Source organism: Nocardia nova NBRC 15556, from assembly GCF_001613005.1.
In the GTDB taxonomy this organism is placed as follows: domain Bacteria; phylum Actinomycetota; class Actinomycetes; order Mycobacteriales; family Mycobacteriaceae; genus Nocardia; species Nocardia nova.
The window spans coordinates 1-57,671 of the sequence record NZ_BDBN01000054.1 but is presented as its reverse complement, the minus strand read 5'-3'; the positions used below and the strand labels follow the sequence as shown (position 1 = coordinate 57,671).

Sequence of the window (57,671 nt, the reverse complement as noted above, 5' to 3'; positions counted from 1 at the left end):
GTCGCCAGTTCGGCGAGGATTTCGTCCACCGGATCCAATGGGGTGAAACCGGTTTCGAGGCCGGCGACGGTCCCGGCGGCGGGCAGGAGCCGGCGATAGAGTTCGGCGCAGTCGGCGGTGGAACCGAGGGCGATCGCCGCGCGGGCCCGGTGGGCCCGCATCATGACCGGATAGAAGTGCTCGTCGACCTCGGGGCCGTGGTGGAAGAGCGCGGCGGCTTCGGCGCGCTCGCCGGCGTCGAGGAGCGCGACGATGTAGATCTGGGTGAGCATCCCGGGGAGGGCGGCCTCGATTTCGGCGAGGCAGTCCACTGCGGGCGACAGATCGCGGCGCGCCCAGCCGAGGGGCAGCAGCGCGATCAGGGCTGCCTCGTCGCCCTCGGGGAAGCCGGAATCCTTTCCCGCCGAGCTGCATTCGTCGAAATAGTGCGCCGCCCGGCCGATATCGCCGCGCAGGATCTCGGTGGCCGCGCGGAAGTATCCGAGGATGGTCGCCAACGGCCGCACCTGTGCCGTGCCCGCGAAGTCCAGGGCGAGGGCCGCTTGGCGTCCCGCCTCGGCCAGGTCGACGTTCTGGCAAGCGGTGCGGAAGCGCAGATAGTGTGCGAGAGCGCGGTATTGGGGCAGATCGGCCGACGTGGCGAGACGCTCCAGCTCGGCGGCCCGGTGTCCCAGGTCGTCGCCCGAATGGCCGTCGAGCACCAGATGAGTCAGCGCGTTCAGTGCCAGGCACTGCAATTCGGCGTCGCCGGTACTGCGGGCCAGTTTGAGCGCCGCGTGGGCACGGGTGTGGGCGAGCCGGTGCGCGGCCGGGCTCGATTCGAAGACGGCGGTGGTGAGCAGACGAACCTGGGTGGCCACCGGCTGGTCGCGGGCGGAGGCGACGGCGAGTGCCCGCCGTAGCCGCGGATTCGACCATCTCCAGTCCCGCATCGCCCACACCACCGGGGCGCGCCAACTGGTCAGCGCGCGCACCACCAACTCCCCGTCGCCCAATTCGGTGGCCAGCCGCAGCGCCTGCTCCCGGGCGTCGCGGGCCGCGGCGATGCGCCCCGCGTACGCGGAGGCGGTGACCAGTTCGCAGTAGGCGTCCACGCAGGCGACCCGATCCGCAGGCGAGGCGTCGGGATCCTCGTGCCCGGCCAGCCGCCGCAATTCGATCACCGTGCGCCACAGCGGTGCCGCGTCCGCGCGCATACCGCGCTCGACACAGTGTCGTGCCGCCGTCGTGATGTAGTCGACCGCCGAATCGGCGGTACTCGCGGTGGCCGCCCGCACCGCGTGATGGGCCAGCACCTCGACCGCACGGACGTCGTCGGGCCGGCAGCCGCCCAGCAGGGTGAGCACCCCCTGATGCATCCGCGTCCGTCGCAGCTGCGGAATCCCGGCGTAGACCGTGTCGCGGATCAGCGCGTGCGCGAACATGATTCGCCCCGCGGGATCGATGATCACCAGCCGCGCCAGTTCGGCGGTGCCGACGAGTCCGATGATCTCGTCCTCGGTCCGTTCGGTCAGCGCCACCAGCGTCGCCGGTTCCACCCGCTCCCCGCAGACGGCGGCGTACTCGAGCACCTCGCGGACCGCATCCGGCATCCGCGCCAGTTGCAGTTCGATCACCCCTCGCACACTCGGCGGCAGATCGTGGACATCGCCACCGACGGCCATCGCGGCGGTGAGCTCACGCAGGAACAGCGGGTTACCGCCGGTGCGTTCGTGCAACAGCGCGAGCAGATCGGTATCCAGACCGGAGAGTCCGGCGGCCCGTGCGATGGCACACGTCCCGTCCAGATCGACACCGGTGAGCTCGATATGCGCGGCGGTCGGATCGGCGAGAGCGGCCACGGCGGCCCGCACCGCCGGCGGCGCCTCCACCTCGCGCAGTGTGGCGATGATCAGCAGCGGCTGGTCGTGCAGCCAGGCCACGGCCTGGCGCAGGATCTGCAGGGTGGCCTCGTCGGCGCGGTGCAGATCCTCGAGCACCAGGGCGACCGGGCCGTCGGCGACGGCCTTGCGGCAGCGGTCGGCGATCACCCGGGAGATCTCGAACGCCCCACCGAGAACCGGCCGCGAGGTCAGATCGGCGCCGAACCTCGCGGCGACCTCGGCCCAGACCCACGCTTGCGGCGCCCCGTCCACTTCCGGGCAGCGTCCGGGCGCGACCACCCAGTCGCGGCGGCGCAGTTCGGTGGCGACCGCCTCGGCCAGCGCCGATTTGCCGAATCCCGCGCCGCCGCAGATCCACACCACCCGGGCGCCGTGTTCGATCGCCTCGCACGCCGCCTCCAGAACGACCTTGCGCTGCACCGGGTATCCGAGTGCGGTCGCGCTGTCGGCCCGCTCATTCGGCTCGGGCGATCGCTCGATGTCGCGCACGAGGTCGGCGCGCACCGCGATGGGCGCGGTCGGCAGGGTGGACTCGAGCACCGGAACCGCCTGGTTGAGGATCGCGGTCTCCAATTCCTGGATGCGACGCCCCGGATCCAGTCCCATTTCCCGGGTGAGGAATTCCGCCGTGCGCCGCAGCGTCGCCAGCGCTTCGGTCTGCTGTCCCAGCCGATATTGCGCGAGGGCGAGCAGCCGCACGCTCTCCTCGCGGTCGGGCCGGTCCTCGACGGTGCGCCGCAGGCCGCTGATCACCTCGGTGGTGCGGCCGAGTTCCAGCGCGGCCTGTGCGCGCAATTCACCGGCGGTCAGATACAGATCGGTCAGCCGCGCCGCCTCGGCCGCCGCCCAGCCGCAATCGGCGAAACTCTCCAGCGCGCGTCCGTTCCAGCAGGCCAGCGCGATATCCAGCATGCGGGTGCGGGTGGCTGCCTCGGGGGCATGGGCGCCGCTGCTCACCTGCAGATATTCGTGCAGGAGCGATTCGAACTGCCAGGCGTCGACTTCGGTGTCGCGCAACCGCAGCGCGTAGCCGAGTCCCTCCGACACCACCACCGTCGCCGGCGCGCGGGCGGGACGTTCGGGTTCGAACACCCGCCGCAGGTTGTGGATGTGCACCTGCAGCACCGACGTCGCCTTGGGTGGGGGTTCCCCGTCCCACAACTCGTCGACCAGCCGATCGGTCGACACGGCGCGGCCCTGCGCGATCACCAAGCGCGCCAGGAGGGCTCGGGTGAGCCGGCCCGCGAGGCGGATGGGTGTTCCGTCGAGTGCGATGTGCATCGGCCCGAGGACATGGATGCGCCGATCAGCCATGCCATGCCCCCTGCAACCGTGACATCCGGACACCTTCCCCATGGCCCGTCCCGTTCAGCAGCCGACGGACGGCCATTACGCTGGGCATCTGATTTAAATCAGAATCTCTACTCTAAATTTTCGGCGCTGTCTGTCGTTAGCTTCATGGTTGCCAAATCGTTATATCCATTCCGTGTGGTACTTCCGGCGTCCGTGTGTTGTGCATCACGTTCCGGCTGTTCCAGGTTGTGCCACACGTGGTTCGATACTGAGTGGCGAGGTGAGCGGCTTGTAATGCAATTGTGACTTTGTCGGCGAACCGCTGTTTCGCGGTCGGATGACCATCCTCGGCTCGTATATTTCATCGCAACTTCGGAATTGCTCTCGATATCGGTCAATTGCTTGCCGCCCGATTCGACCGGAAGTGAACCAGAAGTGGGATGGACGAGGCTGACGCTCACAAACCTGATGGATGGGGAGGTTTCGAATGGTTCGAACGTCACAGAACGCGGTAACGGAATTCGGTGGCGCAGGGCAGGAGAAATCATGAGTCAGAACAGGATCCGTCCCCGGCCCACCGTGCCGGACATCGTGGCCCTCTTTCACGACGACGATCAGGCGGGAGAACTGTTCATGCGGACCGACGAGGTGATCGCGGTGCCGGCGGGCCAATTCGTGGCCATGGCCCGCGCCGTCGCGCAACTGGCCGATCACGCCCTGGTCGGCGGCGGAATTCATGCGGACCGCCCGGACGAGGGGACGCTGGGCGCCTTCGCGCACACGGGCGAGAATTCCGTCACGGAGCCGGAGCCGGTCACCCGTGGGCTCTATGTCGACGCCGACGGTGACGTCTGGGAGCACGACGAGCTCGGCTGGCGGTTACTGCTGCAGGCCGGTGTGGTCGTCGACCCGGTTTCACATTGGGACTGGATCCTCGGACATGTCGGGGAATTCGGCCCGTTCACTTTCGTCGCCGCGAGCTGAGGAATTCACCGCCGCGTTTTTATCGTCAGACTGACGATTACAATGCCCGTCATGGGCAGTGGTTTTCGCCTCAATGCAGCGGTCGCGGTCGATTTGGTGGTTCTGACCCTGGGCGCCCGCCACACTGCCAACGACACGCTGTGCGCGCTGCTGGTCCAGCGCCTCTACGCACCCTATCGCGGAAGATGGGCGCTGCCGGGAGGGTTCGTCCGTCCCGAGGAAAGCCTCTCGGCGGCCGCGGTACGGGAGCTACGCGAGGAGACCGGAATTCGCGGCGACCGCATGCATCTGGAGCAGCTGGCGACCTACGGTGAACCCGGCCGTGATCCGCGCGGCCGGGTCATCAGTACCGCGTATCTGGCGCTGGCGCCGAATCTGCCCGCGCCGCAAGCGGGTTCGCAGGCCACGGCGGCCGGCATCTGGTCGGTGGAGCAACTGCTCGCCGAGCGCGGCCGCATCGCCTTCGACCATCGCCGCATTCTCACCGACGGTGTCGAGCGGGCCCGCGCCAAACTGGAATACACACCGCTGGCCACCGCCTTCTGCGCCCGCGAATTCACGGTGGCCGAACTGCGCCGGGTCTACGAGGTGATGTGGGGCACCGATATCGATCCGCGCAATTTCCACCGCAAGGTCACCACCACACCGGGTTTCGTCCTGGCTACCGGCGCCACCACCACCCGCGACGGCGGTCGTCCGGCCAAGCTCTATCGCGCCGGGCCCGCGCAGGTTCTGCACCCGCCGATGTTGCGGCCCAGCTGATTCCCCGTCGTTGCCCCCGCGTGCCCGCGCGGTGGTACACCAGGAGTATGACGGAGGTCACTACCGCAACCCCGAGCGCGCCGACGGTCGCCGGGCGCTCGGCGGAGTTCTGGGGATATTTGATGTGGGGGCTCGCGGGCATCGTCATCGCGGTCCCGGAGTTGGCCGCGGTTTTCGATCTGGCCGACTGGCCGACGATTTCGGCGACGATCGGCCACCTCGAGGACGGGCATTCGTGGGTGCGGCTCGTGGTCGTCTTCGTGATCGTGGTGCTGGCCTACTACTCGCTACCGCAGCTGGCGATGCCGCCCCAGCAACCGGCCACGGTCGCGGGCCGGCAGACCACGGCCAACGGCCGGCTCACGCCCGACCCCGATGCCGTGCGCACCGAGGGGATGGGTGGCTATCTGGTGCTGGCCTGCGCGGCGCTGGCCGCCGCGGTCGCCTTCGCCGGGGGAGCCCGCGCGGTCGATCCGGGGACCTTCACCGGCGCCTATGTGCTCTACGGAACCATCGCGGTGATGTGGGTGATCCTGCCGAGCGTGCTGTCGATGTTCTTCGCGCGGGAAGTGCCGTTTCCCACCCTGTTTCGCACGATCGGCTACCTCGAGCATCGCGCGGGGTTCGTCGCCGCGCTGCTGCTCGGACTGCTGGCGATCCTGCTCATCCACCTCGCGCTCTACCCGTGGCCGCGCGTGACCGGCTGACGGGTCACTCCCGGCGCGGCGACCCGAACAGCACGACCTCCATCAGGGCCATGACGCGCTCGGGCGGGCAGAGGTTCTCGTCGTCGCCGAAGACCCGGCCCAGATCCACCACGAGCCCGAATCCGGCCTGCACCAGAATGCGCGCCTGTGCCTCGGACAGTTCCGGCCGCACCGCGACCAGCAGTTTCACCCATTCGGCCACGATCAACCGCTGAATATTGCGCAGCACCGTGCGTTCCTCGGGCGGAACGTGGCTGAACTCGGCGTAATAGACGAAGGTCAATTCGCGTTCTTCGAACGACCCGGTGACATACAGGTCGATCAGCTTCGACAGTGCCTCGGCGGGAGATTTCGACGAGGCGGTGGCCGGGCCGATCGCGCCCGACACCCGATCCGCCGCCCGCCGGAACGCGGCCGCGAGCAGATCGCTCTTGCTGCGGTAATACCGGTAGACGGCCGAGGCCGCGGACAGATCCGCGGCCGTCGCGATGTCCTCCACGCTCACATTGGGATAGCCGCGCTGGTGGAACAGCTCCACCGATTTCTTCAGCAGCAGTTCGTGTTTGAACGACTGCGGTATCTCCACCGACCGCGATGTGGCCACCGCCGGCGCGGCGTCCGGTAGTTCGGCGCCGATGATCGCCCATGCGGCCGAATTGAGCACCGCGGTAAGCGATTTCACCGGAAGCGTGGCGTGGTGGTCGCCGATGCTGCTGACGATGCTGAGCAGCGCCACCGCGCGCACCAGCCGGTCGCGCCGGGGCAGTTCCGGGCGCAATTCACCGAGCAGGTCGGCGAGGGCGCGGATCGAGGTGGTGAACTGCTCGTCCAGCGTCGCGCGATCGGTGTCGTCGAGATAGCGGCCCTCCCATCGCGCCAGCGTCACGGTCGGGCGGTTGGCGATGGTCGCGGCGATCATGGCGTCGAGCACGCCGGCCAGCCGCTGCCGCACCGGAAGGTCCGCGGCCTCCGGATCCACCGTGGTCGATTCCACCGTCAGCGCGCCGAGACGCAGCAGTTCCTCCCGGAACAGGGCGTACTTGCTCGGATAGTGCCGGTACAGGGCCGCCGAGGAAATGCCGAGGCGGGAGGCGATGTCCTCCATGCTGACCCCGTGATAGCCCAGTGAGCCGAACGCCGCCGCCGAGGTCGCGGCGATCTGGGCACGCCGATTCTTCGGGCGACGGCGAATCACCCGCTCCTGTGGCTTTGTTGCCGGCTGTTCTGCGGGGCTCGCGGTGCCGCGCTCTACGCTCACGGTTCCGGCCTGTCTGTGGTGCGGCGGCACTCCTCGGCACTCATGAATGCCATGGTAGTCACCGGACGATTTCCGGCTGTCCGGTGTTACCGCCGGTTCCGGGAGACCTGCGGGGGATCGCCGCGGTGGCGAAAACCGAGCTCGGACCGGGTCTCGACAATTGTGTCCTATCGCCGCCGGCGCCCGGGCCACCGGGGTGTCCCGGCGCGAATGAAAAGCATTCTGTCGCAAGCAAATACCGACCGGATTCATCTTTTCTCGGATACCACTCAGCTTGGGCGAATGACCAGATCGCTTGCTCGTATCGAAATAGCATCGTTTCGACTCTCGTCACTGGCAGCGGGTGCCCGCCCCGCCGTACGCTGCGCTGGCACTCGGCACCGATCCGGCATCCCCGCCGGTCGGGAATTCATACGACACCGCGGTAGCGAAGGGACTCTCGATGCGCACGCTGGACCTGGAACGGATCATCCGGGCACCCCGCGCCGACGTCTTCGACTGGATCACCGACGCCACCAACTACCAGCGCGTTCCGGCGATCCGGCGGGTCACTCCGGTCCGTCCGGGCAATGTCTCCGAACACGGGGTGGGGGCGGTGCGGCTGCTGGTGACGCCGCTGCTGCGCTTGACGGAAGAGGTCGTCGACTACGACCCGCCGCGACTGTTTCGTTATCGCATATTGAAATCGCTTCCGCCGCTGCGACGTCAGGACGGAACCGTGACCTTCGACGACCATCCGTCGGGCACCCGGGTGCGCTGGCACTCCCAATTCGAGGTCGCCACACCACTTTTCGCCGCCGCCTGGACCCTCGCGCTGATCCCCGCCGTCTATCTGGGCGTCAGCGCGGTCCTCTCGACCGCCGAGGCCGAACTCCGTCGCGAGTAGGCCGCGCCGGCTCGGGCCTCGGCTCTCAGCTCAGCGCGGCCCAGGCCATCTCGCGCAGAATGGGCCGGGCCCGTCCGGCCAGCGTGGGGGAGGCGCTGTGCGGTGTGGAGTTGATCAGGCCGAAGGTGGCGTGCGCCTTGACCCGCGCGGCGGTCTCGTCCAGTTCCGGGTGCAGGCCGCGCAGCACCCCGACCCAGATCTCCACGTACTGCCGCTGCAGGCGGCGCACCTGCCGCCGCGCGGATTCGGGCAGGCTTTCCAGGTCCCGATCCTGAATACGGATGAGTTCGGGCTCGCCGAGGGCGAAGTCGAGATGGAACTCGATCAATCCGGCCAGTGCCGTGCGCGGGGATTCGGCCTGTTCGGCGACGGCCTTGCCGCCCTCGAACAGCCGGGTGCTGATTCCGACCAGCAATTCGACCAGGACGGCTTCCTTGTTGGGGAAGTGCCGGTAGACCGCCGGCCCGCTGATACCGGCCGCCGCGCCGAGGTCGTCGAGCCGCACCCCGGGGAAGCCGCGGTCGGCGATGAGCCGCGCCCCGGCCTCCAGTAATTGTTGCCGGCGCTGCGCCTTGAGCTGCTCCCGGCGTGTGGGAGCGATGGCCTCACTGCTGCTCATCGGGCTCCTCTCCGCAGGTCGGCGGCGTTCGGCGGGTCCGGTTTCCGGCACGCCTGGACATTTCAGTTAACGAAGATTATCTTAGTTTCCAGTTATTGGCCACTAACCGAATGGGCAGGATGGCGTGATGACCCTGACGCAGGACGTGCAGGCCGGCAATCGTGCCGCACATCTGGCGCTGCTCGACGAGCTGCGCGCGAAGCTGGCGGCGAGTGCGCTCGGCGGACCCGAGCGGGCCCGCGAGCGGCATCTGGCGCGCGGCAAACTGCTGCCGCGCCAGCGGGTGGACCGGCTGCTGGATCCCGGCAGTCCGTTCCTGGAACTGTCGCCGCTGGCGGCCGACGGCATGTACGGCGACGACTGCCCGGGCGCGGGGGTGATCGGCGGTATCGGACGAGTGTCCGGCCGGGAATGCGTGATCGTCGCCAACGACGCGACGGTCAAGGGCGGCACCTATTACCCGATGACGGTCAAGAAACATCTGCGCGCCCAGGAGGTGGCGCTGCAGAACCATCTGCCGTGCATCTACCTCGTGGACTCCGGCGGCGCGCATCTGCCGCATCAGGACGAGGTCTTCCCCGACCGCGAACATTTCGGCCGGATCTTCTACAACCAGGCGACCATGAGCGCCAAGGGAATCCCGCAGATCGCCGCGGTCCTCGGGTCCTGCACCGCGGGCGGCGCCTATGTCCCCGCGATGAGCGACGAGGCGGTGATCGTGCGCAATCAGGGCACGATCTTCCTCGGTGGGCCGCCGCTGGTGAAGGCGGCCACCGGCGAGGTGGTCACCGCGGAGGAACTCGGCGGCGGCGAATTGCATTCGCGCACCTCGGGTGTCACCGACCATCTGGCCGACAGCGACGAGGACGCGCTGCGCATCGTGCGCCGCATCGTCGGCACCTTCGCGCCGAAGTCGCCGAGTCCGTGGGAGATCACCGCGCCGGTCGACGCGATCGCCCCGCAGTCGGAGCTCTACGACGTGGTTCCGGTGGACCTGCGCACGCCCTACGACGTGCACGAGGTGATCGAGCGGATCGTCGACGGCGGTGAATTCCAGGAATTCAAGGCCGAGTACGGCCGCACCCTGGTCACCGGCTTCGCGCGCATCCACGGCCATCCGGTCGGCATCGTCGCCAACAACGGTGTGCTGTTCGGTGAATCCGCCCAGAAGGGCGCGCATTTCATCGAATTGTGCGACAAGCGGGTCATTCCGCTGGTGTTCCTGCAGAACATCACCGGTTTCATGGTCGGGCGCGACTACGAGGCGAGCGGTATCGCCAAGCACGGCGCGAAGATGGTGACCGCGGTCGCGTGCGCGCGGGTGCCGAAGCTGACGGTCGTGATCGGCGGTTCGTACGGCGCCGGCAACTATTCGATGTGCGGGCGGGCGTATTCGCCGCGCTTCCTGTGGATGTGGCCGAACGCCCGCATCTCGGTGATGGGCGGTGAGCAGGCCGCCTCGGTGCTGGCCACCGTTCGCGGCGATCAGCTCGGTGATTCCTGGAGCGCCGAACAGGAGGAGCAGTTCAAGGCGCCGATCCGGGAACAGTACGAGCACCAGGGCAATCCGTACTACTCCACCGCCCGGCTGTGGGACGACGGGGTCATCGATCCCGCCGATACCAGAACCGTGCTCGGCCTGGCGCTGTCGGTCTGTGCGCAGGCGCCTCTCGAACCTGTCTCCTACGGCGTATTCCGGATGTGATCACCATGCTGAACAAATCTCACCCGGTGCCCTTCGACACCGTGCTGGTCGCCAACCGCGGCGAGATCGCCGTGCGCGTGATCCGCACGTTGCGCGCCATGGGTATTCGCTCGGTGGCGGTCTACAGCGACGCCGATGTCGCCGCCCGGCACGTGGCCGAGGCCGATGTCGCGGTGCGGCTGGGTCCGGCCCCGGCGCGGCAGAGCTATCTCGATATCGATCGGGTGGTCGACGCGGCCGTGCGCTCCGGTGCGCAGGCCGTCCATCCGGGTTACGGCTTCCTGTCGGAGAATTCGGCGTTCGCCGCCGCACTGGAGAAGGCCGGCATCGTCTTCCTCGGTCCGCCCGTGCGGGCGATCGAGATCATGGGTGACAAGATCGCGGCCAAGAACGCCGTCGCCGACTTCGGGGTGCCGGTCGTGCCCGGTATCGCCCGGCCCGGTCTCACCGACGACGAATTGATCTCGGCCGCAACCGAAATCGGCTATCCGGTGCTGGTCAAGCCGTCGGCGGGCGGTGGTGGCAAGGGGATGCGCCGGGTCGACGTTCCCGCCGATCTGCCCGCGGCGCTGGTGAGCGCGCGCCGGGAGGCCGCCGCGGCGTTCGGTGACGACACGTTGTTCCTGGAGCGGTTCGTCGCCACACCGCGGCATATCGAGGTGCAGATCCTCGCCGACCAATTCGGCAACGTGCTGCATCTGGGCGAGCGGGAATGCAGCCTGCAGCGCCGGCATCAGAAGGTCATCGAGGAGGCGCCCTCGCCGTTGCTGGACCCGCAGACGCGGGCCCGGATCGGCGCCGCCGCCTGCAACACCGCGCGCAGCGTCGACTACGTGGGCGCGGGCACCGTCGAATTCATCGTCTCCGCCGACCGGCCGGACGAGTTCTTCTTCATGGAGATGAACACCCGGCTGCAGGTCGAACATCCGGTGACCGAACTGGTGACCGGGGTCGATCTGGTGGAATGCCAGGTCCGCGTGGCGGCCGGGCAGAAGATCGTCGCCGAACAGGACGATATCCAGCTCACCGGTCACGCCGTCGAGGCTCGCGTCTACGCCGAGGATCCCGGCCGCGACTTCCTGCCCACCGGCGGAACCGTGCTGGCGCTGGCCGAGCCGCAGGGGCCGGGCGTGCGGGTGGATTCCGGGCTGCGCACCGGCAGTGTGATCGGCAGCGACTACGACCCGATGCTGTCGAAGGTGATCGCGCACGGCCCCGATCGCGCGACCGCGATCGCCCGGCTCGATCAGGCACTGGCCGACACCCAGGTGCTCGGCGTGCGGACCAACACCGACTTCCTGCGCTTCCTGCTGGCCGATCCCGATGTGCTGCGCGGTGATCTCGACACCGGACTGCTGGACCGGCGCGCCGGGGACTTCCGCCCCGCACCGGCCACGGACGACCAGTTCGTCGCGGTGGCGGTGGCGCGCTGGCTGCGGGCGTGGCCGAATGCGCCGCGCGGCCCGTGGGACATCCCGAACGGCTGGCGCATCGGCACCGCCGCGCCCACGGTGTTGCGGCTCGAGGGCGGCGACCGCGTCGTGCACGTGGCGATCACGGGCACCCCCGCCGACGCGTGGGTGGCGGTCGACGCCGGGGAGCCGCGCTCGCTGACCGCCGCGCGCGACGACGCGGTGCTGACGATCGACCTCGACGGGATCCGGCTGCGCTACCGGGTCGCCGAACACGGCGGCCCGATCTGGGTGGCCGGCGCCGACGGCGTCGCGGCGGTGCGCGAGGTGGCCGAACCGAGTCTGCGCGGTGGCGACGAACAGCTCACCGACGCCGAAATACTCAGCCCCATGCCGGGTTCGGTGATCGCGGTGCACGTGGCCCCGGGCGCCGAGGTCGCCGCCGGCACCCCGGTGGTGGTGGTCGAGGCGATGAAGATGGAACACACCCTGACCGCGCCGGTCGCCGGAAAGGTGGAGCTGCTGGTCGCGGCGGGCGACCAGGTGCAGGTCGAACAGGTCCTGGCGCGGATCGCCGCCGAGCCCGTCGTGGACACCGAGGAATCGGACACCGAGCAGGCGGACACCGAGCAGAAAGAGGCACAGGCATGAGCGATTTCCTGTCCACCGGCACGCTGCCGGAGGAGTACCGAGATCTGGCGCTGACCGTTCGCGATTTCGCGAATCAGGTCGTCGCGCCGGTGGCGGCGAAACACGATGCGGCCCATACCTTCCCGTACGAGGTCGTTTCCGGCATGGCGGATATGGGTCTGTTCGGCCTGCCGTTCCCGGAGGAGTACGGCGGTATGGGCGGCGACTACTTCGCGCTGTGCCTGGCGCTCGAGGAACTCGGCAAGATCGACCAGAGCGTGGCGATCACGCTCGAGGCCGGGGTGTCGCTGGGCGCCATGCCGATCTACCGGTTCGGCAACGAGGCGCAGAAGCAGCAGTGGTTGCCGCAGTTGACCTCCGGGCGCGCCCTCGCGGGTTTCGGACTCACCGAACCCGGTGCGGGCAGCGATGCCGGCGGCACCCGGACCACCGCCGTCCGCGACGGCGACGACTGGATCATCAACGGCAGCAAGCAGTTCATCACCAATTCGGGCACCGATATCACCCGGCTGGTGACCGTGACCGCGGTGACCGGTGAGTCGGAGGGCAAGAAGGAGATCTCCACCATCCTGGTGCCGACCGACACCCCCGGATTCGTCGCCGAACCGGCCTACAACAAGGTCGGCTGGCACGCCTCGGACACCCATCCGCTGAGCTTCACCGACGTCCGGGTGCCGCAGTCGAATCTGCTCGGTGAACTCGGCCGCGGCTACGCCAACTTCCTGCGGATCCTGGACGAGGGCCGGATCGCGATCGCGGCGCTGTCGGTCGGCGCGGCACAGGGCTGTGTCGACGAGAGCGTGCGCTACGCCGGTGAGCGGGAGGCGTTCGGCCGCACCATCGGCCGCAACCAGGCGGTGGCGTTCAAGATCGCCCGGATGGAGGCGCGGGCGCACGCCGCGCGCACCGCCTACTACGACGCGGCGGCCTTGATGCTGGCGGGCAAGCCGTTCAAGAAGCAGGCCGCGATCGCGAAGCTGGTCGCCAGCGAGGCCGCGATGGACAACGCCCGCGATGCCACCCAGATTTTCGGCGGCTACGGCTTCATGAACGAATATGCTGTGGCCCGGCACTATCGCGATTCCAAGATTCTGGAAATCGGCGAGGGCACGACCGAGGTGCAGTTGATGCTGATCGGACGGGAGCTGGGACTGTGAGCGAGCCGATGGAGCCGGTGCGCCGGGTGGTGCAGCGCGGGCTGTGGTTCGAGGAGCTGGAAATCGGTGTGCTGTACGAACATCGGCCCGGGCGCACCATCACCGAGGCGGACAACGTCGCGTTCACCACGCAGACGATGAATACCCAGGCGCTGCATCTGGACGCGGCCTTCGCCGACGGTCTGCCCCCGTTCAATCAGCGACTCGTCAATTCGATGCTCACGCTGTCGACGCTGGTCGGCCTGTCGGTGGCGCAGCTGACGCAGGGCACCATCGTGGGCAATCTGGGCTTCTCGGAGGTCGCCTTCCCGAAGCCGATGTTCCACGGCGACACCCTGTACGCCGAAACCCTGGTGACCGCCAAGCGCGAGTCGAAAAGCCGTCCGGGCGAAGGGATCGTGACCTTCGCGCATACCGGGCGCAACCAGCACGGCGACGTGGTGGCCACCGCGGTCCGCAAAACCCTGATGCGGATGCGCCCGGACGGCGAGTAGGAGAGCGGATGAACTGGGAAATCCCGGGCCCGGCCTGGCTGTTCTGCCCCGCCGACCGGGGCGAACGCTACGAGAAGGCCGCCGCCGCGGCCGACGTCGTGATCATCGATCTGGAGGACGGCGTCGCGGCCGGGGACAAGGAGGCCGCGCGCGAAGTGCTGATGGCCACGCCGCTCGATCCGGAGCGGACGGTGGTCCGGGTCAACGCGGCCGGTACGCACGACTTCGACGCGGACCTGACCGCGCTGGCCTCGACCTCCTACCGTCGCATCATGTTGCCGAAATGCGAATCGGCACAACAACTTTCACTGCTGTCGGACTACGAGGTGCTCGCGCTGTTCGAATCGCCGCTGGGCGCGCTGCGCACCGAAGAGGTCATGGCCGCGCCGAATGCGATCGCCTCGATGGCCGGGGCGGAGGATCTGGTCGCCGGACTCGGCGGCAATTCCAGCCGCCGCGCCGACGGTGGTTATCGCGATGTGGCACGGCAGCTGCGCTCGACCGCATTGCTGGCGGCGAAGGCGTACGGCAAGTTCGCGCTGGACTCGGTGTACCTCGATATCGCCGACCTCGACGGGTTGCGCGCGGAATCCGACGAGGCGGTGGCGGTCGGCTACGACGTCAAGGTCGCCATCCATCCCAAGCAGCTCGCGGTGATCCGGGCCGCCTACGCACCGGCGGACGAGGAAGTGGACTGGGCCCGCCGGGTGCTCGCGGAGGTGCCCAACAATCGCGGTGTGTTCAGTTTCGAGGGACGCATGGTGGACGGCCCGGTGATCCGGCACGCCGAGCGCATTCTGCAGCGTGCCGGGGCCCGGTAGACCTAGGAGAGTCATGACGCAACCGCAGTGGGAGCCCGACGCCGGGGACCTGGAAACGGCGCGTGTCGCCGATTTCGCCCGATTCGTCGGGGCCCGGACCGGACGAGAATTCGACGACTATCACTCGCTGTGGGAATGGTCGATCACCGATCTGGCCGGGTTCTGGGGCGCGCTGTGGGAGTACTTCGAACTCGGCGGCGCGCCGGCCACCGTGCTGGCGAGTACCGAAATGCCCGGCGCGCAATGGTTTCCGGGGCAGCTGCTGAACTACGTCGATCAGATCGCCCGCCACGCCCGCACCGACCGGCCCGCCATCGTCTACGCCGGCGAACAGGGCGGCCTGACCGAGATCTCCTGGGCGGAACTGCTGGGCCGCACCGCCTCCTTCGCGGCGACGCTCCGCGAACTCGGGGTGGGACTCGGCGATCGAGTCGTCGGCTATCTGCCCAACATCCCCGAGGCCGTGATCGCCTTCCTCGGCGCGGCCAGTATCGGCGCGGTGTGGAGTGCCTGCGGGCAGGACTATTCGGCCAAGGCGGCGCTCGATCGGCTGGGGCAGTTGGAGCCGGCCGTGCTGGTCACCGCCGACGGTTACCACTTCGGCGGGAAAACGCACGACAAACGCGACGATATCGCCGCCCTGCGGGCCGGGCTGCCGACCGTTCGCGCCACCGTCGTGGTGCCGCGCCTCGGCGGTGCGGTGCCCGACGCCCTGGACTGGAATGCGGCCGCCCCGCCGGAGGGCGCCGAATTGTCCACGGAGCCCGTCGGTTTCGCTCATCCACTGTGGATCCTGTTCTCCTCCGGCACCACGGGGCTGCCGAAGGGGATCGTGCACGGGCACGGCGGCGTCCTGCTCGAACATCTGAAAGCCGCTGCGCTGCAATCGGATATCGGCCGCGGCGACGTCTTCTTCTGGTACACCAGCCCCAGCTGGATGATGTGGAACTTCCAGGTCGCCGGCCTGCTGGTGGGTGCGACGATCGTCTGTTACGACGGCAGTCCGACCTATCCGCACGCCGATTCGCTGTTCGACCTGGCCGCGCGCACGGGCACCACCGTGCTCGGCACCAGCCCCGGCTACGTGCTCGCCTGCATCAAGGCCGGTGTGGTGCCGCGACGCGACCACGATCTCTCGGCGCTGCGCACGATCGGCATCACCGGGTCGTCCCTGCCGCCGTCGTCGGCACTGTGGTTGCGCGACAACGTCGGTGAGCGTGTGCAGGTGAACTCGATCAGCGGCGGCACCGATGTGGTGTCCGCGTTCATCGGCGGCGTGCGCACGGTGCCGGTGTGGCCGGGCGAGCTGTCGGTGCCGTTCCTCGGCGCCGCGGTGGATGCCTGGGACGAATCGGGCCGGCCGGTACGCGGCGAGGTCGGGGAGTTGGTGATCACCGCCCCGATGCCCTCCATGCCGGTGTCGTTCTGGCACGACCCCGACGGAACACGCTATCGCGCAGCGTATTTCGAGATGTTCCCCGGCGTCTGGCGGCACGGCGACTGGATCACCGTCACCGATCACGGCAGCATCGTCGTGCACGGCCGCTCCGATTCGACGTTGAACCGGCACGGCATCCGGATGGGCTCGGCCGATATCTACCAAGCGGTGGAACAACTTCCGGAGATCGCCGAGGCCCTGGTGATCGGCGCCGAACAACCCGACGGCGGTTACTGGATGCCGCTGTTCGTCACCCTCGCCCCGGGCGCCGAACTGACCGACGAGCTGAAACAGCGCATCAACGCGACGATCCGCGCCGAGGTCTCACCGCGCCACGTCCCCGACGAAATCATCGCCGCCCCGGGCATTCCGCACACCCGCACCGGCAAGAAGCTCGAGGTGCCGATCAAGAAACTGTTCCAGGGTGCGGACCCGGATCGGGTGGTCGAACGCAGCGCGGTCGACAATGCGGATCTGCTCACCTGGTACGCCGAGGTGCCGGCCCGGAAACGGGCGACGTAGGCCGAGCCGCGGAAGCGGTGCGCTGCCGCTCGGTGGCCGCCGGTACGCGCGGCACACCGCATCCGGGCCGCGGGTGATCAGGCGGCGAGCTCTCCGGCCTCCTCCATCGACAACCGGCCGTCGACCATGCGGTAGACCGCGTTCATGCGGTGCAGGTGGGTGCGGTCGTGGGTCACCAGCAGGGTGGCGGCGGCGTGGGTGTGGACGACCCCGAGAATCAGGTCGATGACGGCGGCCCCGCGTTCCTGGTCGAGGGCGCTGGTGGGCTCGTCGACGACCAGCAGGGCGGGGTCGTGCATGAGCGCGCGGGCGATGTCGACGCGTTGCCGTTGACCGCCGGACAGCTGAGCCGGGCGCTTCTTCTCGTGGCCGCGCAGCCCCACCGCGTCGAGCAGATCCATCGCCTTGTCCCTGGTTCGGCGTCGCAGGCGCGGTGAGACGACGGTGTGGCCACCCAGGTGCTGCATCACCTCGAGTTGTTCGACCGCGGTGAGGGCGGGGATGAGGTTGGGCTGCTGGAAGACGATCCCGATGCGTTCGCGGCGCAGGGTGGTGGCCTCGCGCCGGGACGCTCGGGCGAGGTCGACGCTGCCGTCGTCGGTATCGAGCAGGATCCGGCCCGAATCCGGGCGGACCAATGTCGACACCGTGGCCAGCAGACTCGATTTGCCCGATCCCGACGGACCGGTGATGGCCGCGATCTCGCCGCCGCGCACGGTCAATGACACCTTGTCGAGGGCGGTGATGCGGCCGGCGCCGTCGGGGAAGGTGAGGGTGAGATCGGAGACGGTCAGGGTGGTGGTCATCGAAAGCTCCTGTGCGGTAATCGAATCAGCGAGATTGGTTGAGCGCGGTGAGCGGGTCGGTGGTGGCCAGGAAGCGTAGGGCGAACACGGCGCCGAGCAGCCCGAGCCCGATCAGGGCGAGTGCGGGCACCACGGTCGTGGCCGCGCTGAGCACGAACGGCACCGCCCCGCCGATGAACGCCCCGGCCAGTGCGGTCACCCCGACACCGACGCCGACGCCGAGGAGCAGCACGATCAGCGCCTGGCCCAGGGCGTCGCGAACCAGTGCGGTCGTGGTGGCGCCCAGCGCTTTCAGCGTCGCGATATCCGCGGTGCGCTGGATGGTCCAGACGGTGAAGAAGGCACCGATCACCAGGGCGGAGATCACGAACAGCATCACGGTCATCAGCGTGAGCGAACCGTTCTCGGCCCGATACGACCCGATCGCCCGCAATGCGCCGTCGACACTCGTCGTGCGGGTGTGCGCGGCGCTGTTCACCGCACCGGTATCGGGCACCCCGGAGGCGACCAGAATCGTGGCGGCCCCGCCGCGCGGATCGAGTTGCTGCCAGTCGGACAGCGTCGTCCAGACCACCGGGGTGTGCGCGTACCAGTCGTCGTCGCCGACTGCCGCGACCGTGAAGGTACCGCCGCCGATCGACACGCGATCACCGGCGCCGGCCGAGAGGTCTTCGGCGGCGGCCTGACTCAGCACGACGGCGCCGGGGCCGGTAGCCACCTCGTTGCCGAACGCCTTGCCGTCGACGCCGAATATCGCCACCTGGGCCGGTGCGGATCCCTCCCGGACGGCCTGGCTACGGCTGATGCCGACCGGATCGACGCTTCCTCCGGCTCGCTGCCAGCGCTCGACCTGTTCGCTGGTCAGCGCCGAGGAATCGAAGGACGGATCGGCGCCGGTATCGGCGAATACGACGCTGCCGCCGGCCAGCCGCTCGAGTGCGGAAATATTCTGATGCGCCAGGCCGGCCGTGAGTCCGCTCAGAAAGCTCACCAGCAGGGCCACCATGGTGACGACCAGGGTGATGAGCAGGAATCGGCCGCGGGCGGCCCGCAGATCTCTCAGTGCGACGAACATATCTCCACCTTCGCGATGAATCCGCCGGTGGACATCGCCTGCGCGGACACTTCGCGACCGCCCGACGATGGGGTGCCGAATCCACCTTTCGATGGATGCCGCCCCGGTAACCGCGCATAAGCTGGCAGCGTGCACCGCTCTCCCCTCACCCCCGTCTTCGCCGCACTGCAGGTCGGACTCCATGTGTTGATGACGGCGCTGGTGGTCGTGGTGATGGTGCGCGCGGCCGTGCCCGGTGACGACGGCCCCCGGCCCACCGTCGCGGTGATCGTGCTCGCGGCGCTGTTCCTGCTCGTCTATTTCGCGGGTGGGCTGCTGCGCGGGCGTCCGGTCGCCGCGCGGGTGTGGCTGGGCGGGCTCACGGCGCTGTGGCTGGCGTTGATCGTGCTGGTTCCGGAGGCCGTCTACCTGGTGTTCGGACTGTTCTTCCTGTATCTGCATCTGCTGCCGCGACTGTGGGGACTGGCCGCGGTCGTCGCTGCCACGATCGTCTCGGTGGTCGGCTGGGGGTTGCACGAGGGGTGGACGGTTCCCGGAATCGCCGGGCCGGTCCTGGGCGCGATCGTGGCGATCGCGATCGGCCTGGGCTATCGGGCGCTGTTCCGCGAGGCGGCCGATCGCCAGCAGCTGATCGACGAATTGCTCTCCACCCGTGCCACTCTCGCCGAACGCGAACGCACCGCCGGCAAACTCGCCGAACGTGAACGGCTCGCGCAGGAGATCCACGACACCGTCGCCCAGGGGTTGTCCAGCATCCAGATGCTGCTGCATGCCGCCGAACGCGACGCACCGGATCATCCCGCGCTGCAACAGATCCGGCTCGCCCGCGAGACCGCCGCGGACAATCTGGTCGAGACCCGGCAGTTGATCGGCGACCTCACCCCGGCGGTGCTCGAGGGGCAATCGCTGAGTGATGCGCTCGAGCGGATCGCCCGGCGCGCCGAGGGCCCCGGGCTGAGCGCCCGCACGGTGGTCGAGGGGACGCCGATGCGGCTGCCGATGCCCGTCGAGGCCGCGCTGGTGCGGGTGGCGCAGGGCGCGGTGTCGAATGTGGTCCGGCACGCGCACGCCGATCGGATGCGGATCACGCTCACCTACGGTGACGACGCCGTCCATCTCGATGTGGTCGACGACGGCGTCGGTATCGATCCAGCGGTCTTCGGCGGCGGCACCTTCGGCCTCAACGCCATGCGCAGCCGCGTCGAACAGCAGGGTGGTGTCATGGACGTCGAATCCGAGCCGGGGCATACCGCCGTCACCGTGTCGTTTCCGCTGCACGACTCGGAAACCGCTGCGGCCGAGCTCATCTCGCGGGAGGAGCTGCCGTGATCCGTCTCCTGCTGGCCGACGACCACGCCATCGTCCGCGCCGGATTGCGGGCCCTGCTGGATTCCGGCGAGGACATCACGGTGGTCGGGGAGGCCGCCACCGCCGAGGAGGCCGTGGCCTTCTGCGCCACCACGCACGTCGATCTGGTGCTGATGGATCTGCGCTTCGGTCCCGGCAAATCCGGGGTGGACGCGACCCTGGCCCTACGCGCCCTGCCCGATCCGCCGAACGTCCTGGTCGTGACCAACTACGACACCGACGCCGATATCCTCGGCGCCATCGAGGCGGGTGCCTGCGGTTACATCCTCAAGGACACCCCGCCGCCCGAACTCCTCGCCGCCGTGCGCGCCGCGGCGGCGGGGGAGAGCGTGCTCTCGCCCTCGGTCGCTTCCAAACTGATGACCCGCGTCCGCAAACCGGACACCACCCTGAGCGCCCGCGAGATCGAGGTGCTGCGCCTGGTCGCCGACGGTCATTCCAACCGCGATATCGGCAAACACCTGTTCCTCAGCGAGACGACGGTGAAATCCCATCTGGTGCACATCTATTCGAAGCTGGGCGTGAAATCGCGGACGTCGGCGGTGGCGCGAGCGCGCGAGCGCGGGGCCATCTGAACCGTGCGGGGCTCGCTGATCGCGGCCGTGTCGGCCGGTGCGTGTCGGGGCCCGCGCACACGCCGCCGCTTCCTAGGGTGAGCTCATGCCTTCCATTACCGATCCCGAAGTGCGGGAGTTCCTCGCCGCCGGAACCCGTACCGGCAAACTGGCTCTGGTCGCCTCCGACGGCCGCCCGATCGTCAATCCGGTGTGGTTCATCCTCGACGGCGACGACCTGGTCTTCAACACCGGCAAAACCACCGCCAAGGGCAAGGCGCTGGCTCGCGACCCCCGCGTCGCCCTCTGCGTGGACCTGGACGAACCGCCGTACGCCTATTTCCAGGTGCAGGGCGTCGCTACCCTCTCCGAGGACCCTGCCGAACTCCTGCGCACCGCGACCGCCATCGCCGCGCGGTACATGGGCCCGGACCGCGCCGAGGAATTCGGCACCCGCAACGCCGTCCCCGGTGAGCTGGTCGTGCGGGTACGCCCGGACAAGATCCTCGGTGGGCTGAACATGACCGGATAGCGGCCGGGGGCCGGGAGAACTCAGCGCCGCCGGGCGTATTCGGCGGCCGCCGCCCAGTCGACCAGTACGCAGGCTTCCTCGCCCACGGTCCAGGCGTCGTGGCCGGGCGGGCACTGCATGAAATCTCCCGGGCCGACCTCGCACTCGGTGCCGTCGTCCATCCGGATGTGCATCCGCCCCGAGATGCAGTAGCCGATGTGGGAGACCTGGCAGCTGTCGGTTCCGGCGATCGGCTTGACGTGCGTGGACCAGCGCCAGCCCGGCTCGAAGACGGCCCGGCCGACTGCGCCGGAGGGTGCCTGCACGACCTCGAGGCGCCCGCTGCCGGATTCGAATTCCCGCGTCTCGTCGGCCGAGTCGAAGTTCTTCACCAGCAGGGACGCATCCGGCGTCCCCATATCGTCCTCACGCACCAGATCCAGATTGCGGAAGACCGCCGGCTCGTCGCACAGTGCGGCGAGGGTTTCGGCGAAGCCGGTCGTCTCGGGCAGCGCGGAATTCGCCATGGCCTGCTCGTAGGAGGGGAATTCCACGATCTGCAGGTAGGTGTCCGGATGGTCGCGGTCCCGGGTTTCCATACTGTGCGTCGCCGAGCGCGTGCCCTCGGTAGCCGTCAGCCACCGATCCAGCGTGCGATTGAACTCGTCGAGCTGCGAGGTCTTGAACTCGATGGTCTGAACGAATTTCGTCATCGTGCTCACCTTCGGGAGTTGTGGATGACCCCGGGCATGATCTTACGCCGCGTGGCACCGGGCGAGCCGGCGAATCGAGCGCGGGAGCTGTCCCCGCGAACGGCACGAGACCGCCTGTGGGCTTACTGCACACCGCCGTCCTGCAGGACGGCCGCGTCGTTGAAAAAGCTTGCACGGCAACAAGTTCGACGCGCGGCGCAGCTGCTCGCTCCGCACCTCCACTGTGGGTGTGTGGCGCGAGGACCACCATCCTTCGGTTCCACCGTTTCGAATGCACCCCGTGGGACAATGGGGCGACCATGAAGACGAGGTGAGGAGCTGAGGTGACAGCCTTTTCGTATCCGCAACGGCTGCTGACGCTCTCCGACTTCGTGGCGCTCCCCGAAGACGACCGGCATCGCTGGGAGTTGCAGGAGGGGGTACTCGTCGTGTCGCCGTCACCGACACCGGCGCACAATATCGCCGGCGCGCAACTGTATATGCAGTTGTTCGCGCAGCTGCCGGACGATCTGGTGGCCGTGCCGGACGTCGACGTCGATCTGGGGTTGGTCCCGCGGGACGAACCCGCCACCGTCAGGCGACCGGATCTGATCGTCGTGACGCGTGCCGAACTGGAACGAGTCCGTACCTCCGGCGGCATTCTTCGCACGTCGGAAGCGGTGCTCGTCGTCGAAATCGTTTCCCCGGGCTCGCGTCGCACCGATACGGTGACCAAGCGCAGCGAATACGCCGAAGCCGGCATCGCGCACTACTGGATCATCGACCTCAACGAGCCGCTGAGCCTGTTGGTATTCCGGCTCACCGAAGAACTCGGATATGTGGACGAAGGCGAAGCGACCGGAACGTTCCGGACCACGTCGCCCTGCCCGCTCACCATCGAGCTCGGGCGGCTGGGCTGAGGGTTGCGGGATCGGGCGGGCACCTAGACTCCGGGCATGACCGTGCATTTCATCGGAGCGGGTCCCGGGGCGGCCGATCTACTCACGCTGCGGGCGGTGGCGCTGCTACGGGAATCTCCGGTGTGCCTGTATGCCGGGACGTATCTGGATCCCGAGGTGCTGGCGCATTGCGCGCCGGAGGCGGAGTTGATCGATACCCAGGGGCTGGATCTGGACGAGATCGTCGCGCACTGTGCGCGGGCCGACGCCGAGGGTAAGGATGTGGCCCGGCTGTGTTCGGGGGATCCGTCGATCTATTCGGCGCTGACCGAGCAGGCGCGGCGGCTCGACGGGCTGGGTATCTCCTGGGATGTGACGCCCGGGGTGCCGGCGTATGCGGCGGCGGCCGCGGTCCTGGGCAGCGAGCTGACGGTGCCGGAGGTGGCGCAGTCGGTGGTGCTGACGCGGACCCGGGCGCGCTCGACCGCGATGCCCGAGTCCGAGGCGCTGGCGAATTTCGCGCGGACCCGGGCCAGTCTGGTGCTGCATCTGGCGATCACGCGGATTCGCGAGCTGGCCGCTGAGCTGGCGCAGGAGTACGGCGCCGATTGCCCGGCCGTGGTGGTCTACCGGGCCAGTCAGCCGCAGCAGCGGATTCTGCGGGGGACGCTCGCCGATATCGCCGGCCAGGTCGAGGCGGCCGGACTGCGGCAGGCCGCGGTGGTCTTGGTCGGGCGCGCCCTGACTCCGGCGCTCGACTGTGCGCAGTCCCATCTGTACGACCCCGGACGGGAGCGGCACCCGGTATCCGGACCCGGCGCGTGACCCCCTCGCGCACCGCGATTTCGGTCACTCGAGACGGGCGATTCCCGGTAGGTTCCCAGCAGCGGATCGAACGTCGAGGTGGCGGGGACAACGGAGTGCAGTGGTGATGTCGGAGCGCTATCGCCCTTCTTGGCTGATTGTCGGTACCTGGCGGTAGATTGGTTCGGTGTTCATCAGCGAATCTCGAAACGAGGCCGATCCGTGGCCGGTGGGTGTGGTCGGGCCCATGTAACAAGATCGGCCCGACGGACGGATAGGTCCTATGAACATTTTTGTCTGATTGCAATCGAAGTGAGCCCCGAATGCCGGACGCCACGCTCGGATGAGGTGAGCGTCGGCATCGGTGTGCCATCGGGGAGCGCTGCGTGGCGTTCCGGAAGCGAGGTTACGGGTTGGACCGGCTGGATTTCGGCGGAAACGGCGAAGCTGGCGGCGAGGTAACGCCCGCGGCAGTATCCGGGGATCAACTGTTCCCGCTGTCGCCGGCGCAGCTCGGAATCTGGTATGCCCAGCACCTGGACCCCCAGGTGCCGATCACGATCGCCCAATACGTCGACCTGGACGGTGACGTCGACGTCGAGGTGCTCTCGCGCGCCAGCCTGGATGCGTCCCACGAGCTGGGCTCCGGTTTCGTGCGCATCGTCGAACGCGACGGCGAGCCGCTGCAGTACGTCGACCACACCCTCGGCGACACCGACGGCGTCGAGCACATCGATCTGCGCGATGCCGCCGATCCGGAAGCGGCCGCGCACGAGTGGATGCGCGCCGACTACGGCCGCCCGCTGAACATCATCACCGACCGCCTGGTCCGCTCGGCCGCGCTGCAGCTCAGCGACGACCGCTGGTTCTGGTACTCGCGTGCCCATCACATCGTGCTCGACGGCTTCGGCGCGGTGAACCAGGTCAACCGGATCGCCGAGCGCTACACCGCCTATCGCAACGGCGTCGAGCCCGCCGCGTTGAAGGCCTCCGACCTGCGCGACCTGGTCGAATCCGAATTCGCCTACCGCGACAGCACCCGCTTCGAGAGCGACAAGCAGTACTGGGCCGAGCGGGTGGCCGGTCTGGAGGAGGGCACCAGCCTCACCGGCCGCAATGCCGCCCCGGCCCCGCTGAACGACGTGGTCGGCGCCGCTCTGTCCGACGATCGCAACGACCTGCTCGCCGAAGCCGTTCGTCGCCACGACTCCTCGCCGGCCGCCCTGCTGATCGCGGGTTTCGCCGCCTATCTGGCGCAGTGGACCGACGCCGAGGACGTCATTCTGAGCCTTCCGGTCACCGCGCGCACCACCGCGGTGATGCGGCGTTCCGGTGGCGCCACCTCGAACATCGTCCCGCTGCGCCTGCGCGTCGGCCACGACACCACCGTCACCGACCTGCTGAAGTCGGTGCAGGTGGAGGTGTCGGGTGCGCTGCGTCACCAGCGGTACCGGCACGAGGACATTCGCCGTGACAGCGCCGCCGCCGGCCGGGAATCGGGCAGCGGCGACGGAGTGGTGACCAAGGAGTTCTTCGGCCCCTGGGTCAACATCATGTTGTTCCAGGACGAGCTGGTACTCGGCAGCACGCCGGGCCGCTTGCATGTGCTCTCCACCGGTTCCATCGAGGATCTCGGCGTCAACTTCTATCAGACCGAGGGCGGCGCGCGGTCCCGGATCGACTTCGAGACCAACCCGAACCTCTACACCGAAGACGAAGCGCGCCACCATCATTCGCGCTTCCTCGAATTCTTCGACCGGTTCCTGCAGGCGGCTCCGCAGGAGCGGCTGTGGGGTCTGCCGATCACCACGGCCGTCGAGCGGGCCGAAACCGTCACCGGCTGGAACCGCTCCGTCCACGAGGTGCCGACCACCACGCTGCCGGCCCTGCTGGACGCCGCGATCGCGCGCACGCCCGACCGGACCGCCATCGACTTCCAGGGGCAGACGCTGACCTACGCCGAATTCGGCGCCCGGGTCAACCGCCTGGCGCGGACCCTGATCGCCGACGGTGTGGGCCCGGAATCGCTGGTGGCACTGGGCATGCGGCGTTCGCTGGATCTGGTCGTCGGCATGCACGCGGTGCTGAAGGCCGGTGGCGCGTACGTGCCGATCGATCCGGATCATCCGGCCGAGCGCACCGCCTATATCCTCGACAGCGCGGGCCCGGTGTGCGTGCTGACCAGCTCCACCGACGAGGTGGACCTGCCGGATTCGGTGCGGCAGGTGCAGATCGACACGCTCGACACCACCGGTGTGTCCGATGCGCCGATCACCGACGCCGACCGGCTCGCGCCGCTGCGCGCGGACAACACCGCCTACGTCATCTACACCTCCGGTTCGACCGGCCGGCCCAAGGGCGTCGCGGTCACCCACCACGCCATCGTCAATCAGCAGCTGTGGATGCTGCACGAATACGGCCTGACCGAGGCCGACGTCTATCTGCAGAAGACCGCCACCACCTTCGACGTCTCGCTGTGGGGTTACTTCCTGCCGCTGATGGTCGGCGCGAAACTGGTGGTCGCCGATCCGGACGGGCATCGCGATCCGGTCTACGTCGCGCAGATGATCGAGCGGCACGCGGTGACCGTCACCGACTTCGTGCCGTCGATGCTGACGGTTTTCGCCTCGCACGCCAGCGCGGGTCGATGTGATTCGCTGCGTGCGGTTTTCGTCATCGGTGAGGCGCTGCCGCCGGAGACCGCCGCGATGTTCCGGGCGATCAACCCGGACGCCGGCCTGCACAACCTCTACGGCCCCACCGAGGCTGCGGTCTCGGTGACCTACTGGGAGGCCACCGCCGCCGACGCCACCACGGTCCCGATCGGTATCCCGGAATGGAATGTCGATGTCTACGTGCTGGATTCGCGGTTGCGTCCGGCCGCGATCGGCGCCCCGGGTGAGCTGTATCTGGGTGGACGGCAGCTGGCCCGTGGCTACCGCGGCCGGCCCGATCTGACCTCGGATCGGTTCGTCGCCAATCCCTTCTCGAGCACCGGCGAGCGCATGTACCGCACCGGTGACCTGGTGCGCTGGGGCCGGCAGGCCGACGGGACCGGTGTGCTGGAGTACATCGGCCGTACCGACTTCCAGGTCAAGTTCCGCGGCCAGCGCATCGAGCTCGGCGAGATCGAAACCGATCTGCTCGCCCATCCGGCGGTCAGCCAGGCCGTCGTCCTGGTGGTCGACACCGCGACCGGTCAGCAGCTGGTCGCGTATGTCGTTCCGGCGCCGGGATATTCGATCGATTCGGCGGATCTCACCCGGTTCGTGGCCGAGAAGCTGCCCAGCTACATGGTGCCCGCCGCGATCATGGTGCTGGACGCGTTCCCGCTCAACACCTCCGGCAAGCTGGATCGCAAAGCGCTGCCCGAACCCGTTTTCAGCGCCGATGCGACCGGTTACCGCGCCCCCCGCACGCAGGCCGAGGAGATCGTCGCCGGCGTCTTCGCCGACGTACTGAGCCAGCCCCGGGTCGGCGTGGACGACAACTTCTTCGACCTCGGCGGCAACTCGCTGGTGGCGACCCAGGTCGTCGCGCGCATCTCCGCCGCCTTCGGCGTGCAGCTGGGTGTGCGCGCGCTGTTCGAGACGCCCACCGTGGCGGGTATCGCGGCCCGGGCCGACGCCGCGGCCGAACACGGCGCCGACGGCGAATTCGCGGCGCGTCCGCCGCTGGTCGCGCAGCATCGCCCGGACCGGGTTCCGCTGTCGCTGGCACAGCAGCGGATGTGGTTCATCAACCAGTTCGACCCCGCCGCACCCACCTACAACCTGCCCTTCGTGGTGCGGCTGAGCGGCACCGTCGACATCGACGCGCTGCAGACCGCGCTGCGCGACGTGGTGGAGCGGCAGGAATCGCTGCGCACCATCTTCCCCGAGTCCGGCGCGGGCGGCTATCAGTTCGTTATTCCGGCCGAACAGGTCGACCTGGGTATCGAGGTGGAGCCGATCGACGCGGCGGATCTGCACGATGCGCTGGCGGCCTTCGCGTCCGCCGGATTCGATGTGTCTCGGGAACTGCCGATCCGGGTGCGGATATTCGAGATCTCCGCCGGCCGCGACAACGGAACGCGGGACTTCGCGGTCGCTTTCGTCGTTCACCACATCGCCGCGGACGGATTCTCCTTCGGTCCCCTGGCCCGCGACGTCGCGGCCGCATATCTGGCCCGTGCGGCCGGCTCGGCCCCCGCGTGGTCACCGCTTCCGGTCCAGTACCAGGACTACAGCCTCTGGCAGCGGGAACTGCTCGGTTCGGAGGCCGATCCGGATTCCATCGCCGCCCGCGAAATCGGGTATTGGCGAGAAGCTTTGGCCGGTCTGCCGGATCAGCTGGAATTGCCCGCCGATCGCCCGCGGCCGCCGGTGCAGAGCTTCCGCGGCCGCCGGGTCGATTTCGCCATCGACGCCGAATTGCATGGGCAATTGGTCGAACTGGCGCGTGCCCACGGCGTCAGCTTGTTCATGGTCATGCACGCCTCGTTGGCCGTTCTGCTGGCCCGGTTGTCGGGTACCAGCGATATCGCTGTCGGCACGCCGGTCGCCGGTCGCGGTGAACAGGCGCTCGACGACCTGATCGGCATGTTCGTCAACACGCTGGTGCTGCGTTCCGAGGTCGAGGGCAGCATCGCGTTCAGCGAATTCCTGGCGCAGACCCGGGAAGTCGACCTCGCCGGATTCGCGCACGTCAACGTGCCGTTCGAACGACTGGTCGAGGTGCTGAACCCGACCCGCTCGCAGGCGCGGCATCCGTTGTTCCAGGTGATGCTGTCGTTCCAGGAGATGTCGCACGCCACGTTGGAACTGCCCGGATTGTCGGTGACCGCCGACGAACTGGACGTCGACATCGCCAAATTCGACCTGCAGTGGACCATCACCGAGGAGCGTTCCGGCTCCGGTGCGCCCGCCGGGATGGTTGCGGAGGTCTCCTACGCCACCGATCTGTTCGACGCGCCGACCGTCGCCGAATTCACCGAACGCTATCTGCGGATCCTGAAATCTGTTGCCGCGCACCCGGATACGGCGGTGCGTGAGATCGATCTGCTCGACGATGCCGAACGGGTCACGGTGCTCTCGGGCTGGAACGAGACCGCGCACGGAGTTTCGGCTCCGACGGTGCTGGATCTGTTCGCCGAGCAGGTACGGCAGCGGCCCGACGAGCTCGCCGTGTTGTTCGACGGCGGCATGCGCGAGGACGGCGGGGAGCCGATCGAGCTCACCTACGCCGAATTCGACGCGCGCGTCAATCGTTTGGCTCGCAAACTGATCGACCTCGGCGTGGGACCGGAGTCACTGGTCGGCGTCGGTATCCGGCGTTCGGTGGATATGCTCGTCGCGATCTACGCGGTGATGACCGCCGGTGGTGGTTATGTGCCCCTCGACCCCGACCATCCGGCCGAGCGCACCGACTACGTGCTGGCCTCCTCGGGCCCGGTCTGCCTGCTGACGACCATCGACGACGGGGTCGCCGCGAGCGACATCCCGGTGATCGCGGTCGACACCGTCGACCTGGACGACTATCCGCCGACCCCGGTCGGCGATGCCGATCGACTCGCCCCGCTGCGGGCGAGCAATACCGCATACGTGCTCTACACCTCCGGCTCCACCGGCCGTCCGAAGGGTGTCGCGGTCGCACATGCCGCCGTGGTGAACCAGATCGCCTGGATCACCGCGCAATACCGCATGGGGCCGGCCGATGTGGTGCTGCAGAAGACCCCGGTGACCTTCGACGTGTCGGTCTGGGAGTTGTTCGGCACGCTGGCGGTCGGTGCGAAGATGCTCATCGCGGCACCGGACGGGCATCGCGATCCGGTGTATCTGTCGGAGATCATCGGTCGTCATCGGGTCACCATGACGTCGTTCGTGCCGTCGATGCTGTCGGTCTTCGTCGGTGCCGCGGTTCCGGCCGAATGTGCCTCGCTGCGTGCCGTTCTCGTCGCCGGAGAGGCGCTGCCGCCGGCGACGGTGACCGCGTTCCGGCAGTTCTCCACCGCCGCGCTGCACAACCTGTACGGCCCGACCGAATTCACCGTGCACGCGACCGCATGGCACCTGGACACCGTCGCCCCCGCCACGGTGCCCATCGGCCGCCCGGTGTGGAACACGCGCGCCTACGTACTCGACCAGGGTCTGTCTCCCGTTCCGGTCGGGGTGCCCGGTGAGCTGTACCTCGGCGGGGTGCAGGTCGCGCGCGGCTATCACGGCCGCCCCGACCTGACCGCCGATCGATTCGTAGCCGACCCGTTCGGCCCGCCCGGATCACGGCTGTACCGCACCGGTGACCTGGTCCGCTGGACCGAACCGGACGCACCCGAGGTCGGCCGCGCGGGCGTGCTGGAATACATCGGCCGCACCGACTTCCAGGTGAAGTTCCGCGGTCAGCGCATCGAACTCGGGGAGATCGAGGCCGCGCTCACCGAGCATCCGGCGGTCAACCAGGCCGTGGTTCTCGTTCTGGACACCGTCGCCGGTGATCAGCTCGTCGGTTACGCGGTCACCCCGGCCGGGCCGGTCGACATCGACAACATCAAGGCGTCGCTGCACCGGCGGCTGCCGGCGTACATGGTGCCCTCGGCGATCGTGGTGCTCGACGCGCTGCCGCTGAACCCGTCCGGCAAGCTGGACCGCAAAGCGTTGCCCGCGCCGGTTTTCGAGGTGCGCGAATTCCGCACTCCGGCAACGCCGATCGAGGAGATCGTCGCCCAGACCTTCGGCGAGGTTCTGGGCGTGGCCCGGGTGGGCGCGGACGACGACTTCTTCGACCTCGGCGGCAATTCGCTGATCGCCACCCAGGTGGCCTCGCGCTTGGGCAACGCGCTCGACACCCGCGTCCCGTTGCGCATGCTGTTCGAGGCGAGCACCGTGGCCGCGCTGGCCGCGCGAGTGGAATCGCATGCGGGCGACGGTGCGCGCAAGTCGCTGGTGGCACGGGAGCGCCCCGAACAGGTGCCGTTGTCGCTCGCACAGCAGCGGCTGTGGTTCCTCAACCGCTACGACACCTCCTCGGCGGTCAACAACATCCCGGTCGCCATGCGGCTGTCGGGTGAACTGGACGTGGCCGCGCTGCAGGTCGCGGTCATCGACGTGATCGACCGCCACGAATCGCTGCGCACGGTGTTCCCGGAGACCGGCAGTGCGCCGGTGCAGGTGGTGCTCGACGCCGCGCAGATCGTGCCGGACCTGACCCCGGTGCCGGTGACCGAGCACAATCTCATCGACCACCTGGTCGAACTGGCCTCCATGTCGTTCGACGTGACCAACGAAGTGCCGTTGCACGCCCGGCTCTTCGAGATCAGCGAGACCGAGTACGTGCTCGGCATGGTGGTGCACCACATCTCCGCCGACGGCTGGTCGATGCATCCGCTGGCCCGCGACGTGATGGTCGCCTACGCCGCGCGCACCAACTGGGAGCAGCCGGCCTGGACCGAACTGCCGGTGCAGTACGCCGACTACGCGCTGTGGCAGCGCGAGGTGCTGGGTTCCGAGGACGATCCGAACTCGTTGATCTCCAACCAGATTCGGTACTGGACCCGCGAACTCGCCGATCTGCCCGACGAACTGGTGCTGCCCGCCGACCGGCCGCGCCCGGCGGTCGCGACGTATCGCGGTGGCACCTATTCGTTCGTCATCTCGCCGGAAACCCAGCGGCGACTGGCCGACCTCGGCCGCAGGTACAACGCCTCGCCGTTCATGGTGGTGCACGGCGCGCTGGCGATCCTGCTGGCGCGGCTGTCGGGTACCTCCGATATCGCGATCGGCACCCCGGTCGCCGGGCGCGGTGAGGCCGCGCTCGACGATCTGATCGGCATGTTCGTCAACACGCTGGTGTTGCGCACGAACGTCGACGGCGCAATGACCTTCGCCGAACTGCTGGCCCAGGCCCGCAATACCGATCTGCAGGCCTTCGCCCATGCCGACGTGCCGTTCGAGCGGCTGGTCGAGGTGCTCAACCCGGCCCGTTCGCAGGCCCGGCATCCGCTGTTCCAGGTGATGCTGGCCTTCCAGAACATCCGCCACGCCAGCCTGGAGCTGCCCGGCCTGTCGGTCAACGGCATCGACTACGACGCCCGGCTGGCGAAATTCGACCTGCAGCTCACCCTGCAGGAGGCGCCGGACGCCGAAGGGGCGGCGGCGGGCATGTCCGCCGAGTTCTCCTATGCGCTCGACCTTTTCGACGAGCCGACGATCGCCGGATTCGCCAAGCGCCTGGACCGGGTGCTGGCCGCGGTGGTGGCCGATCCGGACCGCCCCATCGGTGACATCGCGCTGATCGACGCGCTCGAGGCCGATCGGGAACTGCGCGAGTGGAACTACACCTCGCGCGAGATCGGTTCCGCGACACTGCTTCCCGAGCTGTTCGCCGAGGCCGCCCGCACCCACGCGGATGCGGTCGCGGTGGTGGACCGCGAGGCCGGTGAAACCCTGACCTACGCCGAATTCGGGGCCCGCGTGCGCCGGTTGGCGCGGCGGTTGGTCGAGGCGGGCGTGGGCCCCGAGGCGCGGGTGGCGCTGGGACTGCGGCGTTCGACGGACCTGGTGGTCGCCATGTACGCGGTGCTCGAGGCCGGTGGCGGCTATGTGCCGCTGGACCTGGATCAGCCCGCCGACCGCATCGGCTACGTCCTCGACACCGCCGAACCGGTCTGCGTACTGACCACCTCGGCGAACGCGGCCGACGTCGAGGCCGGTGACCGTACGGTCCTGTGCCTGGACGAGCTCGACCTCGCGGACTACTCCGACGAGCCGCTGACCGATGCGGACCGTCTCGCCCCGCTGCGTCCGTCGAATCCGGCGTACACGATCTTCACCTCCGGCTCGACCGGCCGCCCGAAGGGCGTGACCGTCCCGCATTCCGCGGTGGTGAACCAGATCCGCTGGATCACCGGCGAATACGGCATCGGCGCCGACGATGTCGTGCTGTTCAAGACGCCCGCCACCTTCGACGTCTCGGTGTGGGAGTTGTTCGCCCCGCTGTCGGTCGGTGGCCGGATGGTCGTGGCCACCCCCGACGGGCATCGCGATCCGCGCTATCTCGCCGATGTGATCGCCGCCGAACAGGTCACCACGACCTCGTTCGTGCCCTCGATGCTCACCGTCTTCTCCGGTGCGGTCGACAGTTCCGCGCTGGCGTCGCTGCGGGCGTTGTTCGTCGCCGGTGAGGCCTTCACCTCCGATGCCGTCGAGGCGTTCCGCCGGGTCGGCACGGCACAGCTGTACAACCTGTACGGTCCCACCGAATTCACCGTGCACGCCACCCACGCCGGGGTGGCCGACGGCGTCCGCGGCGCGGTGCCGATCGGTTTGCCGGTGTGGAACGCGCAGGCCTACGTGCTGGACGCGCGACTGCATCCGGTGCCGCCGGGTGTCGCGGGTGAGCTGTATCTGGCCGGCGATCAGCTGGCCCGCGGTTATCTCGGCCGTGCCGACCTGACCGCCGACCGCTTCGTCGCGAATCCGTTCGCCGACTACGGCTCCCGGATGTACCGCACCGGTGACCTGGTGCGCCGCGGCGCCGACGGTGCGATCGTGTACCTGGGCCGCACCGACTTCCAGGTGAAGGTGCGCGGTCTGCGCATCGAGCTCGGGGAGATCGAATCCGCCCTCGTCGCACACGAATCCGTGGCCCAGGCGGTCGCGGTGGTGCGTTCGGACGCGCGCCTGGGCGATCAGCTCGTCGCCTACGTGGTGCCGGCCGGCGGCGTGGTGGACCTCGAGGTGCTGCGCGCACATCTGGCGCAGTTGCTGCCGTCGTACATGATTCCGTCCGCGATCGTCACGCTCGACGCGATGCCGCTGAACCCGAACGGCAAATTGGACCGGCGCGCGCTGCCGGAGCCGGTGTTCGCGGCCCGCGAATTCCGGGCGCCGTCCACGCCGGTCGAGGAGATCGTCGCGGCGACCTTCGCCGACGTACTCGGCCTGGACACCAGCGAGCGTCCGGTCGGTGTGGACGACGACTTCTTCGATCTGGGCGGCAACTCGCTGATCGCCACCCAGGTGGTGGCGCGGCTGAGCGCCGCGCTGAACGCCGAGGTCGGCGTGCGCACGGTCTTCGAGGCACCCACCGTGGCCGGCTTGGCCGCGCGCGTCGAATCCCAGGTGGGATCCGGTGTGCGCCAGGCGCTGACGCCTCGCACGCGCCCGGAGTTCCCGCCGCTCTCGCTGGCACAGCAGCGGATGTGGTTCCTCAACCGCTTCGACACCGATTCGGCGACCAACAACATCCCGGCCGCGGTGCGGCTGACCGGCGAACTCGATATCGACGCGCTGCGTACCGCGATCGCGGACGTGGTGGCCCGGCACGAATCGCTGCGCACGATCTACCCCTCCCACGAGGGCCTGGCCTACCAGCAGATCCTGCCCTCGACCCGCGCCGTGCCCGACCTCGACGTGGTCGATACGACCGAGGCGGATCTGCTCGACGCGCTGACCGAATTCGTCGGCCGCGGTTTCGACGTGACCGCGGTGCCGCCGACCCGGTTGCGGCTGTACCGCCTCGGCGAGGCCGATCATGTGCTGGTCGTGGTGGTCCACCACATCGCCACCGACGGCTTCTCGATGACGCCGCTGGTGCGCGATCTGATGACCGCCTACCTGGCCCGCACCGCGGGATCGGAGCCCGGCTGGGCGCCGCTGCCCGTGCAGTACGCGGATTACGCGCTGTGGCAACGGGAATCGCTCGGCTCGGAGGACGATCCGCGGTCGGTCATCTCCGAACAACTCGGTTACTGGCACAACGCGCTCAACGGCCTGCCCGACGAATTGCGGCTGTCGACCCGCCCGCGGCCGGCCGTGGCCACCTACGAGGCCGGGACCTACCGCTTCCGGGTGCCGGGTGAGCTCGTCGACGGGCTGAGCCGGGTCGCCCAGGGACAGCAGAGCACGCTGTTCATGGTGGTGCACGGCGCCTTCGCCGCGTTGCTGGCGCGGTTGAGCGGCACCGACGACATCGCTGTCGGTATTCCGGTCGCCGGTCGCGGTGAGCGAGCCCTCGACGACCTGGTCGGCATGTTCGTCAACACCCTGGTCCTGCGCGCTCAGGTCGACCCGGGCGCGCGGTTCACCGAACTGCTGGCCCAGGTCCGCGAGCGCGACCTGTCGGCCTTCGCCCACGCCGACGTGCCGTTCGAGCGCCTGGTCGAGGTGCTCAACCCGGCCCGTTCGCAGGCCCGGCACCCGCTGTTCCAGGTGATGCTGTCCTTCCAGAACCTCGGCCGCACCGCTCTGGAACTGCCCGGACTGACGGTCGCCGAACTCGGAATCGACGCGCAGACGGCGAAATTCGACCTGCAGCTGACGTTGAGCGAGGGGCCGATCGGCGCCGGGGCCGCCGGCGGTACCGGTGCGGACGCCGCGATGGACGCCGAGCTGGTCTTCGCGACCGATCTGTTCGACGAGGCGTTCGCCGAATCGCTCGCCCGTCGCTTCCTGCGCGTGCTGCAGGCCGTGGCCGCCGATCCGTCGGTCGCCGTGGGCGCCCTGCCGATTCTCGACGCCACCGAACACGCTCTGGTGCTGCGGCATTGGAACGACACCGAATTCCCCATCGACGCCGCCCTGCCGACGGTGTCCGACGATGCCGCCGCGACGCTGGTCTCGCTGTTCGAGGCCCAGGTCGCGCGCACCCCGGACGCGACCGCGGTGATCTTCGAGGGGACGAGTCTGTCCTACGCCGAGTTCGCCGCCCGCGTGCGCCGGCTCGCCCGCTGGCTCGTCGACCAGGGGGTCGGACCCGAGTCGCTGGTCGCCCTCGGTATGCGACGCTCGATCGATCTGGTGGTCGGCATGTACGCCGTGGCCGCCGCCGGTGGCGCCTACGTGCCGCTGGATCCGGATCATCCGGCCGAGCGCACCGACTACATCCTCGACACCGCCCGCCCGGTCTGCGTCTTGACCTCGGGTGCCGGTCTGCGCGAAAACGTCTCCACCGCAAGCGATATCGCGCCCGAGGTGCGTATCGACCGGCTCGAGCTGTCCGGATATTCGGACGCGCCGCTCACCGATGCCGACCGGACCGCGCCGCTGCGTCCGGGCAATACCGCCTACGTGATCTTCACCTCCGGTTCCACCGGCCGCCCGAAGGGCGTGGCCGTTCCGCACACCGCGATCGTGAACCGCCTGGTGTGGATGCACGCCCAGTACGGCCTGGCCGCCGACGATGTGGTGCTGCAGAAGACCCCGGCCACCTTCGACGTGTCGGTGTGGGAGTTCTTCTGGCCCTTGCAGGTCGGCGCGCGCCTGGTGGTGGCCCGGCCGGACGGCCACCGCGATCCGGCCTATCTCGCCGAGGTCATCGTGCGCGAGGGCGTGACGGTCACCCACTTCGTGCCGTCGATGCTCGCGGTCTTCGTCGCCGAGCCGGCCGCGGCCGGATGCACCGGTCTGCGCAACGTCTTCGCCTCGGGTGAGGCGCTGCCCGGCACCACCGCGCAGCAGTTGCGCCGCCTGACCGGCGCTCGCCTGCACAATCTCTACGGCCCGACCGAAGCCGCGGTCGACGTCACCTATCACGAGGTCGTCGACGCGGACGGGGCGTCGGTGCCGATCGGTGCGCCGGTGTTCAACACCCAGGTCTACGTCCTGGACGCGCGGCTGCAGCCGGTTCCGGTGGGTGTCGCGGGTGAGCTGTATCTCGCGGGCGCCCAGCTGGCGCGCGGATATGTGGCCCGGCCGGATCTGTCCGCGGACCGCTTCGTGGCCAATCCCTTCGGCGGCGGTGCGCGCATGTACCGCACCGGCGACCTGGTGGTCTGGACCGAGGCCGGTGAGCTCGAGTATCTGGGCCGCACCGACTTCCAGGTGAAGGTGCGCGGTCTGCGCATCGAGCTGGGTGAGATCGAATCCGCGCTGACCGCCGTCGCATCGGTGGGTCAGGCCGTGGTGGTGGTGCGCTCCGAGGATCGCACGGGCGACCAGCTGGTCGCCTACCTGATCGCCGCGCCGGGCGCCGAGATCGCGGTGGACGACGTGAAATCCGCACTGGCCGAACAACTTCCGGCGTACATGGTGCCGGCGGCCTTCGTGGTGCTCGACAGCTTCCCGCTCAACGCCTCCGGCAAGTTGGATCGCAAGGCGCTGCCGGCGCCGACGTTCGCGGCCAAGGTGTTCCGCGCGCCCAGCACCTCGGTGGAACAGTCCGTCGCCGATGTGATCGCCGAGATTCTCGGCCTGGACCGGGTGGGCCTGGACGACGACTTCTTCGAACTGGGCGGCAACTCGCTGCTCGCCACCCAGGTCGCGGCCCGGCTGGGCGCGGCGCTCGACACCGAGGTCGGGGTCCGCACCCTGTTCGAGGCCTCCACGGTGGCGGCCCTGGCCGCGCGCCTGGAAACCCAAGCGGGACAGGGCGGGCGGCTCGCGCTGACCGCGCAGCCGCGGCCCGAGCCCGTCGCGCTGCCGGACGGTGAGACCGCGCAGCTGGTGCCGCTCTCCCCGGCCCAGCAGCGGATGTGGTTCCTCAACCGGTTCGACAACCGCACCGCGGTGAACAACATCCCGGTCGCGATCCGGCTGACCGGCGCACTGGACCGCGAGGCCTTCGCCGCGGCCGTGCGTGACGTGGTCGCGCGGCACGAATCGCTGCGCACCGTGTACCCGGAGGTGGCCGGTGACGGTTACCAGCGGGTGCTGTCCGCGCGCGCCGCCGGTGTCGAACTCGCCGTCGAATCGGTGGACGCCGGCGAATTGCCCTCGCGCGTGGCGGAATTGGTCAACGTCTTCTTCGACGTGACCGCCGAGGTCCCGTTCCGGGCCACCCTGCTCGAGCTCGGCCCGCGCGACCACGTGGTCGTGCTGGTCATGCACCACATCGCCGGGGACGGCTTCTCGCTGCGCCCGCTGCTGCGCGATGTGGTCGCCGCCTACTCCGAGCGCTCGCGCGGCGAGGCCCCGCAGTGGGCGCCGCTGCCGGTGCAGTACGCCGACTACGCGCTGTGGCAGCGCGAGGTGCTCGGCGCCGAGGACGATCCGGAATCGGTCGCCGCCCGCCAGATCGCCTACTGGTCCGAGCAATTGCGCGATCTGCCCGAGCAGATCGAACTGCCGGCCGATCGTCCGCGCCCGGAGATCGCCACCAATGCCGGTGCGACACACGAGTTCTCGATCGACGCCGATCTGCACGCGCGGCTCACCGACTACGCGCGCGCCCACGGCGTGACGCTGTTCATGCTGATGCACGCGGCCCTGGCCACCTGGGCGGCGCGGTTGTCGGGCAGTACCGACATCGCCATCGGCACGCCGATCGCGGGCCGCGGTGAACGCGCGCTCGACGATCTGATCGGCATGTTCGTCAACACGTTGGTGCTGCGCACTCCGGTGCGCCCGGACGCGACGTTCGCCGAACTGCTCACCGAGGTGCGCCGGACCGACCTGGCGGCCTTCGCCAACGCCGACGTGCCGTTCGAGCGGCTGGTCGACGTGCTCAGCCCGGTGCGTTCCCAGGCGCATCACCCGCTGTTCCAGGTGGCGTTGACCTTCGAGGCCACCGGACAGCGCGACGCCACCACGGTCGCCCTGCCCGGCCTGGATCTCGCGGTCGTCGACGCCGATCCGGGAATGGCGAAATTCGATATCCAGCTGACCGTCGGCGACGCCGCCGACGGCGCCGGGCTGGCGCTGTCGTGGAACTACGCCACCGATCTGTTCGATCCCGAGACCGTCGCCGCTTTCTCCGACCGCCTGCTGCGGATCCTGCGCAGCGTCACCGAGGGCAGCTCCACCGCGGACAGTGTCACCGAGACCGCCGCCGCCACGGTGGTGGGCGATATCGATCTACTCGGCGAGGGCGAACGGCTGGACGTCTCGCAGCGCTGGGTCTCGGCGGGTGCGGACGGCGGCACCGGACGGTTCGCGGACCGGGCCGTGACGCTGTCGGATCTGTTCGACGCCGCGGTCGCCGAGCACGGCGACCGGGTGGCGGCGAAGTTCGGCGCCGATCAGCTCACCTACGAGGAGCTGGATCGGCGCGCGAACCAGTTGGCGCGCAGGCTGATCGCCGACGGCGCCGGCCCCGAGACATTGGTCGCGGTGGTGCTGCCGCGTTCGCTGGATCTGGTCGTGGCTCTGCTGGCGGTCGTGAAATCCGGCGCGGGTTATGTGCCGATCGATCCGAGCTATCCGGCCGAACGCATCGCCTACGTGCTCGCGGATTCGCGTCCGGCCGGGGTGATCGTGGACGGCAGCACCGAGGTGGAGCTGCCGGCCGGCCTGCCGACCGTCCTGATGGACGGATTCGGCGCGGAGACACCGGAATTGGTGGACGCGGGTGAGGGCCCGATCACCGATGCCGATCGCAACGCCCCGATGTCGGCGAGCAATATCGCCTACGTCATCTACACCTCCGGCTCGACCGGACGCCCCAAGGGCGTGGCGGTCGCGCACCGCAACGTCGTGCGGCTGTTCGCCAATACCGATCGCGAATTCGGCTTCGGCGCCGAGGACGTGTGGACGATGTTCCACTCCTTCGCCTTCGACTTCTCGGTGTGGGAGATCTGGGGCCCGCTGCTGTTCGGCGGCACGCTGGTCGTGGTCGACTACTACACCTCGCGCTCGCCCGAGCAGTTCCTGGAACTGCTGCGCCGCGAACGTGTGACGGTGCTCAACCAGACCCCGTCGGCGTTCTATCAGCTGGCCGAGGCCGATCGCCTGGCCGGTGGGCAGCCGCTGGCCCTGCGCTACGTGGTCTTCGGCGGTGAGGCGCTGGAGCTGCGCCGGCTCGCGGACTGGGTGGCCCGCCACGGCGACACCGCGCCGCGCCTGGTCAACATGTACGGCATCACCGAGACCACGGTGCATGTCTCGCACCGGGTGCTCGACACCGAAACCATCGCCGCGGCAACGGGTTCGGTGGTCGGCCGGGCCATCGCCGGACTGCGGGTGTACGTCCTCGACGACCGGCTGCATCCGGTTCCGGTCGGCGTCGCCGGCGAGATGTATGTCGCCGGTCCGCAATTGGCGCGCGGCTACCTGGGCCGCCCGGATCTGACCGCCGCCCGCTTCGTCGCCGATCCGCTGGGCGAGCCCGGCACGCTGCTGTACCGCTCCGGTGACGTGGCGCGCTGGAACCGCTTCGGGGAACTGGAATATCTGGGCCGCGCCGACGACCAGGTCAAGGTGCGTGGCTTCCGCATCGAACTCGGCGAGATCGAGGCCGCGGTGCTGGCACAGCCCGGGATCGCGCAGGCCGCCGTCGTCGTGCGCGAGGATCAGCCGGGCGACCAGCGCATCGTCGCCTATGTGGTGCCCCCGGCCGGTCGGACCGAACCGGCGCTGGACGTCGTGCGCGACGGTGCGGCCGAACGGCTGCCCGCGTACATGGTGCCCTCGGCATTCGTGGTGCTGGACCGCATTCCGCTGACCGTCAACGGCAAACTGGACCGCCGCGCCCTGCCCGCCCCCGCGGTGCAGTCGCGCGCCTTCCGCGCCGCGGAGACCCCGGTGCAGGAGATCGTGGCCGCGGTCTTCGCCGAGGTGCTCGACGTGGAACGGGTCGGGCTCGACGACGACTTCTTCGAGCTCGGCGGCAACTCGCTCATCGCCACCCGCGTCGTCTCCCGCGTCGGGGCGGCGCTGGGGACGACGGTGGGTGTGCGCGCGCTGTTCGAGGCCTCGACCGTGGAGTCGCTGGCCGCACGGCTGGAAACCCACACCGGCGGCGAGGCGCGCCCGCGCCTGATCGCGCGCCCGCGCGCCGCCGCGGAACCGGTGCCGCTGTCGTTCGCGCAGCAGCGCATGTGGTTCCTGAACCAGTACGACACCTCCTCGGCGGCCTACAACCTGCCGCTGGTGGTCCGGCTGTCCGGTGAACTCGACACGGCCGCACTGGAATTGGCCGTCTTCGACGTGGTGCGCCGGCACGAGTCGCTGCGCACCCGCTATCCGGAGCACGGCGGCACGCCGATGCAGCTGGTGGTGCCGGCCGAGCAGATCGTGCTGGATCTGCGCGCCTACCCGGTCTCGGACGCCGATCTGACCACCGCGGTGACGGATTTCGCCTCCGCGGGATTCGATGTCGCCGAACAGGTTCCGCTGCGCGCCCGGCTGTTCCAGGTGCACAGCGACGAACACGTGCTGGTCGTGGTCGTGCACCATATCGCCGCGGACGGGTTCTCGATGACCCCGCTGGCGCGCGACGTGATGACCGCCTACACCGCCCGCACCCAGGGCAGCGCCCCCGGCTGGGCGCCGCTCGAGGTGCAGTACGCCGATTTCGCGATCTGGCAGCGCGAGGTGCTGGGCTCGGAGGACGATCCGCAGTCGCTGCTGGCCCGCCAGGTCGACTACTGGCAGCGCTCGCTGTCCGGAATTCCGGAAGAGCTGGCCCTGCCCGCCGACCGCCCGCGCCCGGCGATCGCCTCGCTGCGCGGCGCCGAACTGCATCGCACTTTGACGCCGGAACTCATCGGCGCGCTGGAAGGCGTTGCGCGCGAACAGGGTTCGTCGCTGTTCATGGTGATGCACGCGGCCCTGGCGGTGCTGCTGGGACATCTGTCGGGCACCGACGACATCGCCGTCGGCACCCCGATCGCCGGCCGCGGTGAGGCCGCGCTCGACGATCTGGTCGGCATGTTCGTCAACACCCTGGTGTTGCGGACCGGCATCGACCCCGACGAGTCGTTCACCGGACTGCTGGAGCGGGTCCGCCACACCGACCTCGAGGCCTTCGGCAATGCCGACGTGCCGTTCGAGCGGCTGGTGGAACTGCTGGCGCCGGAGCGCTCGCAGGCCCGCAACCCGCTGTTCCAGGTGATGCTGGCCTTCCAGAACCTCGACCGCGCGAGCCTCGAGCTGCCGGGCCTGACCGTGTCCACGGTCGAGCGGGAGGAGAACATCGCCCGCTTCGACCTGCAGTTCACGCTGTCGGAACGGGTCGGCGACGCCGACGGCGCGGCCGCCAACGGCATGGCGTTGAACCTCGTCTACGCCACCGATCTGTTCGACGAGCAGACCGCCTCCGAGATCGCCGATCGCTGGATCCGGGTGCTGCGCGCGGTCGCCACCGATCCGCGCATCGCCGTCGGCGCGGTCGACATCCTCGAGGCCTCCGAGCGCGCCGACCTGCTCGCGCGCACGGGCGGTCCGGCGGTCGCGGCGTCGACCCTGCCGCAGATGCTGGCCGAGGCCGCGACCCGCGACCCGCAGGCTCCCGCGGTGATCGCCGACGGGCGCACCCTCACCTACCGCGAACTCGACGAGCGGTCGAATCGCCTGGCGCGCTTGCTGATCGAGCGCGGGATCGGGACCGAGGACCTGGTCGCGGTGGCCGTACCGCGCTCGGCCGAGAGCTATCTGGCCGAATGGGCGGTGACCAAGTCGGGTGCGGCGTTCGTGCCGATCGACCCCGCGTACCCGGCCGACCGCATCGATCACATGGTCACCGATTCGGGTTCGCCCGTCGGCCTGACCGTGGCCGCGGTGCGCGACGATCTGCCGGAGTCGGTGGACTGGCTGGTTCTCGACGAGATCGAACTCGACGGCTACGACGCCGCCGCGATCACCGACGCCGACCGGGTTCGCCCGCTGCGCGTCGGCCATCCGGCCTACGTCATCTACACCTCCGGTTCCACCGGTGTGCCCAAGGGCGTGGTGGTCACCCATGCCGGTCTGGCGAACTTCCGCGCCGAGCAGAACGAGCGCTACCGGCTCGACTCCGATTCGCGCGCACTGCATTTCGCCTCGCCCAGCTTCGACGCCTCGATCCTGGAATTCCTGCTCGCCGTCGGTGCGGGCGGTGCGCTGGTCGTGGTGCCGCCGGGTACCTACGGCGGCAGCGAACTCGGTGAGCTGATCGCCCGCGAGGGCGTCACCCACGCCCTGATCACCCCGTCGGTGCTGGCCACCCTCGATCCCGCCGATCTGGCCGGGATGCGGGTCGTCATCGCCGGTGGTGAGGCGGTCACCGCCGAACAGGTCGCCAAGTGGTCGGTGACCCCCGACGGGTCGCCGCGCCGGTTCCACAACGCCTACGGTCCGACCGAGGCGACCATCGCCACCAACATCAGCGATCCGCTGGCCGCGGGCGATCCGGTCACCATCGGCGGTCCGATCCGCGGTATGCAGTCGCTGGTCCTCGACGCCCGGTTGCGGCCGGTTCCGGTGGGTGTCGCGGGTGAGCTGTATCTGTCCGGTGTGCAGCTGGCCCGCGGCTATCACGCGCGGGCGAGCCTGACCGCCGAGCGCTTCGTGGCCAACCCCTACGCGCCCGGGCAGCGGATGTACCGCACGGGTGACGTGGTGCGGTGGAACCACACCGGTGAGGTCGAATACGTCGGCCGCTCCGACTTCCAGGTCAAGGTGCGCGGCTTCCGCATCGAACTCGGCGAGATCGACGCGGCGCTCACCGCCCACGACGCCGTGGACTTCGCGGTGACCGTGGGCCACACCCGCGGCGCGGGCGCCACCTCGCTGGTGTCGTATGTCGTCGCGGTCCCGGGTGAGCCGATCGATGTCGCCGATGTGACGGCCCATCTGGAACAGCGGCTGCCCGGCTACATGGTGCCCTCGTCGATCATGGTCATCGACCGGGTGCCGCTGACCCCGGCCGGCAAGCTGGATCGCAAGGCGCTGCCGGAGCCGGAGTTCGCCACCGACACCGCCTTCCGCGCGCCGCGGACGCCGGTCGAGCAGGCCATCGCCGAGGTGTTCGCCGAGGTGCTGGGCATCGAGCGCGTCGGCATCGACGATTCGTTCTTCGCACTGGGTGGTGACTCGATCGTCTCCATTCAGCTGGTGTCGCGGGCCAAGGCGCGCGGTGTGGTGTTCAGCCCGCGTGACGTGTTCGAACAGCGCACCGTGTCCGGACTGGCGATGGTCGCCGAATCCGCTGCCGGACAGGGTGATTCGGTGCCCGTGCTGGCCGAGCTGCCGGGTGGCGGTGTCGGCACCATGCCGCTGACTCCGGTGGCCCGGTTCATGGTGGAGCGGTCCGGTTCGTTCGGCCGGTTCCATCAGGCGCTGGCCCTGGAACTGCCGATCGGCATCGACCGGGCCGGATTGCTCGCCACCGTCGCCGCCGTCGTGGACCGCCACGACATGCTGCGGGCGCGGCTGCGCCGGCACGCGGGTGCGGAATGGATCGTGGAGACCGCCGCGCCGGGCACCGTCGATATCGCATCACTGCTCGATCGCACCGAGTTCGACCCCGCCGCAACCGATTCGGAGCTGTTCGAGATCGCGACCGCGGCCCTGGACGCGAGCCTGGACCGGCTCGATCCGGAGGCCGGGGTGGTCGTGCGCTTCGCCTGGCTGGAGCCCTCGGCCGCCGACCGGACCGGACGCCTGATCGTGGTCGCCCACCACCTCGTCATCGACGGTGTGTCCTGGCGCATCCTGGTGCCCGACTTCGTCACCGCCTGGGGACAGCTCTCGGCCGGGCAGACGCCGGAGCTGGCCGCACCGCCGACCAGCATGCGCACCTGGTCGCACGCGCTCGAGCGGGCGGCCGCCGAGCGCGACGACGAACTCGACTGGTGGCGTGCGGTCGTCGACGGTCCGGATCCGCTGCTCACCGAGCGGCCGTTCGATCCCGCCGTCGATGTGGCCGGGGTCGCGGGCAAGGTCGAGGTGGAGGTCTCGCCCGAGGTCACCAAGGCCCTGCTGACCGCCGTGCCGGCGCTCTACCACGGTGGAATCAACGACGGCCTGCTGGCCGCGCTGGTGCTGGCCGTCGCGAAATGGCGTGCCGCGCACGCCGGTTCGGACGAGCGGGCCGACAGTGCGCTGGTGCGCCTCGAGGGCCACGGCCGCGAAGAGGACGTCGTCCCGGGCGCGGATCTGTCCCGCACGGTCGGCTGGTTCACCGCGATCTTCCCGGTCCGCTTCGACCTGTCGGGTCTCGACATCGACGCGGCGCTGACCGGTGGCCCGGCGATGGGCCGGGTCGTGAAGGCGGTCAAGGAACAGCTGCTGGCCGTGCCCGACAAGGGCCTCGGCTACGGCATGCTGCGCTACCTGAACCCGCGCACCGCCGACCGGCTGCCCGAGCAGATGCCGGGCCAGGTGAGCTTCAACTACCTGGGCCGGGTCTCCGACAACGCGGTGCCCGAGGCGCTGCGCGGCTTCGGCTGGATTCCCGCCCCGGAACTCGGCGAACTGGCCGGCGACTACGACGCCGATATGCCGGCGATGGCGCCGCTGGACATCAACGCCATCGTGGTCGGCGACCGGCTGACCGCGCGGATCGGCTATCCGACCACGCTGCTCGACGCCGACGCCGTACGCGAATTCGGCGAACTCTGGACGCGGGCGCTGGAAGCCGTTGCGCGGCACGCGGAATCGGCCGGTGCGGGTGGGCACACCCCGTCGGACTTCCCGCTGGTGCGCGTCGGCCAGAGCGATATCGACGGCTGGGAGCGGCGCTTCGGCGAGATCTCGCAGGTGTGGCCGCTGTCCTCGCTGCAGGCCGGTCTGCTGTTCCACGCCGAACTGGCCGCCGCCTCCGTCGACGTCTACACCGGTCAGGCCGTCCTCGACCTCACCGGCCGCGTCGATCCGGCCCGGTTGCGCAGTGCCGCACAGGCTCTGATCGATCGGTACGAGACGCTGCGCACGGCCTTCGTCACCGACGCACAGGGCCATCCGGTGCAGGTCGTGCTGGACGGCGTGCGGGCGACCTGGGCCGAACACGACCGCCGCGAGACCGGCGAGGCCGCCGATCTGATCGAGGCCGACCGGACCCGCCGCTTCGACCTGGCCGCGCCGCCGCTGATCCGGTTCACCCTGATCCGGGTGGCCGAGCAGCGCTGGTCGCTGGTCGTCTCGAATCACCACATCCTGCTCGACGGCTGGTCGATGCCGCTGCTCATGCGGGATCTGCTGGTGCTCTACGCCACGCACGCCGACTCCGGCGCGCTGCCGGCGGTGCGCTCCTACCGGCACTTCCTGGAATGGGTTGCCCAGCAGGATCATTCGGGCTCGCTGGCGGCATGGACCGATGCCCTCGACGGCATCTCCGAACCGACCCTGCTGGCGCGCCCCGACGCCGGTCGCGAGATCACGGCGCTGTCGGACGAGTACGTCTTCGAACTCGACTCCGCGCAGACCGCGCGGCTGACCGAATTCGCCGCGCGCCTCGGCGTCACGGCCAACACGGTGCTGCAGACGGCCTGGGGCATCGTGCTGGGTCGCATGACCGGCCGCGACGACGTGGTGTTCGGCACCACCGTCTCGGGCCGCCCGCCGGAGTTGGCCGGGGTCGAATCCATGGTCGGCCTGTTCATCAACACCGTGCCGGTGCGGGTGCGCCTGGATGCCGCCGAATCCGCCGAGCAGCTGCTCACCCGGGTGCAGGGCGAGCAGGCGGATCTGCTCGATCACCACTACCTCGGTCTGGCCGATATCCAGGACGCGATCGGCGTCGGCGGACTGTTCGACACCCTGGTGGTGTTCGAGTCCTATCCGGTGGATGCCGAGGGCATTCAGCGTCAGGCCGCCGATATCGACGGTATGGCGGTGGCCGGACTCGAGGCCACCGACGCCACCCACTATCCGCTGAGCCTGATCGCCTCGCTGGGTTCCACACCGCGGTCGGACGACGGGCCCGAAGGCGGCAGCTCGCGTAACCACGTAGGGCCCCGGGCGACCGCCGATCGAACACTGCGGATCCGGGCCGGTTACCTGCGCGATCTGTTCGACGAGAACGCGGTGCGCCGCATCGCCGACCGGCTGCTGCGGGTGCTCACCACCATCGTGGGCGAGCCCGCGATCGGCGCCGGCGATATCGAACTGCTCGAGCCCGCCGAACGCGAACTCGTAGTGTCGCAATGGAATTCGACCGACCACGAGGTCGACGGCTCGGCCACCCTGGTCTCGCTGTTCGAGGCCCAGGTGGAGCGCACGCCCGACGCCACCGCGGTGAGCTTCGAGGGGACAGGTCTGTCCTACGCCGACTTCGCGGCCCGGGTGCACGCACTGGCCCGCTGGCTGATCGAGCGCGGCGTCGGCCCGGACACCTTCGTGGCACTCGGTATGCGGCGTTCGCTCGACTTGGTGGTCGGCATGTACGCCGTGACCGCCGCCGGTGGCGCCTATGTGCCGCTGGATCCGGACCATCCGGCCGAGCGCACCGAATACATCCTGGCCACCGCGGATCCGGTCTGTGTGCTGACCTCCGGCGACGACCTCGAGATCGACACCGCGCAGGTGCGCATCGATCTGCTGGACCTGTCGGGCTACTCGATCGACCCGATCGCCGACGCCGAGCGCCGCGGCCCGCTGCGCCCGGCCAACACCGCGTACGTGATCTTCACCTCCGGTTCCACCGGCCGCCCCAAGGGCGTCGCGGTGCCGCACGCGGCGATCGTCAACCGGCTGGCGTGGATGCAGGCCGAATACGGTCTCACGCCCGCCGACGTGGTGCTGCAGAAGACGCCCGCGACCTTCGACGTGTCGGTGTGGGAGTTCTTCTGGCCCTTGCAGATCGGCGCGCGGCTGGTGGTGGCCCGGCCCGACGGCCATCGCGATCCGGCTTATCTGGCCGAGGTGATCGTCGGCGAAGGCGTCACCGTCACGCACTTCGTGCCGTCGATGCTGGCGGTCTTCGTCGCCGAGGCGGCGGCCGCGCAATGCACCACCCTGCGCCTGGTGTTCGCCTCCGGCGAGGCGCTGGCGCCCAAGTCGGCGCAGCGTCTGCGCGAGCTCACCGGCGCCGCGCTGCACAACCTGTACGGCCCCACCGAGGCCGCGGTCGACGTCACCTATCACGAGGTGACCGATGCCGATGTCGATTCCGTGCCGATCGGCCGCCCGGTCTTCAACACCCGTGTCTACGTGCTGGATTCACGCCTGCGGCCGGTTCCGGTGGGTGTCGCGGGTGAGCTGTATCTGGCGGGCGCCCAGCTCGCGCACGGCTACGTGACGCGTCCGGATCTGACTTCGGATCGGTTCGTGGCCAACCCGTTCGCTGTGTCGGATGGGGGCACTCCCGAGGGCCCTGCGTGGTCACGCTCCGCTACCGCCTCCGGGCCCGCCGGTCGTGCTCCGGCCGGCGAACGGATGTACCGCACCGGTGACCTGGTGGCCTGGAACGAACAGGGTGAACTGGATTACCTGGGCCGCACCGACTTCCAGGTGAAGTTGCGCGGCCTGCGCATCGAGCTCGGCGAGATCGAGACGGCGCTGACCGGGCTCGACGAGATCGACCGGGCCGTCGTGGTGGTCCGCGGCGACCAGCACACCGGTGACCAGCTGGTGGCGTATGTCGTTGCCACGCCGGGACTTCCGGTCGACGCCGAAGCGGTGCGCGAGGAACTGGGCCGGCAGCTGCCGGGCTACATGGTGCCCGCGCTGGTGATGGTCCTCGACGAATTCCCGCTCAACGCCTCCGGCAAGCTGGACCGCAAGGCGCTGCCCGCCCCGGTGTTCGAGGCGGCGGTGTTCCGCGCGCCGGTCACCCCGGTGGAGCAGATCGTCGCGGGCACCTTCGCCGAGGTGCTCGGCGTGGACCGGGTCGGCCTGGACGACGACTTCTTCGCCCTCGGCGGCAACTCGCTGATCGCCACCCAGGTGGCGGCCCGGTTGTCCTCGGCCCTGGACACCCAGCTGGGTGTGCGCGAGATCTTCGAGGCCTCCACCGTCGCCGGCCTGGCGGCGCGGGCCGAAACCCGTTCCGGCGCCGGTGGTCGCGCGGCGCTGGTGCCGCAGCACCGGCCCGAGCTGGTGCCGCTGTCGCTGGCGCAGCAGCGGATGTGGTTCCTCAACCGCTTCGATCCCGAATCCGCGGTGGACAACATCCCGGCCGCGGTGCGGCTGTCGGGCCTGCTGGACCGGCAGGCACTGCAGATCGCGGTCGCCGATGTGCTGGCGCGCCACGAATCGCTGCGTACCCGCTACCCCGAGGTGGACGGGACCGCGTACCAGGAGATCGTGCCGACCTCGAAGGTCATCCCCGATCTCACGCCGATCGACGTCACCGAAGCCGAACTGCCGCAACGGATTTCGGAGCTGGTCGGCACCGGCTTCGATGTCACCGTCGAGGTGCCGTTCCGGGCCCGGCTGTTCGAGGTCAGCCCGACCGAACACGTGCTGGCCCTGGTGGTGCACCACATCTCCGCCGACGGCTTCTCGATGGGCCCGCTGACCCGCGACGTGATGACCGCCTACGGGGCGCGCGTCGAGGGCGGCGAACCGGCCTGGGCGCCGCTGCCGGTGCAGTACGCCGACTTCGCGCTCTGGCAGCGCGAGGTGCTCGGCCGCGAGGACGATCCGGAATCGGTGATCGCGGACCAGATCGACTACTGGCGCGACGCGCTGCGCGGACTGCCCGAACAGCTCGATCTGCCCGCCGACCGGCCACGTCCGGCGGTCGCCTCCGGCCGCGGCGCGACGCACATCTTCCACATCGACGCCGACGTGCACGCCCGCCTCGCCGAACTGGCCCGCACCCGCGGGGCGACCATGTTCATGGTCACCCACGCGGCGCTGGCACTGGTGCTGTCGCGGCTGAGCGGGGAGGCCGATATCGCCATCGGTACGCCGGTGGCCGGCCGCGGTGAGCGCGCGCTCGACGATCTGATCGGCATGTTCGTCAACACCCTGGTGTTGCGGACCGAGATCGACGGCGGTGCGAGCTTCACCGATCTGCTGCAGTCGGTGCGCAGCACCGACATCGCCGCCTTCGGACATGCGGATCTGCCGTTCGAGCGGCTGGTGGAGATTCTGAACCCGGCGCGTTCGCAGGCGCGGCATCCGCTGTTCCAGGTGATGCTGTCGTTCCAGAACACCGGCCAGAACGCCCTGGAACTGCCGGGACTGACGGTCAGCGGTGTGGAACTGCCGATCGATACCGCGAAGTTCGATCTGCAGCTGGTGCTCACCGAGGAGACCGCCGAGACGGCCGACGGCACCACCGCGGCCGGCGGTATCACCGCCGAATTCGTCTACGCCACCGACCTTTTCGACGACGAGACGATCGCCGGCTTCGCCGATCGCCTGGTGCGGGTGCTGACCGCCGTGGTCGCCGAACCGGCGGCCCGGGTGGGCGACATCGATCTGCTCGCTCCCGCCGAGGCGGCGCGCGAACTGCGTGGCTGGAACAACACGGCACGTCATCTGCCGGTGCGTCGCGAAGGCGCCACCACCCTGCTGGCCGATTTCCACGCCCAGGTCGAACAGACCCCGGACGCGGTCGCGGTCGTCGACCCCGAGGCCGGCATCACGCTGACCTACGCCGAATTCGCGGCGCGGGCCCAGCGACTCGGCCGATATCTGGTCGAGGCCGGTGTGGGCCCGGATGCCCGGGTGGCACTGGGCATGCGGCGTTCGCTCGACCTGGTGGTGGCCACCTACGCGGTGTTGGAGGCCGGTGGCGCCTACGTGCCGCTGGATCTGGAACAGCCGGGTGAACGCATTCGCTACGTGGTCGACACCGCCGCACCGATCGCCGTGCTCACCACCGCACGCGACGGCGCGGACATCGATCGCGCGCTCGAGGGTGCGGCAACCGCCGTGCGCATCGACGAGCTGGATCTGTCCGGCTACGCGGACGGCGAACTCGACGACACCGAACGGCGTGCCCCGCTGCGGCCGGAGCACCTCGCCTACGTGATCTTCACCTCCGGTTCCACCGGACGGCCGAAGGGTGTGGCGGTCTCGCAGGCCGCGGTGGTGAACCAGATTCGCTGGATCACCACCGAATACGGCATCGGCGCGGGTGAGGTGGTGCTGTTCAAGACGCCGCCGACCTTCGACGTGTCGGTGTGGGAGCTGTTCGGCGCGACCGCCACCGGTGCGCGCCTGGTGATCGCCGCGCCGGACGGCCATCGCGATCCCGGCTATCTCGCGGAGGTGATCGCGGCCCAGCAGGTCACGATGACCTCGTTCGTGCCGTCGATGCTGTCGGTGTTCTCCGACAGCGTGCACGCCGGGACCGCGGCCGAGGTGTCCTCGCTGCGCACCCTGCTCATCGCGGGTGAGGCGTTCACCGCCGACGCCGCGCAGGCCTACCGCCGCATCGGCACCGCCGAACTGCACAACCTGTACGGCCCCACCGAGTTCACCGTGCACGCCACCGCCATGCCGGTCGCCGCGGATATCGCGGGAGCCGTGCCGATCGGCCTGCCGGTGTGGAACGCGCAGGCCTACATCCTGGACGCGCGGCTGCATCCGGTTCCGGCCGGCGTCGCCGGTGAGCTGTATCTGGCCGGCGCTCAGCTGGCGCGCGGCTACTTCGGCCGCACCGACCTGACCGCGGACCGCTTCGTCGCGAATCCGTTCGGCGGCAGCGGTTCCCGCATGTACCGCACCGGTGACCTGGTGCGCCGCGGCGCCGACGGGGCCATCGAATATCTGGGCCGCACCGACTTCCAGGTGAAGTTGCGCGGTCTGCGCATCGAGCTCGGCGAGATCGAATCCGCGCTCACCGCACAGGATTCGGTCGCGCAGGCGGTGGCCGTGGTGCGCTCCGACGAGCGGATCGGCGAGCAGCTGGTCGGCTATGTCGTGCCCGCCGCCGGCGCCGGAGAACTCGATCTCGACGCGATCCGCGCGCAACTGGCGGCGCGGCTGCCCTCCTATATGGTTCCGGCCGCGATCGTCGTGCTCGACGCCCTGCCGCTGAGCGCGAACGGCAAGCTGGACCGGCGCGCGCTGCCCGCACCGGAATTCGAGGCACGGGAATTCCGCGCCCCGACCACACCCGTCGAGGAGATCGTCGCCGCCACCATCGCCGAGGTGCTGGGCATCGACACCGAGGCCCGGCCGGTCGGTCTCGACGACGACTTCTTCGAACTGGGCGGCAACTCGCTGATCGCCACCCAGGTGGTGGCCCGCCTGGGCCAGGCGCTGAACACCCGCATCCCGGTGCGGACCCTGTTCGAGGCGCCGACCGTGGCGGCGCTCGCCGCCCGGCTGGAGACCCATGCCGGGTCCGGTGGCCGCCGCGCCCTGGTCGCGGGACCGCGACCGGAGGAGATTCCGCTCTCGCTGGCACAGCAGCGGATGTGGTTCCTCAACCGCTTCGACACCGCCAGCGCGGTCAACAACATCCCGATGGCGGTCCGGCTCACCGGCGCGCTCGACGTCGACGCCCTGCGCGAGGCCGTCGCGGATGTGATCGAACGCCACGAGGTGCTGCGCACGGTCTACCCGGAAACCTCCGAGGGCCAGGGCGTGCAGGTGATCCTGCCCGCCGACCGCGACGCGGTGGAACTGGACGCCGAACCGGTGACCGAGGCGCAACTGCCCGAGCGGGTGCGCGAACTGGTCCTCACCGGCTTCGACGTCACCGCCGCGGTTCCGGTGCGCGCCAAGCTGTTCCGCGTCGAACATGCGAGCGGCAACGGCGCGGGTGAACCGGCGCCGGACTACGTGCTGGTCTTCGTCGTCCACCACATCTCCGGTGACGGCTGGTCGGTGCGGCCGCTGGCCCGCGATGTGATGCTCGCCTACGCGGCGCGCTCGCAGGGCGCCGCGCCGGGCTGGGCGCCGCTGCCGGTGCAGTACGCCGATTACGCCCTGTGGCAGCGCGAAACGCTCGGTTCCGAGGACGATCCGGAATCGCTGATCGCCCAGCAGGTGTCGTACTGGTCGCAGCATCTGGCCGGTCTGCCAGACCAGCTGGATCTGCCCGCCGACCGTCCGCGACCCGCGGTCGCCACGTATCGCGGTGGCGTGCACGAATTCTCGCTCGACGCCGAGTTGGTACACCGGCTCAACGCGCTGGCCCGCACCCACGGCGCCAGCCTGTTCATGGTCACGCACGCGGCCTTCGCGGCACTGCTGGCGCGGTTGTCCGGCAGTGACGATCTGGCCATCGGCACTGCGGTCGCGGGCCGTGGCGAGGCCGCGCTCGACGATGCCATCGGCATGTTCGTCAACACGCTGGTGCTGCGCAGCAGTGTCGATCCGGCGATGTCGTTCACCGAATTGCTCGCGCGCACCAAGGAATCCGATCTCGCCGCGTTCGGACATGCGGATCTGCCGTTCGAGCGGCTGGTGGAGATTCTGAATCCGGCGCGTTCGCAGGCGAGGCATCCGCTGTTCCAGGTGATGCTGTCGTTCCAGAACACCGGCGAGGCCTCGTTCGCGCTGCCGGATCTGGAGGTCAGCGGCCTGCCACTGGATGTGCTGACCGCCAAATTCGATCTGCACCTGAACCTCACCGAGCGCTTCGCCGCCGACGGTTCCGCCGAAGGCATGTCGGCCGAATTGGCCTACGCCACCGACATGTTCGATGCCCGGACGGTCGCGGCCTTCGCCGATCGCCTGGTCCGGATGCTGGACGCGGTGACCGCGGACCCCGCCGCCGCGCTCGGCGATATCGACCTGCTCGACACCGTCGAGCGGCGCACCATCGTCGACAACTGGAACGCCACCGCCTACGACGTCGACCGCGTCGTTCTCGGCCGGGCGGCCGGTACCGTCGCGCTGACGCTGGCCTCGATGTTCGATCGGCAGGTCGAACTCGATCCCGACGAGCCGGCGCTGACGTTCGAGGGGACAACTCTGTCCTACGGCGAGTTGGCGGCCCGGGTGAACCGGCTCGCCCGCTACCTGATCGAGCAGGGCGTGGGCCCGGATTCGCTGGTGGCGCTGCATATGCGGCGTTCGCTGGAACTGGTGATCGGCATGTACGCGGTGACGGTCGCCGGCGGCGGCTATGTGCCGCTGGACCCCGACCATCCGGCCGAGCGCACCGAATACGTGCTGGCGACCGCGAACCCGGTCTGCGTGCTGACCACCGCGGACAGCCCGCTCGCGGCGCGGCCGGACGTACCGGTCGTCGCGATCGACGGCCTGGAGTTGACCGAGTACGCCGACGATCCGGTGGCCGATGCCGACCGCATCGCCCCGCTGCGTCCCGCGCACACCGCCTACGTGATCTTCACCTCCGGTTCCACCGGGCGGCCGAAGGGCGTGGCCGTCAGCCATGCCGCGATCGTGAACCGCCTGGCCTGGATGCAGGACGAGTACGACCTCTACCTCGACGATGTCGTGCTGCAGAAGACGCCCGCCACCTTCGACGTGTCGGTGTGGGAGTTCTTCTGGCCGCTGCAGGTCGGCGCGCGCCTGGTCGTCGCCAAGCCCGACGGCCACCGCGATCCGGCCTATCTGGCGGAACTGATCGACGCCGAGCGCATCACCACCGTGCACTTCGTGCCGTCGATGCTGTCGGTCTTCGTCGCCGCGCTGGACGCCTCCGGCGCCGACTGCACCACGCTGCGCCGGGTCTTCGCCTCGGGTGAGGCGCTGCCGGCGGTCACCGCCCAGCGCCTGATCGAGCTGACCGGTTCCCGGCTGCACAACCTCTACGGCCCGACCGAGGCCGCCGTCGACGTCACCTATCACGAGGTGACCGAGGCCGACACGGTCGCGGTGCCGATCGGCCGTCCGGTCTGGAACACCCGTGTCTACGTGCTGGATTCGCGGCTGCACCCGGTCGCGACCGGCGTCGCGGGTGAGCTGTACCTGGCCGGTGATCAGCTGGCCCGCGGCTATGTCGCGCGCGCCGATCTGACCTCGGATCGGTTCGTGGCCAACCCGTTCGGCGACGGTGAGCGGATGTACCGCACCGGTGACCTGGTGCGCTGGAGTGCCGGCGGCGAACTGGAGTACCTGGGCCGCACCGACTTCCAGGTGAAGTTGCGCGGTCTGCGCATCGAGCTCGGCGAGATCGAATCGGCACTGGTGGCGGTCGACGCCGTCGCGCAGGCCGTGGTGGTCGTGCGCTCCGACGACCGGCTCGGCGATCAGCTGGTCGCCTACGTGGTGCCCGCGACCGGCGCCGTCGTCGACCCCGACGCGGTGCGCACCGAACTCGGCGAGGCGCTGCCCGGCTACATGGTGCCCTCGGCCTTCGTGGTGCTGGACGCCTTCCCGCTCAACGCCTCCGGCAAGCTGGACCGCAAGGCGCTGCCGGCGCCGGTGTTCGAGGCCCGGCAGTTCCGCGCCCCGGCCACCCCGATCGAGGAGATCGTGGCCGGCACGTTCAGCGATGTGCTGGGTGTGCCCCGGGTCGGTCTCGACGACGACTTCTTCGAACTGGGCGGCAACTCGCTGATCGCCACCCAGGTGACTGCGCGCCTGGGCGCCGCGCTCGACACCCAGCTGGCGGTGCGCGACCTGTTCGAGGCGTCGACCGTCGCCGCCCTGGCCGCGCGCCTGGAGCAGGGCGCCGGATCCGGCCGGACGCGGCCGAAGCTGGTGGCCGGGCAACGGCCGCAACGGATTCCGCTCTCGCCGGCGCAGCAGCGCTACTGGTTCCTCAACCAGTTCGACACCACCACCTCCGCGGTGGACAACATTCCGCTCGCGGTGCGGCTGTCGGGCGCGCTCGATGTCGCGGCCATGGAACGTGCGCTCGGCGACGTCCTGGCCCGGCACGAGGTGCTGCGCACCACCTACCCGCGCTCGGCGGACGGCCCGCACCAGGTGATCCTGCCCGCGACCGAGACCGCGCCCCCGCTGGAGCCGGTGGCGGTGGCCGAGGACGAATTGCTCGACCGCATCATCGAATTCGCGATGACCACCTTCGACGTCACCGCCGAGGTGCCGCTGAAGGTCGCGCTGTTCCGGATCACCGGCGGGGACCAGTCGGCCGAGGAACACGTCCTCGCCTTCACCGTCCATCACGTCGCCGCCGACGGCTCCTCGATGGGACCGCTGGCCCGGGATCTGATGGCGGCCTACGCCGCACGCGTGCAGGGTGAGGCGCCGCAGTGGACGCCGCTGCCGGTGCAGTACGCCGACTACGCGCTGTGGCAGCGCGAGGTGCTCGGATCCGAGGAGGATCCGGAATCGCTGGCCGCCCAGCAGGTCGCCTACTGGACCGCCGCCCTCGGCGGACTGCCGGATCAGCTGGAACTGCCGACCGACCGCCCGCGTCCGCCGGCCCAGTCGTTCCAGGGCAAGGCGATTCGCTTCGAGATCGACCCGCAGCGCCACGCCCGCCTGCACGAGCTGGCGCGCGCCAACAACGCCTCGCTGTTCATGGTCGTGCACGCGGCGCTGGCCGTGCTGCTCTCGCGCCTGTCGGGCACCGACGACATCGCCGTCGGCACCCCGATCGCCGGGCGTGGCGAGCGCGAACTCGACGATCTGATCGGCATGTTCGTCAACACGCTGGTGTTCCGCACCCGCATCGACGGCAACGCGAGCTTCGCCGAATTGCTCGCCGATGTGCGCGAGCGCGACCTCGAGGCCTTCACCAACGCCGACGTGCCGTTCGAGCGGCTGGTCGAGGTGCTCAACCCGGTGCGGTCCACGGCGCGCAACCCGCTGTTCCAGGTGGGCCTGTCGTTCCAGAACCTGGCCGAGACCGCGCTGGAGCTGCCCGGTCTGTCGGTGAGCGCGGTGAATTTCGATTCCCAGCTGGCCAAGACCGATCTGCACGTGACGCTCTACGACCGCTACGCCGAGGACGGTTCGCCGGCCGAGATCATCACCGAATTCGGTTATGCCATCGACCTTTTCGACGAGTCGACGGTGCAGGGCTTCGCGGACCGGTTCGTCCGGGTCCTCGACGCCGTGATCGCGGACGTGTCCGGCCCGGTCGGTGATATCGACCTGCTCGATCCCGCCGAGAACGAGCGCATCCTGCGGCGGTGGAACGAGACCGCCCACCCGATCGACACCGAGGCGACCCTGGTGTCGCTGCTCGATGCGGCGGTCGCCGCCGACCCCACCGCGGTCGCGCTGGTGGTCGACACTGAGGCCACCGGAACGGCGCAGCAGGTGCTGACCTACGGAGACCTCGACGCGCGGGTGAATCGCCTGGCGCGCTATCTCGTCGAATGCGGGATCGGCACCGAGGACCGGGTGGCGCTGGCACTGGGCCGCTCGGTGGAGCTGATCGTCGCGATGTACGCGGTGGCCAAGACCGGTGCGGCCTACGTGCCGATCGACCCGGGCCAGCCCGCCGAACGCATCGACTACATCCTCGAGACCGCGGCCCCCGCCTGTGTGCTGACCACCTCGGCCACCGTCGCGGCGACCGCCGACGAGGACGGGGAGAGCGCGCTGCGCTGGACTCCGCAGCGCCCGGTGATCGAACTCGACGGACTCGAGCTCTCCGGTTATTCGGCGGCGCCGATCACCGCGGGGGAGCGGTTGCGGGAGCTCACCGCGGCCAACGCCGCGTACGTGATCTTCACCTCCGGCTCCACCGGCCGCCCCAAGGGCGTGGTGGTGTCGCACGGCGCGATCGTCAACCAGTTGCGCTGGGAGATCGCCGAATTCGGCCTCGGCACCGGTGATTCGGTGCTGCTCAAGACCGCGGCGACGTTCGACCTGTCGGTGTGGGAGTTCTGGACCGCCGCCGCCTGCGGTGGCCGCCTCGTGGTGGCCGCGCCCGAGGGGCATCGCGATCCGGCCTACCTCAACGAGCTGATACTCGGCACCGCCGTCACCACGCTGCATGTGGTGCCGTCGATGTTGGACGCCCTGCTCACCGAGAGCGAAGGCATGCTCAGCTCGTCGCTGAAGCGGGTGCTCGCCATCGGTGAGGCGCTGCCGGCCGCGACCGCGCAGCGCTTCCTGGAGACCGCCGAGGCCGCGCTGTTCAACCTGTACGGCCCGACCGAGGCCGCGGTCTCGATCACCAGCCATCGCGTTACCGCCGCCGACCGCCAGTCGGTATCGATCGGCGCGCCGGAGTGGAACAGCCGGGTGTACGTGCTGGATTCGCGGCTGCGGCCCGTTCCGGTGGGTGTGCCGGGTGAGCTGTACCTGGCCGGTGCGCAGCTCGCACGCGGCTACTTCGGGCGCGCGGATCTGACCGCGGACCGGTTCGTCGCCGATCCGTTCGGGGCGCCGGGCACGCGGATGTACCGCACCGGTGACCTGGTGGCATGGACCGACCGGGGTGAACTGGACTACCGGGGTCGCACCGACTTCCAGGTGAAGATCCGCGGTTTCCGTATCGAACTCGGCGAGATCGAGGCGGTGCTGCTGCGGCAGCCGGTCGTGACCGCGACCGCCGTTGTCGCGCACGCGGATCCGAATCTGGGCGATCGCCTGGTCGCCTACGTGGTCGGCGCCGCCGAACTGGACAAACAGGCGCTGCAGGCCGCACTCGCCGAACAGCTACCGTCCTACATGGTGCCGTCGGTGTTCATGCAGCTGGACGCGCTGCCGCTGAATGCCAACGGCAAACTGGACCGCGCCGCACTGCCCGAACCGGTCTTCGAGAAGGCCGTCTTCCGCGCGCCGGTGACCCCGATCGAACAGATCGTGGCCAACACCTTCGCCGATGTGCTGCGCAAGGAATCCGGCACGATGGGCCGCGACGACGACTTCTTCGCGTGGGGCGGCAACTCGCTGCTCGCCACGCAGGTCGCCGCGCGCCTGGGCGAGGCGCTGAACACCCGGGTGCCGGTGCGCCTGCTGTTCGAGGCCTCCACGGTCGCCGCGCTCGCCACCCGCGTGGAGCACCACGCCGAC

The 57,671-nt window shown here is 69.5% G+C and carries 22 protein-coding genes (1 of these 22 running past the window's edge); 16 read left to right on the top strand and 6 right to left on the bottom strand.

Annotation, left to right across the window (positions count from 1 at the left end; translation table 11 throughout):
* Positions 1–3,197, bottom strand: the 5' portion of a protein-coding gene (locus NN2_RS21700; protein WP_063015710.1) for an ATP-binding protein. Its footprint begins 103 nt before the window's first position; only the first 3,197 of its 3,300 coding nucleotides appear in the window; its start codon is at positions 3,195–3,197; its stop codon lies off the left edge, out of view.
* Between the two features lie 525 nt (positions 3,198–3,722).
* Here NN2_RS21700 and NN2_RS21695 point away from each other — a divergent pair.
* The 3 genes from NN2_RS21695 to NN2_RS21685 are packed head-to-tail and all read left to right on the top strand — an operon-like array spanning position 3,723 to position 5,629.
* Positions 3,723–4,160 (top strand): hypothetical protein, encoded by a 438-nt coding sequence (locus NN2_RS21695; RefSeq protein WP_063015709.1) that lies wholly within the window; start codon positions 3,723–3,725, stop codon positions 4,158–4,160.
* A 51-nt stretch (positions 4,161–4,211) separates the two neighbouring features.
* A complete protein-coding gene (locus NN2_RS21690; RefSeq protein ID WP_036505725.1) occupies positions 4,212–4,922 on the top strand; it encodes an NUDIX hydrolase in 711 nt (236 codons plus the stop codon).
* Positions 4,923–4,969: 47 nt separating this feature from the next.
* A complete protein-coding gene (locus tag NN2_RS21685; RefSeq protein ID WP_030517142.1) occupies positions 4,970–5,629 on the top strand; it encodes a hypothetical protein in 660 nt (219 codons plus the stop codon).
* Positions 5,630–5,633: 4 nt separating this feature from the next.
* On the opposite strand, the gene NN2_RS21680 is transcribed toward NN2_RS21685, so the two are convergent.
* Complete coding sequence (locus NN2_RS21680; RefSeq protein WP_063015718.1) at positions 5,634–6,887, bottom strand: TetR/AcrR family transcriptional regulator; 1,254 nt, start codon at positions 6,885–6,887, stop codon at positions 5,634–5,636.
* Between the two features lie 442 nt (positions 6,888–7,329).
* Between NN2_RS21680 and NN2_RS21675 the strand changes: the two genes are divergently transcribed.
* Positions 7,330–7,773: an SRPBCC family protein gene (locus tag NN2_RS21675; RefSeq protein WP_063015717.1), complete on the top strand. Its 444-nt coding sequence runs from the start codon at positions 7,330–7,332 to the stop codon at positions 7,771–7,773.
* A 25-nt stretch (positions 7,774–7,798) separates the two neighbouring features.
* Here the strand turns inward: NN2_RS21675 and NN2_RS21670 are convergent, their stop codons facing one another.
* A complete protein-coding gene (locus NN2_RS21670; protein WP_030517145.1) occupies positions 7,799–8,392 on the bottom strand; it encodes an SACE_7040 family transcriptional regulator in 594 nt (197 codons plus the stop codon).
* Positions 8,393–8,519: 127 nt separating this feature from the next.
* Between NN2_RS21670 and NN2_RS21665 the strand changes: the two genes are divergently transcribed.
* The 6 genes from NN2_RS21665 to NN2_RS21640 are packed head-to-tail and all read left to right on the top strand — an operon-like array spanning position 8,520 to position 16,592.
* Positions 8,520–10,097, top strand: a complete 1,578-nt coding sequence (locus NN2_RS21665; protein WP_030517146.1) for a carboxyl transferase domain-containing protein — start codon at positions 8,520–8,522, stop codon at positions 10,095–10,097.
* A gap of 5 nt (positions 10,098–10,102) precedes the next feature.
* Complete coding sequence (locus tag NN2_RS21660; protein ID WP_063015716.1) at positions 10,103–12,160, top strand: acetyl-CoA carboxylase biotin carboxylase subunit; 2,058 nt, start codon at positions 10,103–10,105, stop codon at positions 12,158–12,160.
* Positions 12,157–13,317, top strand: a complete 1,161-nt coding sequence (locus NN2_RS21655) for an acyl-CoA dehydrogenase family protein (protein WP_063015708.1) — start codon at positions 12,157–12,159, stop codon at positions 13,315–13,317. Before NN2_RS21660 ends, NN2_RS21655 begins: the two co-directional genes overlap by 4 nt.
* 8 nt (positions 13,318–13,325) lie before the next feature.
* On the top strand, positions 13,326–13,811 hold the full coding sequence (locus NN2_RS21650; protein WP_063015715.1) for a MaoC family dehydratase: 486 nt from the start codon (positions 13,326–13,328) through the stop codon (positions 13,809–13,811).
* An 8-nt stretch (positions 13,812–13,819) separates the two neighbouring features.
* Complete coding sequence (locus NN2_RS21645) at positions 13,820–14,632, top strand: HpcH/HpaI aldolase/citrate lyase family protein (RefSeq protein ID WP_063015707.1); 813 nt, start codon at positions 13,820–13,822, stop codon at positions 14,630–14,632.
* Positions 14,633–14,645: 13 nt separating this feature from the next.
* Positions 14,646–16,592, top strand: a complete 1,947-nt coding sequence (locus tag NN2_RS21640; RefSeq protein WP_063015706.1) for an acetoacetate--CoA ligase — start codon at positions 14,646–14,648, stop codon at positions 16,590–16,592.
* 77 nt (positions 16,593–16,669) lie between these two features.
* Here the strand turns inward: NN2_RS21640 and NN2_RS21635 are convergent, their stop codons facing one another.
* Together NN2_RS21635 and NN2_RS21630 are read right to left on the bottom strand one after the other, a co-directional pair.
* Positions 16,670–17,398, bottom strand: coding sequence for an ABC transporter ATP-binding protein (locus NN2_RS21635; RefSeq protein WP_063015705.1), 729 nt, complete (start codon positions 17,396–17,398; stop codon positions 16,670–16,672).
* 25 nt (positions 17,399–17,423) lie between these two features.
* Positions 17,424–18,473, bottom strand: a complete 1,050-nt coding sequence (locus NN2_RS21630) for an ABC transporter permease (protein ID WP_063015704.1) — start codon at positions 18,471–18,473, stop codon at positions 17,424–17,426.
* A 129-nt stretch (positions 18,474–18,602) separates the two neighbouring features.
* Between NN2_RS21630 and NN2_RS21625 the strand changes: the two genes are divergently transcribed.
* The 3 genes from NN2_RS21625 (at position 18,603) to NN2_RS21615 (ending at position 20,927) form a co-directional block, all read left to right on the top strand.
* A complete protein-coding gene (locus NN2_RS21625; RefSeq protein ID WP_063015703.1) occupies positions 18,603–19,802 on the top strand; it encodes a sensor histidine kinase in 1,200 nt (399 codons plus the stop codon).
* Positions 19,799–20,416, top strand: a complete 618-nt coding sequence (locus tag NN2_RS21620) for a response regulator transcription factor (RefSeq protein WP_030517155.1) — start codon at positions 19,799–19,801, stop codon at positions 20,414–20,416. The genes NN2_RS21625 and NN2_RS21620 overlap by 4 nt, the downstream gene beginning before the upstream one ends.
* An 85-nt stretch (positions 20,417–20,501) precedes the next feature.
* Positions 20,502–20,927, top strand: coding sequence for a PPOX class F420-dependent oxidoreductase (locus NN2_RS21615; protein WP_030517156.1), 426 nt, complete (start codon positions 20,502–20,504; stop codon positions 20,925–20,927).
* Positions 20,928–20,947: 20 nt separating this feature from the next.
* Here NN2_RS21615 and NN2_RS38675 read toward each other — a convergent pair whose 3' ends face one another.
* The gene (locus tag NN2_RS38675; protein WP_231983175.1) at positions 20,948–21,619 is read right to left on the bottom strand and encodes a cupin domain-containing protein; all 672 of its coding nucleotides are present in this window, start codon (positions 21,617–21,619) and stop codon (positions 20,948–20,950) included.
* Positions 21,620–21,942: 323 nt separating this feature from the next.
* Here NN2_RS38675 and NN2_RS21605 point away from each other — a divergent pair, with 323 nt between their 5' ends.
* The 3 genes from NN2_RS21605 to NN2_RS21595 all read left to right on the top strand — a co-directional run.
* A complete protein-coding gene (locus NN2_RS21605; protein WP_063015702.1) occupies positions 21,943–22,518 on the top strand; it encodes a Uma2 family endonuclease in 576 nt (191 codons plus the stop codon).
* Between the two features lie 36 nt (positions 22,519–22,554).
* Positions 22,555–23,322: a precorrin-4 C(11)-methyltransferase gene (gene cobM / locus NN2_RS21600; RefSeq protein WP_063015701.1), complete on the top strand. Its 768-nt coding sequence runs from the start codon at positions 22,555–22,557 to the stop codon at positions 23,320–23,322.
* Between the two features lie 392 nt (positions 23,323–23,714).
* On the top strand, positions 23,715–57,671 hold a 33,957-nt coding region (locus NN2_RS21595; RefSeq protein ID WP_063015714.1), incomplete at its 3' end, for a non-ribosomal peptide synthase/polyketide synthase.

Coding starts and splice junctions, on each gene's coding strand:
- NN2_RS21695 (WP_063015709.1), top strand. CDS start 3,723: ATGAGTCAGAACAGGATCCGTCCCCGGCCCACCGTGCCGGACATCGTG.
- NN2_RS21690 (WP_036505725.1), top strand. CDS start 4,212: ATGGGCAGTGGTTTTCGCCTCAATGCAGCGGTCGCGGTCGATTTGGTG.
- NN2_RS21685 (WP_030517142.1), top strand. CDS start 4,970: ATGACGGAGGTCACTACCGCAACCCCGAGCGCGCCGACGGTCGCCGGG.
- NN2_RS21675 (WP_063015717.1), top strand. CDS start 7,330: ATGCGCACGCTGGACCTGGAACGGATCATCCGGGCACCCCGCGCCGAC.
- NN2_RS21670 (WP_030517145.1), bottom strand. CDS start 8,392: ATGAGCAGCAGTGAGGCCATCGCTCCCACACGCCGGGAGCAGCTCAAG.
- NN2_RS21665 (WP_030517146.1), top strand. CDS start 8,520: ATGACCCTGACGCAGGACGTGCAGGCCGGCAATCGTGCCGCACATCTG.
- NN2_RS21660 (WP_063015716.1), top strand. CDS start 10,103: ATGCTGAACAAATCTCACCCGGTGCCCTTCGACACCGTGCTGGTCGCC.
- NN2_RS21655 (WP_063015708.1), top strand. CDS start 12,157: ATGAGCGATTTCCTGTCCACCGGCACGCTGCCGGAGGAGTACCGAGAT.
- NN2_RS21650 (WP_063015715.1), top strand. CDS start 13,326: ATGGAGCCGGTGCGCCGGGTGGTGCAGCGCGGGCTGTGGTTCGAGGAG.
- NN2_RS21645 (WP_063015707.1), top strand. CDS start 13,820: ATGAACTGGGAAATCCCGGGCCCGGCCTGGCTGTTCTGCCCCGCCGAC.
- NN2_RS21640 (WP_063015706.1), top strand. CDS start 14,646: ATGACGCAACCGCAGTGGGAGCCCGACGCCGGGGACCTGGAAACGGCG.
- NN2_RS21635 (WP_063015705.1), bottom strand. CDS start 17,398: ATGACCACCACCCTGACCGTCTCCGATCTCACCCTCACCTTCCCCGAC.
- NN2_RS21630 (WP_063015704.1), bottom strand. CDS start 18,473: ATGTTCGTCGCACTGAGAGATCTGCGGGCCGCCCGCGGCCGATTCCTG.
- NN2_RS21615 (WP_030517156.1), top strand. CDS start 20,502: ATGCCTTCCATTACCGATCCCGAAGTGCGGGAGTTCCTCGCCGCCGGA.
- NN2_RS38675 (WP_231983175.1), bottom strand. CDS start 21,619: ATGACGAAATTCGTTCAGACCATCGAGTTCAAGACCTCGCAGCTCGAC.
- cobM (WP_063015701.1), top strand. CDS start 22,555: ATGACCGTGCATTTCATCGGAGCGGGTCCCGGGGCGGCCGATCTACTC.